The organism is Comamonas faecalis (assembly GCF_039538025.1).
Taxonomy (GTDB): domain Bacteria; phylum Pseudomonadota; class Gammaproteobacteria; order Burkholderiales; family Burkholderiaceae_C; genus Comamonas_C; species Comamonas_C faecalis.
The window spans coordinates 1-57,671 of the sequence record NZ_BAABBP010000006.1; the positions used below are offsets into that span (position 1 = coordinate 1).

General features: G+C 68.9%; 42 protein-coding genes and 1 pseudogene (1 of these 43 running past the window's edge). 27 read left to right on the plus strand and 16 right to left on the minus strand.

What is annotated here, in order from left to right:
• From ABD767_RS04665 to ABD767_RS04700, 8 genes and pseudogenes are all read left to right on the plus strand, one after another.
• A pseudogene (locus tag ABD767_RS04665) lies at positions 1–137 on the plus strand (IS5/IS1182 family transposase); the annotation flags it as partial.
• 250 nt (positions 138–387) lie between these two features.
• Positions 388–1,011 (plus strand): hypothetical protein, encoded by a 624-nt coding sequence (locus tag ABD767_RS04670; protein ID WP_103046521.1) that lies wholly within the window; start codon positions 388–390, stop codon positions 1,009–1,011.
• The gene (locus ABD767_RS04675; protein WP_344868494.1) at positions 1,008–1,598 is read left to right on the plus strand and encodes a TlpA family protein disulfide reductase; all 591 of its coding nucleotides are present in this window, start codon (positions 1,008–1,010) and stop codon (positions 1,596–1,598) included. Before ABD767_RS04670 ends, ABD767_RS04675 begins: the two co-directional genes overlap by 4 nt.
• Positions 1,599–1,793: 195 nt before the next feature.
• Positions 1,794–2,249 (plus strand): acetyl-CoA carboxylase biotin carboxyl carrier protein, encoded by a 456-nt coding sequence (gene accB / locus ABD767_RS04680; protein ID WP_103046523.1) that lies wholly within the window; start codon positions 1,794–1,796, stop codon positions 2,247–2,249.
• Between the two features lie 13 nt (positions 2,250–2,262).
• A complete protein-coding gene (gene accC, locus ABD767_RS04685) occupies positions 2,263–3,612 on the plus strand; it encodes an acetyl-CoA carboxylase biotin carboxylase subunit (RefSeq protein ID WP_103046524.1) in 1,350 nt (449 codons plus the stop codon).
• 83 nt (positions 3,613–3,695) lie between these two features.
• Complete coding sequence (prmA, locus tag ABD767_RS04690) at positions 3,696–4,589, plus strand: 50S ribosomal protein L11 methyltransferase (protein WP_103046525.1); 894 nt, start codon at positions 3,696–3,698, stop codon at positions 4,587–4,589.
• Positions 4,590–4,647: 58 nt separating this feature from the next.
• A complete protein-coding gene (locus ABD767_RS04695) occupies positions 4,648–5,967 on the plus strand; it encodes a DUF3426 domain-containing protein (RefSeq protein WP_103046526.1) in 1,320 nt (439 codons plus the stop codon).
• Between the two features lie 21 nt (positions 5,968–5,988).
• The gene (locus ABD767_RS04700; protein ID WP_103046527.1) at positions 5,989–6,885 is read left to right on the plus strand and encodes a PfkB family carbohydrate kinase; all 897 of its coding nucleotides are present in this window, start codon (positions 5,989–5,991) and stop codon (positions 6,883–6,885) included.
• A 354-nt stretch (positions 6,886–7,239) separates the two neighbouring features.
• Here ABD767_RS04700 and ABD767_RS04705 read toward each other — a convergent pair whose 3' ends face one another.
• The 6 genes from ABD767_RS04705 to ABD767_RS04730 form a co-directional block, all read right to left on the minus strand.
• Complete coding sequence (locus tag ABD767_RS04705) at positions 7,240–7,848, minus strand: histone (RefSeq protein WP_103046191.1); 609 nt, start codon at positions 7,846–7,848, stop codon at positions 7,240–7,242.
• Between the two features lie 418 nt (positions 7,849–8,266).
• A complete protein-coding gene (ampD, locus tag ABD767_RS04710) occupies positions 8,267–8,869 on the minus strand; it encodes a 1,6-anhydro-N-acetylmuramyl-L-alanine amidase AmpD (protein ID WP_103046181.1) in 603 nt (200 codons plus the stop codon).
• Entirely contained in the window at positions 8,856–10,319 is a 1,464-nt protein-coding gene (locus ABD767_RS04715) for a sigma 54-interacting transcriptional regulator (protein ID WP_103046182.1), read from the minus strand. The genes ampD and ABD767_RS04715 overlap by 14 nt, the downstream gene beginning before the upstream one ends.
• Positions 10,320–12,026, minus strand: a complete 1,707-nt coding sequence (locus tag ABD767_RS04720) for an ATP-binding protein (protein ID WP_344868601.1) — start codon at positions 12,024–12,026, stop codon at positions 10,320–10,322. It lies immediately after the preceding gene.
• A 13-nt stretch (positions 12,027–12,039) separates the two neighbouring features.
• On the minus strand, positions 12,040–12,273 hold the full coding sequence (locus ABD767_RS04725; protein ID WP_103046183.1) for a PP0621 family protein: 234 nt from the start codon (positions 12,271–12,273) through the stop codon (positions 12,040–12,042).
• Between the two features lie 164 nt (positions 12,274–12,437).
• A complete protein-coding gene (locus ABD767_RS04730; protein WP_103046184.1) occupies positions 12,438–13,238 on the minus strand; it encodes a cytochrome c biogenesis protein CcsA in 801 nt (266 codons plus the stop codon).
• 102 nt (positions 13,239–13,340) lie between these two features.
• On the opposite strand from ABD767_RS04730, the gene ffh reads away from it, so the two are divergent.
• Positions 13,341–14,717 (plus strand): signal recognition particle protein, encoded by a 1,377-nt coding sequence (gene ffh / locus ABD767_RS04735; protein ID WP_103046185.1) that lies wholly within the window; start codon positions 13,341–13,343, stop codon positions 14,715–14,717.
• A 35-nt stretch (positions 14,718–14,752) separates the two neighbouring features.
• Here the strand turns inward: ffh and ABD767_RS04740 are convergent, their stop codons facing one another.
• On the minus strand, positions 14,753–15,631 hold the full coding sequence (locus ABD767_RS04740) for a 23S rRNA (adenine(2030)-N(6))-methyltransferase RlmJ (RefSeq protein WP_103046186.1): 879 nt from the start codon (positions 15,629–15,631) through the stop codon (positions 14,753–14,755).
• Positions 15,632–15,755: 124 nt separating this feature from the next.
• On the opposite strand from ABD767_RS04740, the gene ABD767_RS04745 reads away from it, so the two are divergent.
• The 5 genes from ABD767_RS04745 to mdtD all read left to right on the plus strand — a co-directional run bounded on the left by ABD767_RS04745 (position 15,756) and on the right by mdtD (position 20,526).
• Positions 15,756–17,516: a protein kinase domain-containing protein gene (locus tag ABD767_RS04745; RefSeq protein WP_103046187.1), complete on the plus strand. Its 1,761-nt coding sequence runs from the start codon at positions 15,756–15,758 to the stop codon at positions 17,514–17,516.
• Between the two features lie 154 nt (positions 17,517–17,670).
• Positions 17,671–18,099: a 50S ribosomal protein L13 gene (rplM, locus tag ABD767_RS04750; protein ID WP_103046188.1), complete on the plus strand. Its 429-nt coding sequence runs from the start codon at positions 17,671–17,673 to the stop codon at positions 18,097–18,099.
• A 9-nt stretch (positions 18,100–18,108) separates the two neighbouring features.
• Positions 18,109–18,501: a 30S ribosomal protein S9 gene (gene rpsI, locus ABD767_RS04755; protein WP_103046189.1), complete on the plus strand. Its 393-nt coding sequence runs from the start codon at positions 18,109–18,111 to the stop codon at positions 18,499–18,501.
• 180 nt (positions 18,502–18,681) lie between these two features.
• Positions 18,682–19,056 carry an iron-sulfur cluster insertion protein ErpA gene (erpA, locus tag ABD767_RS04760; protein WP_103046190.1) on the plus strand — a complete coding sequence of 125 codons (375 nt, stop codon included), beginning with the start codon at positions 18,682–18,684 and terminating at the stop codon, positions 19,054–19,056.
• A 48-nt stretch (positions 19,057–19,104) separates the two neighbouring features.
• Positions 19,105–20,526 carry a multidrug transporter subunit MdtD gene (gene mdtD / locus ABD767_RS04765; RefSeq protein ID WP_344868509.1) on the plus strand — a complete coding sequence of 474 codons (1,422 nt, stop codon included), beginning with the start codon at positions 19,105–19,107 and terminating at the stop codon, positions 20,524–20,526.
• A gap of 8 nt (positions 20,527–20,534) precedes the next feature.
• Here the strand turns inward: mdtD and ABD767_RS04770 are convergent, their stop codons facing one another.
• Both ABD767_RS04770 and ABD767_RS04775 read right to left on the minus strand, forming a co-directional pair.
• Entirely contained in the window at positions 20,535–21,653 is a 1,119-nt protein-coding gene (locus ABD767_RS04770; protein ID WP_103045171.1) for an anhydro-N-acetylmuramic acid kinase, read from the minus strand.
• 37 nt (positions 21,654–21,690) lie between these two features.
• The gene (locus ABD767_RS04775) at positions 21,691–23,055 is read right to left on the minus strand and encodes a peptidoglycan DD-metalloendopeptidase family protein (RefSeq protein ID WP_344868510.1); all 1,365 of its coding nucleotides are present in this window, start codon (positions 23,053–23,055) and stop codon (positions 21,691–21,693) included.
• 185 nt (positions 23,056–23,240) lie between these two features.
• Here ABD767_RS04775 and tyrS point away from each other — a divergent pair, with 185 nt between their 5' ends.
• From tyrS to ABD767_RS04790, 3 genes are read left to right on the plus strand one after another with little or no spacing between them, the layout of a single operon-like run.
• Positions 23,241–24,476 carry a tyrosine--tRNA ligase gene (gene tyrS / locus ABD767_RS04780; protein ID WP_103045173.1) on the plus strand — a complete coding sequence of 412 codons (1,236 nt, stop codon included), beginning with the start codon at positions 23,241–23,243 and terminating at the stop codon, positions 24,474–24,476.
• Positions 24,473–25,903 carry a bifunctional UDP-N-acetylglucosamine diphosphorylase/glucosamine-1-phosphate N-acetyltransferase GlmU gene (glmU, locus tag ABD767_RS04785; protein ID WP_103045174.1) on the plus strand — a complete coding sequence of 477 codons (1,431 nt, stop codon included), beginning with the start codon at positions 24,473–24,475 and terminating at the stop codon, positions 25,901–25,903. Before tyrS ends, glmU begins: the two co-directional genes overlap by 4 nt.
• Positions 25,900–26,700 carry an ATP-binding protein gene (locus tag ABD767_RS04790; RefSeq protein WP_103045175.1) on the plus strand — a complete coding sequence of 267 codons (801 nt, stop codon included), beginning with the start codon at positions 25,900–25,902 and terminating at the stop codon, positions 26,698–26,700. Before glmU ends, ABD767_RS04790 begins: the two co-directional genes overlap by 4 nt.
• 88 nt (positions 26,701–26,788) lie before the next feature.
• Here the strand turns inward: ABD767_RS04790 and ABD767_RS04795 are convergent, their stop codons facing one another.
• The 3 genes from ABD767_RS04795 to ABD767_RS04805 form a co-directional block, all read right to left on the minus strand.
• Positions 26,789–27,106 carry a chaperone modulator CbpM gene (locus ABD767_RS04795; RefSeq protein WP_103045176.1) on the minus strand — a complete coding sequence of 106 codons (318 nt, stop codon included), beginning with the start codon at positions 27,104–27,106 and terminating at the stop codon, positions 26,789–26,791.
• A 1-nt stretch (position 27,107) separates the two neighbouring features.
• Entirely contained in the window at positions 27,108–28,094 is a 987-nt protein-coding gene (locus tag ABD767_RS04800; RefSeq protein ID WP_344868514.1) for a DnaJ C-terminal domain-containing protein, read from the minus strand.
• An 82-nt stretch (positions 28,095–28,176) separates the two neighbouring features.
• Positions 28,177–28,683 (minus strand): AsnC family transcriptional regulator, encoded by a 507-nt coding sequence (locus ABD767_RS04805; protein WP_103045178.1) that lies wholly within the window; start codon positions 28,681–28,683, stop codon positions 28,177–28,179.
• 136 nt (positions 28,684–28,819) lie between these two features.
• Here ABD767_RS04805 and glmS point away from each other — a divergent pair, with 136 nt between their 5' ends.
• From glmS to ABD767_RS04840, 7 genes are all read left to right on the plus strand, one after another.
• A complete protein-coding gene (gene glmS / locus ABD767_RS04810) occupies positions 28,820–30,742 on the plus strand; it encodes a glutamine--fructose-6-phosphate transaminase (isomerizing) (protein ID WP_103045179.1) in 1,923 nt (640 codons plus the stop codon).
• A gap of 270 nt (positions 30,743–31,012) precedes the next feature.
• Positions 31,013–31,999 (plus strand): Bug family tripartite tricarboxylate transporter substrate binding protein, encoded by a 987-nt coding sequence (locus ABD767_RS04815; protein WP_344868516.1) that lies wholly within the window; start codon positions 31,013–31,015, stop codon positions 31,997–31,999.
• 30 nt (positions 32,000–32,029) lie between these two features.
• Positions 32,030–33,505 carry an NAD(P)-binding domain-containing protein gene (locus ABD767_RS04820; RefSeq protein WP_103045180.1) on the plus strand — a complete coding sequence of 492 codons (1,476 nt, stop codon included), beginning with the start codon at positions 32,030–32,032 and terminating at the stop codon, positions 33,503–33,505.
• Positions 33,502–34,644 carry a peroxidase-related enzyme gene (locus tag ABD767_RS04825; protein ID WP_103045181.1) on the plus strand — a complete coding sequence of 381 codons (1,143 nt, stop codon included), beginning with the start codon at positions 33,502–33,504 and terminating at the stop codon, positions 34,642–34,644. The genes ABD767_RS04820 and ABD767_RS04825 overlap by 4 nt, the downstream gene beginning before the upstream one ends.
• Positions 34,645–35,069: 425 nt before the next feature.
• Positions 35,070–42,908 carry a DUF7933 domain-containing protein gene (locus ABD767_RS04830; RefSeq protein WP_103045182.1) on the plus strand — a complete coding sequence of 2,613 codons (7,839 nt, stop codon included), beginning with the start codon at positions 35,070–35,072 and terminating at the stop codon, positions 42,906–42,908.
• On the plus strand, positions 42,909–47,138 hold the full coding sequence (locus tag ABD767_RS04835; RefSeq protein ID WP_103045183.1) for an OmpA family protein: 4,230 nt from the start codon (positions 42,909–42,911) through the stop codon (positions 47,136–47,138).
• A 415-nt stretch (positions 47,139–47,553) separates the two neighbouring features.
• Positions 47,554–47,988, plus strand: coding sequence for a DUF1841 family protein (locus ABD767_RS04840; protein WP_103044940.1), 435 nt, complete (start codon positions 47,554–47,556; stop codon positions 47,986–47,988).
• Positions 47,989–48,136: 148 nt separating this feature from the next.
• Here ABD767_RS04840 and ABD767_RS04845 read toward each other — a convergent pair whose 3' ends face one another.
• Both ABD767_RS04845 and rpoH read right to left on the minus strand, forming a co-directional pair.
• Complete coding sequence (locus ABD767_RS04845) at positions 48,137–49,150, minus strand: tripartite tricarboxylate transporter substrate-binding protein (protein ID WP_103044941.1); 1,014 nt, start codon at positions 49,148–49,150, stop codon at positions 48,137–48,139.
• A gap of 155 nt (positions 49,151–49,305) precedes the next feature.
• Positions 49,306–50,241 (minus strand): RNA polymerase sigma factor RpoH, encoded by a 936-nt coding sequence (gene rpoH, locus ABD767_RS04850; RefSeq protein ID WP_103044942.1) that lies wholly within the window; start codon positions 50,239–50,241, stop codon positions 49,306–49,308.
• Between the two features lie 311 nt (positions 50,242–50,552).
• Here rpoH and cutA point away from each other — a divergent pair, with 311 nt between their 5' ends.
• The gene (gene cutA / locus ABD767_RS04855) at positions 50,553–50,897 is read left to right on the plus strand and encodes a divalent cation tolerance protein CutA (protein ID WP_103044943.1); all 345 of its coding nucleotides are present in this window, start codon (positions 50,553–50,555) and stop codon (positions 50,895–50,897) included.
• Between the two features lie 7 nt (positions 50,898–50,904).
• Here the strand turns inward: cutA and ABD767_RS04860 are convergent, their stop codons facing one another.
• On the minus strand, positions 50,905–53,565 hold the full coding sequence (locus tag ABD767_RS04860; RefSeq protein WP_344868523.1) for an EAL domain-containing protein: 2,661 nt from the start codon (positions 53,563–53,565) through the stop codon (positions 50,905–50,907).
• Between the two features lie 36 nt (positions 53,566–53,601).
• Positions 53,602–54,924, minus strand: a complete 1,323-nt coding sequence (ftsY, locus tag ABD767_RS04865) for a signal recognition particle-docking protein FtsY (RefSeq protein ID WP_103044945.1) — start codon at positions 54,922–54,924, stop codon at positions 53,602–53,604.
• A gap of 30 nt (positions 54,925–54,954) precedes the next feature.
• Here ftsY and ABD767_RS04870 point away from each other — a divergent pair, with 30 nt between their 5' ends.
• Together ABD767_RS04870 and ABD767_RS04875 are read left to right on the plus strand one after the other, a co-directional pair.
• Positions 54,955–56,415 (plus strand): M16 family metallopeptidase, encoded by a 1,461-nt coding sequence (locus ABD767_RS04870; RefSeq protein ID WP_425549895.1) that lies wholly within the window; start codon positions 54,955–54,957, stop codon positions 56,413–56,415.
• A gap of 125 nt (positions 56,416–56,540) precedes the next feature.
• On the plus strand, positions 56,541–57,671 hold the 5' portion of the coding sequence (locus tag ABD767_RS04875) for an insulinase family protein (RefSeq protein WP_103044967.1). Its footprint extends 168 nt past the window's final position; 1,131 of the gene's 1,299 nt are visible here — the first part of the coding sequence; it begins with the start codon at positions 56,541–56,543; its stop codon lies off the right edge, out of view.

The following is a 57,671-nucleotide window of genomic DNA, read 5'->3' on the forward strand; positions in this document are numbered from 1 at the left end:
AGCGCCAGTTTGGCTACACCAAGGTGCGCTACCGAGGCCTGGAGAAAAACACTCTGCAGATCGTGACGCTGTTTGCGCTGTCCAACCTGTGGATGGCACGCCATCAGTTGATGCAGCAGCAAGGAGCACGGGGATGAGTGCGCCCGAAAGCAGGGCGCGGGCCGCCAAAAGGGGCAAAACGCCCCGATCGGCGGGCAAAAAAATAGTTGCCCCTGCCGAAGTCAACTCAAATTCCATCATCTGAAAAATAGCCCAGGCGTAGCACGCCTGGAGGTGAGTTATTCAGAGCATCCCTAGGGCGGCGCCGCTCAAGTCCCAGGGGCGGCAAAGCCCCGATGTGCCGCCCGGCATGGCGTGGCGCCGGGGCGGCTGGGCCACAATCGCGCCATGGATCATCCGATTGCCCTGGAGATTGCCGCCACCGCGGCGCGCCTGATCGTGGAAGAAGGCCAGGATTGGGGCGCAGCCAAGCGCCGCGCGGTACGCGAGCTGGGCCTGCCGGCGCGCACGCCGCTGCCGGGCAACGAGGTGGTTGAGGACGCGGTGCGCGAGCACATTGCGCTGTTTTGCGCCGACACCCAGCCCTTCGAGCTGCAGACGCTGCGCGCGCTGGCGCTGCAATGGATGCAGCGCCTGGATGCGTTTCATCCCTATCTGTGCGGCGCCGTCTGGTATGGCACGGCCACGCGCCTGTCCGACATTCAGCTGGCGCTGTTCTGCGACGACCCCAAGGCCGCCGAGATCGCGCTGATCAACCAGGGCGTGGACTACCAGGTGGGGCAGGTGGCTGGGCTGCATGGCAAAGGCGTCGACGTGCTGGGGCTGGACGTGCGCTGCGATGCGCTGGGCGGTTTCGTCGGCGTGCACCTGATGATTTACGACCATGACGACCTGCGCGGCGCACTGCGCCCGGATGTGCGCGGGCGCGCGCCGCGCGGCGACGCTCAGGCGGTGCGCCGCCTGATGCAGGCCGGCGAGGCGGCGACCAACGAGACGGCGAGGCTGCGATGACGACGAATGACTCCTCTTTTATTCCGCCTTCGGGCGAGCCTCAGGGCGCGCTGGCCAAGGGCATGACTGGGCGCCGGCGCCTGCTGACCTATGGCCTGGGCGCCGTCGCCGGCCTGGCGGGCGCGGGCTGGGGGTGGTGGCGCATGCAGCCGTCGGGGCTGGCCGACGGCGTGCTCGATGCCTTCTGGGCAGCGCAGTTCGACGGGATCGACGGCGTGCCAGTGGCGATGCAGGCCTTTGCCGGCAAGCCCTTGCTGCTGAACTTCTGGGCTACCTGGTGCCCGCCCTGCGTGGAGGAGCTGCCGCTGCTCAACAGCTTCTATCACCAGCACCGGGACAAGGGCTGGCAGGTGCTGGGTCTGGCGATTGACCAACCGGGCAACGTGCACAAATTTTTGCAGCGCATGGCGCTGGATTTTCCGCTGGCGCTGGGGCAGGCGACGGCCACGCAGTTCTCGCGCGACCTGGGCAACGATGTGGGCGGCCTGCCTTTCTCCATTCTGTTTGCTGCAGACGGGAGCATCGCCCAGCGTAAAATGGGCCAGCTCAAGGAGGATGACCTGGATCGGTGGGTGGCCTCGCTGTGAAGGGATGGATCGGGCCGGGCACGCACGAACGCGTGTCTTGACCACAGTTGGCGTCTGTTTCACTGTGCGTCTTGCAGCCCGAAGAGCGGCGTGCGGCGTGTTTGGTCGTGTAAATGCCGTAAATTAAGAGTAATTCGTTGCAATAAACGAATTTTGAGGTACATTCCCGCCTCTTGTTTCGTTGTTGGAGCTCCCATGGATTTGCGCAAACTCAAAACCCTTGTTGACCTGGTTTCCGAGTCGAATGTGTCCGAACTCGAGATCACCGAAGCCGAGGGCAAGGTTCGCATCGTCAAGAGCAGCGGCACGGTGGTGCAGCAGGTGGTGGCCGCCCCTGTGCAGGCAGCACCTGCAGCGGCGGCCGCGCCGGCAGCCCCGGTGGCCGAACTGCCGGCACCGGCAGCACCGGCCATCAATGGCCACGTGGTCAAGTCGCCCATGGTGGGCACGTTCTACCGCTCGCCCAGCCCAGGCGCCAAGTCTTTCGTCGAGGTGGGCTCACAGGTCAAGGAAGGCGAGACGCTGTGCATCATCGAGGCCATGAAGATCTTGAACGAGATCGAGGCCGACAAGGGCGGCACCGTCACGCGCATCCTGGGCGAGAACGGCCAGGCAGTGGAATACGGCCAGCCGCTGTTCATCATCGAATAAGGCGGCCCAGCCTATGTTCAAGAAAATTCTGGTTGCCAACAGGGGAGAGATTGCTCTTCGCATTCAGCGCGCCTGCCGCGAGTTGGGCATCAAGGCGGTGATGGTCTACTCCGAGGCCGACCGCGACGCCAAGTACGTCAAGCTGGCCGACGAGGCGGTGTGCATAGGCCCGGCGCCGTCTCCTCTGTCTTACCTGAACATGCCGGCCATCATCTCGGCGGCCGAGGTGACCGACGCCGAGGCGATTCACCCCGGTTACGGCTTTCTTGCCGAGAACGCCGATTTTGCCGAGCGCGTCGAGAAAAGCGGCTTCCAGTTCATCGGCCCGACGCCCGAGTCGATCCGCATCATGGGCGACAAGGTCTCGGCCAAGCAGGCCATGATCAAGGCGGGCGTGCCCTGCGTTCCGGGCTCGGACGGCGAGCTGCCTGACGACCCGGTGCAAATACGGCGCATCGCCAAGAGCGTCGGCTACCCGGTCATCATCAAGGCCGCCGGCGGCGGAGGTGGGCGCGGCATGCGCGTGGTGCACACCGAGGCGGCGCTGGTCAACGCGGTGCAGATGACCAAGGCCGAGGCGTCCGCCGCCTTTGGCAATCCGGCCGTCTACATGGAGAAATTCCTGCAGAACCCGCGCCACGTCGAGATCCAGATCCTGGCCGACAAGCACAGGAATGCGGTCTACCTGGGCGAGCGCGACTGCTCGATGCAGCGGCGCCACCAGAAGGTGATCGAGGAGGCGCCGGCGCCAGGCATTCCGCGCAAGCTCATCGAAAAGGTGGGCGAGCGCTGTGTCGCCGCCTGCAAGAAGATCGGCTACCGCGGCGCGGGCACCTTCGAATTCCTGTACGAGAACGGCGAGTTCTATTTCATCGAGATGAACACGCGCGTGCAGGTCGAGCACCCGGTGACCGAATGGATTACCGGCGTGGACATCGTGCGAACGCAGATCATGGTGGCTGCCGGCGAGAAGCTGCCGTTCTCGCAGCGCCACATCCAGATCAAGGGCCACGCCATCGAGTGCCGCATCAACGCCGAGGATCCGTACAAATTCCTGCCGTCGCCCGGGCGCATCACGACGTGGCACGCCCCCGGCGGCCCCGGCGTGCGCGTGGACTCGCACGCCTACTCCAACTACTTCGTGCCGCCCAACTACGACTCGATGATCGGCAAGATCATCGTGCACGGCGACACGCGCGAGCAGGCGCTGGCGCGTATGCGCACAGCGCTGCTGGAGATGGTGGTCGAAGGCATCAACACCAACATCGAGCTGCACAAGGAGCTGATGGTCGATGCCAAGTTCGTCGACGGCGGCACCAACATCCACTACCTGGAGGAGTGGCTGTCGCAGCGCAGCCGCTGATGGCGTTTTTGCAAGCAACGCCGACACGGGCAGCCAGGCAATGGCTGCCTGTTTTTTTGTGATGCCAAGCCAAGGGAAAAATCATGTTTGAGCTGCGCCTGCTGTGCCCCGAGGAGCGGGTCGAGATCGTGAGCGACGCGCTGATGGCGCTGCAGGCGCTCAGCGTGTCGGTCGAGGACGCCGACGCCGACACCGCGGCCGAGCAGGCGCTGTTTGGCGAGCCCGGCATGCCCGTCGACCGCGAAGGCTGGCAGCGCAGCCGCGTGGCAGCGCTGTTTGGCACCGAAGACGCTGCGCGCGAGGCGGCCGCCTTGCTCGGGCTGCAGGATTTTTTTGCCGGCTGCAGCGTCCAGTCGGTGCAGCCGGTGGCCGAGCAGGACTGGGTACGCCTCACCCAGTCGCAGTTTGCGCCGGTGGAGATCACGCCCGACTTCTGGATCGTGCCCAGCTGGCACGAGCTGTCGGCGCAGGCCACGCGCAGCATCCGCCTGGATCCGGGCATGGCGTTTGGCACCGGCACGCATCCGACGACGCGCATGTGCTTGCGCTGGATTGCGCAGCGGCCGGCGGGCCGCCTTGGGCGCGTGCTCGACTACGGCTGCGGCTCGGGCATTCTGGCCATTGGCGCGGCCAAGTTCGGCGCGCTGGACATCGACGCGGTCGACATCGACCCGGCCGCGGTGCAGGCCACGCTGGACAACGCCCAGGCCAACGGCGTGCAGTTGAACGCCGGCCTGCCCGAGCGCGCCCAGGGCCTGTACGGCACGGTGCTGGCCAACATCCTGGCCACGCCGCTCAAGGTGCTGGCACCGCTGCTGTGCGCCCACGTCGCCGCCGGCGGCCATCTGGTGCTGGCCGGCATTCTGGAGCGCCAGGCCGAGGAGCTGCAACAGGCCTACGCGCCATGGCTGCAGCTGGGCGTGGCAGACAGCGACGACGGCTGGATACTAATGACGGCGCAGCGCGCGGCCGCCTGAACAAGGCCCGGCAGGCCATCGCGAACGCGGTTGGGTGCCTGCCTACAATGCCCCCTCGATGAGCCAGATCACCCGCTGCCCGCACTGCCAGACCGCCTTCAAGGTGGTGGCCGACCAATTGCGCATTTCCGATGGCTGGGTGCGCTGCGGCCAGTGCCACGAGGTGTTCGAGGCACGACAGCACCTGTGGCAGGCGCCGCAGGTGCCGCCGCAACCAGTCGCCGATGCCTCGGCGCCGCAGGTCTGGCGCAGCGCCCGTGAGAACGGTGCGCCGCCGGACAGCACGGAAACCGACGCCGAAGCGGAACCGAAGCCGGATTCGGAGCACGTGGCCGGGCCGCAGTGGGAAGCGGCATTGTTGCCAGAGGGCAGCGACGAGCAGCCCATGCCCGCGCACGATCCGTCACCCGTCGATGACGGCGTGAACGGCGCGGCGGACGACGAGGGTGAGCTGGATCTCCTCAGCGGGTTCTCCCCCGATGAGGACGAGGGGGAAGATGTTTTCACGCCGCTGTCCGATGCACAGATGGAGCACGCGGCTGGCGCCGAGCCCTCCTGGATTCCGGCGGAAGCCCCGGATGGCGCGACCTTGGAGGCCGTGGGGGAGCAGGCCGATGTCGGCACGGCGGACGCCGAGCGCGGCGAGATGGCCGAGCAGAACCCGCAGGAGTCGGAAGTAGCAACGCCCGCAGAACCGGACACAGCAGAGCCGGAAGCAGCGGAGCCGGGCGAGGCAGAACAGAATTTTCCGGAGCACGGCGCAACGGCGCTGGACGACACAGCCGACGAGGCGGCAGATATGCCCGCCGCGGACGCTTGGGCCCCGGATGCCGCAGCGCATGACGACGCAGGCGTGGCCGAGCCGCAGTTCGTGCGCGCCGCGCGCCGCCAGGCGTTCTGGCGCAGGCCGCTGGTGCGCCTGGCGCTGGTGGTGCTGGCGCTGGTGCTGCTGGCCGCGCTGGCGCTTCAGGTATTGGTACACGAGCGCGACATGCTGGCCGCGCGCTACCCGGTGCTGCGCCCGCTGCTGGCCGCGCTGTGCGAGCCGCTGCAGTGCACGGTGCAGGCGCCGCGGCGCATCGACGCCGTGGTGATCGATGGCTCCAGCTTTCTCCAGGTCGACGGCGCGGCCGCAACCTACGAGTTGCGGCTGGATCTGCGCAACCAGGCGGACATGGCCGTCGCCACGCCCGCGCTGGAGCTGACGCTGACCGACGAGCAGGGCCGGCCGCTGCTGCGCCGCGTGATCCAGGCGCAGCAAATGGCGGCGCCTGCGCAGATGCAGGCGCGAGCCAGCTGGAGCGGCACGTTGCGCCTGCGCGTGCAGGCTGGCGTAGCACCGGTGGCTGGCTACCGCCTGCTGGTTTTTTATCCCTGATACCGAGGAACACACAACACCATGGCTGCAGTCATTTGTGGGTCGCTGGCTTTCGACACCATCATGGGTTTTGAGGGGCGCTTCGCCCAGCAAATCCTGCCCGAGCAACTGCACATCCTGAACGTGTCGTTTCTCGTGCCCACGCTGCGGCGCGACTTTGGCGGCTGCGCCGGCAACATTGCCTATGCGCTCAAGCTGCTGGGCGGCGACGCGCGGCCGATGGCCATGCTGGGCAGCGACGGCGGCGAGTATCTGCAGCGGCTCAAGAGCCTGGGCATCGACACCGCGCTGGTCGGGCAGACCGATACGACCTATACCGCGCAGGCCATGATCATGACCGACCGCGACAACAACCAGATCACCGCCTTTCACCCCGGCGCGATGCAACTGGCGCACGGCAACCGCATCGAGGCCGACGCGGCGCTGCGCATCGGCATCATTGCGCCCGACGGGCGCGAGGCGATGATCGAGCACGCCGCGCAAATGGTGCAGGCCGGCATTCCCTTTGTGTTCGATCCGGGCCAGGGCCTGCCGATGTTCGATGGCGACGACTTGCGCCGCTTCATTGGCCAGGCCAGCTGGGTCGCGGTCAACGACTACGAGGGCAAGATGCTCAGCGAGCGCACTGGCTGGTCGCTGGCCGACATCTCGCAGCGCGTGCGCGGCCTGGCCGTGACGCTGGGCGCGCAGGGCTGCGACGTGTGGGAGCAGGGCGTGTGCACGCGCGTCGAGCCGGTCGCGCCCGAGCAGGTCGTTGACCCCACGGGCTGCGGCGACGCCTGGCGCGGTGCGCTGCTCTACGGCCTGGAGCGCGGCTGGTCGCTGGCACGCTGCGCCGCGCTGGGCAACCGCATGGGCGCGCGCAAGATTGCCCAGCGCGGCCCGCAAAACTACACGCTGGACTTCGCCGCCGAATGAGTCCGTGCTGCCGCGCCACGGCAACGCGGGCAGACTAGAGCCTGTTAACGCTATTTTTGACGGATGCGTTGTGATCAAAAGGGCCATCGCCGGCGGCGCCAGCCGCAGCCAAGGTGCCACCCTTGGCAAGGCTGGCGCCGCCGGCGATGGCCCTTTTGATCGCAACCCGAAGGGAACATACTCAAAATGGCGCCACTCTTTGTTGCGCTCCTTGCCCAGACACCCAGTCTGGGTTGCGTCGCACGTCTCGATTGACGCCATTTTGAGTATGTTCGCACCGCCAAAAATAGCGTTAACAGGCCCTAATGAAAACAGCCCGGACAGGCCGGGCTGTTTTTTGGGTGGGCAGAGAGCTCAGGGCTTGGGCTGCGTCGGAAAGGGCCAGGCCGCCTGCGGATTGAGCGTGGTGCGCGGTGCTGGTGCAGCTGCCTTTTTGGCAGGAGCAGCCTTCTTCGCAACTGCTGCCTTCTTGGTGGGCGCGGCTTTCTTGGCGACGGGTGCAGCGGCCTTCTTCGCGGGCGCAGCAGCCTTCTTGGCGGGAGCCGCCGTCTTTTTCACGGGTGCAGAGGTCTTCTTTGCCGGTGCAGCTGCCTTTTTGGCGGGAGCGGCCGCCTTCTTCGCCGGTGCTGCGGCTTTCTTTGCAGGAGCGGCTGCCTTCTTGGCGGGCGCTACCGCCTTCTTCACCGGTGCTGCAGCCTTTTTCACCGGCGCGGCCTTCTTGGCCACGGCGGCTTTCTTGGCAGGGGCCGCAGCCTTTTTGACGGGCGCTGCGGCCTTCTTGGCGGGTGCAGCCTTCTTCGCCGGTGCCGCTGCCTGCTTTACCGCAGTTGCTTTCTTGGCGGGCGCAGCCGTCTTGGCGGCAACTGCGGCCTTCTTGGCGGGAGCGGCTTTCTTGGCTGCCGGTGCAGCTGCCTTCTTGGCGGGAGCTGCTTTTTTCGCAGCGGCTTTTTTCGCAGTGGCCATCATTTTCTCCTTGGGTCGATGTGCGAAGGACATTGCACGCCGGCGAGCGGCAGGCAGGGTTTCATGGTCACTCGGTGAATGCCATGAAGGCGAAGACGCTCCACCGGCGCGGACTTGGCAGTCCGGGCGCATGAGGAGCGTGTTGGGAACGGCATGGGCTGTGCATCAATGGCTGCGCCGTGCGGCAGCCGGGAAATAGGAGAGGACGGTGCCGGGCCGGCCTGGCCGATGTGGCTTGGCTGGAGGCCGGTGGTGCGGTGCGCGTGCAGCGTGGGTGTCCCGATGGTGCATAGGTTTTCCAGTGCCCGAAATTATGAAAGCTGTGCTTCAAAAAGCAAAGCATTGGCGCGTTGCGGGCGCTTGTTTTGTTGCGTGCCGGCCTACGCGGCGCGGCGGATGGCGTGCGGCTTCAGGGTTGCTACCGATGCGGCGGGAAGTACAGGCCGCTGCCGGCAAAGCCGCCCTGCAGCCGCTGCCAGTCGAAACCCGCGCCGGGGTCGCTCTTGCGCCCGGGCGCAATGTGCTCGTGGCCGGCGACGAAGCGCAGCGGGTAGCGCTGCATCAGCGCACGCACCAGCCAGGCCAGGCGCCGGTATTGCGCGTCCTCGAAGCGCTCGCCTTCCAGCCCGTGCAGCTCGACGCCGATCGAGTCGTCGTTGCAGCCGTCCCGCCCACGCCAGTGCGACGCGCCAGCGTGCCAGGCGCGCCGGTCGCAGTCCACGTACTGGCGCAAGCGGCCGCTGCGCTCGATGAAGAAATGCGCCGATACCTGCAGGCCGCGCATGGCCTGGTAGTAAGGGTGGGCGTCCCAGTCCAGCGTGCCGCAGAACAGCTGGTCCACCGCGAGCGCGTCGTGCGAGCCCGGCGGCAGGCTGATCGAGTGCACGACCAGCAGATCAATGCAGGCACCGGCAGGGCGCGGACCGTGGTGGGGCGAGGCGCAGCGCTGTGCGCCCTGCAGCCAGCCGCCGCGCCATGCTGCGGACGGTGCATTGCGTGCGGCTGCGTCAGTGCGTGTCATCGCTGTGCGAGCCATCGGTGCCGTCTGCGGTGTGGGGAATGTTCAGCCGCTCGATGCGGTAGCGCATCTGGCGCGCGCTGATGCCCAGGCGTGCGGCGGCGGCCGTGCGGTCGTTGCCGCACGCCTGCAGCGCGCGCAGCAGGATGGTGCGTTCCTGCGCGTCCAGCCAGGTCTGCAGGTCGTGGGGCGCCGCCGAGCCACCGGGCTCCGGTGCGGCGGCCGGTGCGGCCGGCGCGATGGCGGGCTCGGCCGCCGCGGGCGGCGCCGTGTCGACGGAGTGCGTGGGCAGCGGCGCGCCGTCGCCCAGCGCCACGGCGCGCTGCAGCAGGTTTTCCAGCTCGCGCACGTTGCCGGTGAGCGGATGCCGCATCAGCTGCGCCAGCAGCGACTCGCCCAGCACCATGGGCTCGCAGTGGGCCTCCTGGGCGATGCGCGCCAGCAGCGCGTGGCACAGCGCGGGCAGATCTTCGCGGCGCTCGCGCAGCGGCGGCAGGCGCAGCTCGATCACGTTCAGGCGGTAGAACAGATCCTGGCGAAAGCGCCCTTCGCGCACCTCGCGCGCCAGGTCGCGGTGCGTGGCGCTGAGGATGCGCACGTCCACTGCCTCTTCCTGCGTGGCGCCCAGCGGGCGCACGCTGCGCTCCTGGATGGCGCGCAGCAGCTTGGACTGCATGGCCAGCGGCAGCTCGGCCACTTCGTCCAGGAACAGCGTGCCGCCGCGCGCGGCCTGGAAGAAGCCGTCGCGGTCGTGCGTGGCGCCGGTGTATGAGCCCTTGCGCGCGCCGAAGAACTCGGCGTCCAGCAGGCTCTCGGGAATCGCGCTGCAGTTGACCGCGATCAGCGGCCCTTGCGCGCGCTGGCTGCAGGCGTGCAGCGCGCGTGCCACCAGCTCCTTGCCGGTGCCCGACTCGCCATGCACCAGCACCGGCGCCATGCTGAGCGCCACCTTGGCGATCTGCTGCTTGAGCAGGCGCATGGGGGCGGAGTCGCCCACCAGGCGCGCCAGTGCGGCCTGGCCGTCGCCGGGCGCGGCGGCGCTGGCGGCGCCCGGCCGTGCGGGGGCGGCCTGGTCTGCAGCGCCTTGCGCGGCCGAGGCAACGACGGTGCGCAGCTGTTTCAAGTCGACCGGCTTGGTCAGGTAGTCGAAGGCGCCGTTGCGCAGCGCCTCGACCGCGTTCTCGGCCGAGCCGTAGGCGGTGATGACGATGCAGCGCTCGCTGCGCTGCTGAGCGCGCAGCTCCTGCAGCAGCTGCATGCCCAGGCCGTCGGGCAGGCGCATGTCGGTGATCAGGATGTCGTAGCGGTTGGCTGCCAGGTGTTCACGCGCCTCGCCGACGCTGCCCGCGGTCTGCACGCGCCAGCCCGCGCGCAGCAGCGTCAGCTCGTAGAGGGTGCGCAGGTCGGGCTCGTCGTCGACGACCAGGATGGAGGCGGGGGCGGAGGGGCTCATTCAGACGATGATTGTGTCAAACACCGAGGCCGGCCCGCCCGGGCGGGTGGTTTCGCGGAACACGACGGTGAAGGCGTTGCCCGCGGTGGCGCCGCGCGCCAGCGCCTCGGTGCTGCGCTGGTAGCCGATGGCGGCGCCGTGGCGCTGGCACAGCTCGCGGCAGATGAACAGGCCCAGGCCGCTGGAGCGGCTTTCCGACGAGAAGAAGGGCTCGAACAGGTGCTGCTGCACCGACTGATCCAGCGGCGCGCCGTCGCTCCAGACCTGCAGCACGGCGCGCCCGTCGGGCTGCACCAGCGTGCTCAGGCGCAGCGAATCGGCGTGCGGCCCCTTGTAGCGCAACGCGTTGTCCAGCAGGTTGACCAGCAGGCGGCGCAGATGCTCGGCGTCGAAGGCCACCTGCACGCCGTCGCAATCGAGCTGCAGCTGCAGCGTGCGCGACGCCGGCGCATGCGCCTGCCAGTCGGCGACGATGTGGCCCACCTCGTCGTCCAGCGTCAGCACGGCCGATTCGCCGCTGGCCACCTGGCGCTGCACGCGGGCGATGTCGAGCACGTCCTCGGTCGTGCGCATCAGGCGCTCGGCGTTGCTGTGCACCATTTGCGTCAGGCGCTTGTGAACGGGGTCGTCAAGGTCTTCGTCCAGCAGCGCGTTGGCCTGCACGATGGCCGCCAGCGGGTTGCGGATCTCGTGGGCGACGGCGGCCGACATGCGGCCCATTGCGGCGAGTTTCTCGGTGCGCAGGCGCGCCTGCATCTCGCGCAGGTCGTGCAGAAACATCACGCACAGCGGCGCCTGGGTATCGGTGTCATGGCCCTGGCGCGCCGTGAGCCAGGTGCGCACGCGCAGCCCCACCGGCCCCTGGCCCGGGTGCAGCAGCGTCACGTCGGCATGCTGCGGGTGGTGCTGGGCAAACTGGCGTTGCGCCAGCTGCACCAGCGGCGCCCAGGCGGCCTGCGCGCCGAGCGCAAACGGCGCTAGAGCTTGCCTGCCCCGGCCCAGCAACGCCTGCGCCGCAGGGTTGGCCAGGTGCACCTGCGCGTCGTGGTCGACGACGAGCACGCCGTCGGCCACATGCTCCATGACCAGAGCGCTGACGGCTTTTTGCGTGCGCGCGTCCAGGCGGCTGCGCTGCGCGACCTGCTGCGTGCGGGTGAGCCAGGACGACAACTGGTGCACCAGGTAGGCGAGGATGAAGTAGCCGGTGCTGGTCAGCGCCGCCTGCAGGTAGGCGGCGTCCATGTCGCGCGTGCTGCCGGGCCACCAGGCCCAGGCCAGCAGCAGCAGCGTGACCGCGGCCGTCGTGCCCAGCGCCAGCACCAGCGTGCCCAGCACGCTGGCCATCAGGATGGGCAGGCCCAGCAGCGGCGTGTAGTTCAGAGTGCCTGGCGCCTGCAGCAGCTGCAGCAGTACGACGGCGGCGATGTCCACGCCGATCGACGCCAGCCATTGCACGCCCGGCTGCGGCGGCGGCGGTGCGTGGCGCGCGGCGATGCGCAGCACCAGTGTGGCCAGCAGGTAGCCGAAGCTGCAGGCCATCACCGCCACACTGCCCTGCTGGCTGAAGGACCATGCCAGCAGGTGCAGCACCAGCAGCGCGACCGCGACCATCACGCGCGCGGTCAGAAAGCCGTTCCACAGGCGCAGAAAGGTGGTGTTGTCGCGCCCGCGTGTGTTGGCGCCGGCGTGCTCGGAGTGCGATGAGATCGTCAACACACTCTCAGGCGGGGCCACGGTCGCGGTGCTCCTGGCAGCAATAGGTGCGCCCGCGTGCGTCTGTCATCGCGTCGCTGCGCGGCAGGTGCACGCCGCAGCGAGCGCAGGCCACCATGTCCTGGGGCTTGTCCAGGCGCGGCGCGGCGTGGCGGTCGCTGCGTGCCTGGCGCGATGCGCGCGACGGGCGCAGCGCCGCGTAGACGAGCACCAGCACGGCCAGCAGAACCAGGTATTTCATGCGTCGCGGCTCAGAGGTTGAGAATAAATTGGTCGTGCCCGAAAGGCGCGTCAAAACGCACCCAATAGAGGCGCAAAACGCAGCCATAGTGCGGGCTATGGCGAGTATTTGCAACGATGAGTGGGGGTGTTTTGGCGTGCAAAGCGGGCATGGGGAACTTCTTCTCAACCTCTTAGGATGATTTCGCTGACGAAGCGCGAGCCCACATAGGCCAGCAGCAGCAGCGTGGCGCCGGCGTACAGCACGCGGCTGGCGCTGCGACCGCGCCAGCCCAGGCGCGAGCGCCCCAGCAGCAGCACCGCGAAGACGACCCAGGACAGCACCGAGAACACGCTCTTGTGATCCCAGTGCCAGGCGTGGCCGTACAGCTGCTCACCGAACACAAAGCCCTCGACCAGCGTGGCCGACAGCAGGATGAAGCCGGCCTGCACGAAGCGAAACGTCAGGCGCTCGAGCGTGAGCAGCGGCAGGCCGGCGGGCGACTGCGCGGCCTGGCGCATGCGCGCCTCGGCGCGGCCCATCAGCCAGGCGTGAACGACGGCGGCGGCGAACAGGCCGTAGCAGGCCAGGCCCAGCATCAGGTGCAGCGCCAGCCAGCCCGAGGCGGTGGCGGGCAGCGCGCGCCCGGGAAAGACGGCCGCCGCCAGCACCGTGGCCGCGCACAGCAGCGCCATGGCCGGCAGCGCCCAGCGCGTGCGCATCTGCGGCAGCAGCTGGTGTTCGACCGCATAGGTGGTCAGCGCCAGCCAGGCGGTCATCGACAGCGCCGGCGCAAAACCGAACAACGCCGGGCGCCCGAGCAGGCCCAGCGCCAGCGCCAGCGCGTGCAGTGCCCAGGCCGGCGCCACCGTCAGGCGGCGGGCGGCGGCGTCGCCGCGCCAGACCAGCGCCGCGGCCACGGCGTAGGCCAGCACCGCAGCCGCGGTGACCAGCCAGGCGAGCGGGGATGCGCTGGGTAGAATCATGGGTTCGCAGTTTAGCCCCTCGTTTCGTGCCCCGGGCTGTGCCGACGGCGCCGCAGACATCGCGGGCCGGCGCTTTTCCCCCTCTCTCTGGAGCTTGTGGTCATGGCCTCCGCGCTGACTGAAAAACTCTCACGCCTGGTCAAACAGATGCGCGGCCAGGCGCGCATCACCGAGTCGAACGTGCAGGACATGCTGCGCGAGGTGCGCATGGCGCTGCTCGAAGCCGACGTGGCGCTGCCGGTGGTGCGCGACTTCGTCGCCCGCGTCAAGGAAAAGGCGCTGGGCCAGGAGGTGCTGGGCAGCCTGCAGCCGGGCCAGGCGCTGGTGGGCATCGTCAACAGGGAGCTGGCCGCGACGATGGGCGAGGGCGTGGTCGACATCAACCTGGCCGCGCAGCCGCCCGCCGTCATCCTGATGGCCGGCCTGCAGGGTGCGGGCAAGACGACGACGACCGCAAAACTTGCCAAGCACCTGATCGAGAAGCGCAAGAAGAAAGTGCTGACGGTGTCGGGCGACGTATACCGCCCGGCAGCCATCGAGCAGCTCAAGACCGTCACTGCGCAGGCGGGTGCCGAGTGGTTCCCATCGAGTCCTGAGCAAAAGCCGCGCGACATCGCGCTGGCGGCGCTGGACTACGCCAAAAGGCATTTCTTCGACGTGCTGCTGGTCGACACCGCCGGGCGCCTGGCGATCGACGAGGTGCTGATGCAGGAGATCAAGGACCTGCATGCGGTCTTGAAACCGGTCGAGACCTTGTTCGTCGTCGACGCGATGCAGGGCCAGGACGCGGTCAACACGGCGCGCGCCTTCAAGGAGGCGCTGCCGCTCACCGGCATCGTTTTAACGAAGCTGGACGGCGACTCGCGCGGCGGCGCCGCACTGTCGGTGCGCGCAATCACCGGCGCGCCGATCAAATTTGCCGGCGTCTCCGAGAAGATCGACGGCCTGGAGGTGTTCGACGCCACGCGCCACGCGCAGCGCGTGCTGGGCATGGGCGACATCGTCGCGCTGGTCGAGCAGGTCACGGCCGGCGTGGACATGGAGGCGGCGCAAAAACTGGCCGCCAAGGTCAAGAGCGGCGACGGCTTCGATCTGAACGATTTTCTCGCGCAGCTGCAGCAGATGAAGCAGATGGGCGGGCTGTCCACGCTGATGGACAAGCTGCCCTCGCAGCTGTCGGCCAAGGCCGGTCAGATGGACATGGACAAGGTCGAGCGCGACGTGCGGCGCAAGGAAGGCATCATCTGCAGCATGACGCCCACCGAGCGGCGCAAGCCCGACATCATCAAGGCCACGCGCAAGAAACGCATCGCCCAGGGCGCGGGCGTGCAGGTGCACGAGGTCAACCGCCTGCTCAAGGAGTTCGAGCAGATGCAGGCCATGATGAAGAAGATGAAGGGTGGCGGCCTGATGAAGATGATGAAGAAGATGGGCGGCATGAAAGGTCTCAAGGGCGGGCTGCCCGGCCTGCCGATGTGATTTGAGCGCCGGCCTACGCCCGGCGCGCGTGCCGTTCAGCCTCCGCCGCTCTCCAGCGTCTGTCCCGCGTACTGATCCTGGCCCAGCAACTGCACCAGTTGGGGCAGTGCCTGCTGCAGCTGCGCCGCCAGCGTGTAGGGCGGGTTGATCACGAACATGCCGCTGGCGGCCAGCCCCGGGCGCGGGGCGTCCGGCCCGGCGCCGCGCTGGCCGGACTTGACGGCCAGCGTCGCGTGCAGCCAGCTGCGGCCGGAGCGCTGCGCCAGGTTCTTGAGCTTGCGCGGCAGGTCGTGCGCCTCATTGCGCGCGATGATCGGATACCACACCAGGTAGCAGCCCGTCGGGAAGCGCTTGAGCGCGTCCTGCATCAGCGTGTGCACGCGCTCGTAGTCGCTCTTGATCTCGTAGCTGGGATCGCACAGCACCAGCGCGCGGCGCGAGGGCGGCGGCAGGAATTTGCGCAAACCGTCGAAGCCGTCCTCGTGCAGTACCGCCACCTGGCGGCCTACCTCCAGCTGGGCGACGTTGCCCGCCAGCGCGCGCCAGTCGGTGGGGTGCAGCTCAAAGAGCTTTAGGCGGTCGTGCGCGCGCAGCTGCTGCTGCACGAGAAACGGCGATCCGGGGTAGACCGCCGCCTTGCCGCCGGTCTGGAACGACCGCACCAGATCGACGTAGGCCTGCAGCGGCGGTGTCAGGCCACCGGCCGCCAGCACGCGCCGCACGCCGTCCTGCGCCTCGGCGCTGGTGCGCGCGTAGTCCCCGTCCAGCCGGTACAGGCCGGCGCCGGCATGGGTGTCGACCACGGTCAGCGCCGTCTCCTTCTGGGTCAGGTGTTGCACGGTGGCCACCAGCGTCACGTGCTTGAGCACGTCGGCGTGGTTGCCCGCATGAAAGGCATGGCGGTAGCTGAACATGGTGGTGATTTGTTAACAATTCGATACATTGCGGGTCTGGCTGCAGATGGTAACCGCTGCGGCTGCCACCATTCGCGTGCGGCCCTGCTGCGCGCGCCAACGCTTTGGATGCCGTCACGCCGCCATGAATGCCCGTGTTCCGCTGCACCCCCAGGCGCTGCCCCAGGGCATGCGCCTGGGCGAGTTCGAGCTCACCCAGCTGCTGGGCGTCGGCGGATTCGGCATGGTTTACCAGGCGTTCGACCATGCGCTGCTGCGCTTCGTTGCGATCAAGGAATACATGCCGGTGGCGCTGGCGCAGCGCACTGCCGGCCATCAGGTCGAGGCGCGCAGCGGCACGGATGCGCAGGCGCTGCAGGCGGGGCTGGATCTGTTCATCGGCGAGGCGCGGTTGCTGGCGCAGTTCGACCATCCATCGCTGGTCAAGGTGCTGCGCTTCTGGCAGGAGCACGGCACCGCCTACATGGTCATGCCGTTGTACGGCGGCATGACGCTGCGCCAGGCGCGCGCGCTGATGCGCACGCCGCCGCCCGAGGCATGGTTGCGCAAGATACTGTGGTCGGTCACCAGTGCGCTGCGCGTGCTGCATGCGCACGACACGCTGCACCTGGATATTTCGCCTGACAACATCTTTCTGCAGGATCGCGGCCCGCCCGTGCTGCTGGATCTGGGCGCAGCGCGCCAGGTGCTGGCGCCGGCCGACGGCCAGCCCGTCGCGCTCAAACTCAGCTATGCGCCGCTGGAGCAGTTTGGCCAGGCTTCGCCCCCGCAGATCAGCCAGGCCGGTCCGTTGCCCCGCGGGCCGTGGAGCGACCTGTATGCGCTGGCCGCCGTCGTGCATGGCTGCGTGTGCAACGACGCGCCGCTGCCGGCCACGCTGCGTGCACTGCGCGACCGCATGCCGCGCTTTCGCCGCGTCGCGCGCACCGTGGGCCAGCAGTTCGGCGTGCACTACGGCGCGGCGTTCGTGCGCGCCATCGACCAGGCGCTGGCCGTGCAGCCGCAGGACAGGCCGCAGTCGATCGATGCCTTCGTGCAGGCCATGGACATGGCCGAAGCCCCGGCGGGCTGGGAGCAGTTCGACTTTCGCGCCGAGCTGCAGGGCGCGTGGTGCCCGCCGGGCAGCGACACGGCTCCCGCGCAGCAGGCCGCCGAGGTGGCCGCCGCCGCGCCCGAGGACGACGGCGGCTTTGCCACGACGCTGGCCCTGCCGATGGACGCGGGCTGGCCGGCCGAGCAGACGCCGCCGCGCGAGCCACCGAGGCGCCCGCATGCGGGCCACGCGCGCGCTGCGGGCCGCCGTGGGCCCTGGCGGTGGGTTGCCGCTGCGGCGGGCGTGGCCGTGCTGGCGACGGCGCTGGCCTGGATGGGCTGGGGGCAGGGCGGGCGCGTCGCCAGCCCGCACCTGGCCGTGGCTGCGGCTGGCGACCCAGGCTTGCCGGTTACCGGTGCGCCAGCACCCAACGCAGTCGTGCCCGATGCAGGCGCGGGCGCGGGCGCGGGCGCGGACGTGGGCGTCGTGGTCAATGCGCCTGCGGCCGATGCGGCGATCGTGCAATCGCCCGCGGCCCCCGCTGCGGCCCGGCCGGCGCCGCGCGTGCGTACCCGGGCGCCGGTGCGTACCGCCAGCGCTGTCAGCGCGGCCTCTGCCAGTCCCGCCGCGCTTGCGGCGGACGCAGGCGCCGATGCCACACCGGACTCCCCCCAGTCCGCCCAATCTGCGGCCGATCCACTGCAGGCCTGCGCCGGCGCCGGCTTTATCGCGCGGCCCATGTGCATCCACCGCCAGTGCCAGCTGCCGGCGTTTGCACAGCACGCCCACTGCGTCGATTTGCGCCAAAAGCAACAGGAGCAGGAGCGCCAGCGGCTGTACCTGCCGCCATGAACCGCAATGTTCGTATAATGGCGAGCTTCGCAGCGCTAGCTCAGGCCCCGCGGCGAAGCAGGAATTCTTCCTGAAACCCACCTAAGAGGCTCCCACCGATGAGGAGCACCGACCGTGGAAAAGGGCCGTCAAACCAGTTCTCAGAGAGAAACACATGTCTACATTCAGCGCAAAACCCGCTGAGGTCGTGCATGAGTGGTTTGTGATTGATGCCACGGACAAGGTCCTCGGACGGGTCGCCAGCGAAGTGGCCCTGCGTCTGCGCGGCAAGCACAAAGCCATTTACACGCCTCACGTTGACACCGGCGACTTCATCGTCGTCATCAACGCGTCCAAGCTCAAGGTCACCGGCACCAAGTCCATCGACAAGATGTACTACCGCCACTCGGGCTATCCCGGCGGCATCACCGCGACCAACTTCCGCGACCTGCAGGCCAAGCACCCCGGCCGCGCCTTGGAAAAGGCCGTCAAGGGCATGCTGCCCAAGGGCCCGCTGGGCTACGCCATGATCAAGAAGCTCAAGGTCTACGGCGGCGGCGAGCACCCGCACACCGCGCAGCAGCCCAAGCTGCTTGCAAGCTAAGGAGCCGAGATGATTGGTGAATGGAACAATGGCACCGGCCGTCGCAAGTCCAGCGTCGCCCGCGTGTTTCTGAAAAAGGGCTCCGGCAAGATCACGGTGAATGGCAAGGACATTCAGCAGTATTTTGGCCGCGAGACGTCGATCATGATCACCAAGCAGCCGCTGGTGCTGACCGATCACGTCGAGAGCTTCGACATCCAGATCAACGTGCACGGCGGCGGCGAGTCCGGCCAGGCCGGCGCGGCGCGCCACGGCATCACGCGTGCGCTGATCGACTATGACGCCACGCTCAAGCCCCAGCTCAGCGCAGCGGGCTTCGTGACCCGCGACGCTCGCGAGGTCGAGCGCAAGAAGGTCGGCCTGCACTCCGCACGCCGCGCCAAACAGTTCTCCAAGCGCTAAAGCCTGGAAGCCGCTGCGGCGCCCGCTCGCAAGAGCCGCGTGCCGCTACCCGAAGAACCGCCCATTCCGGGCGGTTTTGCGTTTCTTGCATGCACGCTGCGCCAAAGCCGGCGCGGCAGCAGGACTTGCCGCATTGACGTACGATGCAGGCCTTGCAAACCTACCCTCCGGGAGCTTGCGATGAACACCGCAACCACTATGGAATCCGACGTTTTCCCCGACCCCATCGTCTTTACCGATAGCGCCGCCTCCAAGGTGGCCGACCTGATCGCCGAAGAGAACAACCCGGCGCTCAAGCTGCGCGTCTTCGTGCAGGGCGGTGGCTGCTCGGGCCTGCAGTATGGCTTCAGCTTCGACGAGGAGGTCAACGACGACGACACGACGATGACCAAGAACGGCGTCTCGCTGCTGATCGACGCGATGAGCTACCAGTACCTGGTCGGCGCCGAGATCGACTACAAGGACGACCTCAACGGCGCGCAGTTCGTCATCCGCAACCCCAACGCCGATACGACCTGTGGCTGCGGGTCGAGCTTCTCGCCTCCGGAACATTGAACTGTCCACCGTTCAGCAAGCCGCCAGATGGGCGGCTTTTTTGATCCCATGAAACACAGGTTCTCACGCGCACGCACCCGGCTGCTGTGGCTGGTGGCCGTCGGCTTTTTCATGCAGACGCTGGACGCCACCATCGTCAACACCGCGCTGCCCGCCATGGCGCACAGCCTGCAGGAGAGCCCGCTGCGCATGCAGTCGGTGGTGGTCTCCTATTCACTGGCCATGGCCATGCTGATCCCTGCCTCGGGCTGGTTGGCCGACCGCTTCGGCATGCGCCGCACCTTTCTGGGCGCCATCGTCGCCTTCGTGCTTGGCTCGGTGCTGTGCGCGCTGTCGCCGACGCTGGATCTGCTGGTCGCCTCGCGCGTGCTGCAGGGCTTTGGCGGCGCGCTGCTGCTGCCGGTGGGGCGGCTGGTCATCTTGCGTACCTTCCCGCGCGACGAGTTCCTGGAGGCGATCAGCTTCGTCGCCATCCCCGGCCTGGTGGGGCCGCTGATCGGGCCGACGCTGGGCGGCTGGCTGGTCGAGGTGGCCTCCTGGCACTGGATCTTCCTGATCAACGTGCCGGTCGGCGTGGCTGGCCTGGTGGCCACGCTGCGCTACATGCCGCGCGGCCAGCGCATGCCGGCCGGGCGCTTCGACCTGGTGGGCTACGCGCTGCTGGCGTTCGGCATGGTGGCGCTGTCGCTGGGGCTGGACGGCCTGTCCGGCCTCGGCCTGCGCCAGGCGGGCGTGCTGGTGCTGATGGTGTTCGGCCTGGCGGCGCTGGCGGCCTATTGGCTGCATGCGGCGCGCTCGCCCCGACCGCTGTTTTCGCCGCGGCTGTTCGGCATCGACACGGTGCGCATCGGCTTGCTGGGCAATCTGTTTGCCCGCCTGGGCAGCGGCAGCATGCCGTTTCTGGTGCCGCTGATGCTGCAGCTGGGCCTGGGATATTCGCCGCTGTACGCCGGCATGATGATGCTGCCCGTGGCGATTGCCGGCATGGCGGTCAAGCGCGCGGCAACGCCCTTGATCACCCGCCTGGGCTACCGCCGCGTTCTGGTGGGCAACACCTTTGCGGTGGGCGTGATGATGGCCAGCTTTGCACTGATGACGCCGCAGCAGCCGCTGGGCGTGCGCATCGTGCAACTGGCGGTGTTTGGCGCCGTCAACTCGCTGCAGTTCACAGCGATGAACACCGTGACGCTCAAGGATCTGGGCCAGGCGCTGGCCAGCAGCGGCAACAGCCTGCTGTCGATGGTGCAGATGCTGGCCATGGGCATGGGAGTGGCCGCCGCCGGTGCGGCGCTGGGCGCCTACACCGATTTCTTTGGCACCGGCACCAGCGAGCAGACGCTGCAGGCCTTTCAGGCGACGTTTGCCAGCATGGGGCTGCTCACGCTGGCGGCGGCGTTCATCTTTTCCCAGCTGGCGCACGACGAGCCGACGGCTGCCGCCACGGCGAAAGAGCCCGATCTGGGCGCTTGAACCCGTTCTCAGCGCGGGTAGATGGCGCCGAGCACGCGCGGCCCGGCCGCACCGGTGACCTGGGGCAGGTTGCCCGCCTGGTTCTGCAGGCAGCGCCGGGCCAGCCAGGCGAAGGCGGCGGCCTCGACCTGCAGCGGTGCCAGGCCGTGCGAGTCCGAGGCTTGCACTCCTAGCTGCGGCGCCAGCTCCGCCAGGCGCTGCAACAAATCCTGGTTGAGTGCGCCGCCGCCACAGACGATGAGCGGGCTGCCCGCAGGCAGCCAGGCCAGCGCGGCATCGGCGCTGGCGCGCGCGGTCAGCTGCGCCAGCGTGGCCTGCACGTCGGCGGGGTCGGCGTCTTCAAAACCCTGCAGTTGGCGGCTCAGCCAGTCGGGATTGAACAGGTCGCGCCCCGTGCTCTTGGGCGGGCGCTGGTGCAGATAGGGCTCGGCCAACAGGCGGGCGAGCAGGGTGGGCAGAACCTGGCCGCTGGCCGCCCAGCGTCCGCCCTCGTCGTACAGCGCGCCGCGGTGGCGCGCGACCCAGTAGTCCATCAGCGCATTGCCCGGGCCGCAGTCAAAACCCAGCACGCTCCCGTCCGCGCTCAATACGCTGAGATTGGCGATGCCACCGATGTTGAGCACGCCGACGGCGCGCCCAGCCTGGCCGAACACGCACTGGTGAAAGGCCGGCACCAGCGGCGCACCCTGGCCACCGGCGGCGACGTCGCGGCTGCGAAAGTCGGCCACGGTGGTGATGCTGGTCAGCTCGGCCAGCAGCGCCGGGTTGTTCAGCTGCAGCGTGTAGCCCGTGCCGTCGAACTGCCCGGGGCGGTGGCGCACCGTCTGGCCGTGCACGCCGATGGCGGCAACCTGCCCGGCCGTGACGGAGCAGCGCTGCAGCAGTTGCTCGACGGCCTGCGCGTACAGGCGCACCAGCGCGTTGGCAGCGAGTGCGGCGCGGTGCAGCTCGTTGTCTCCGGAGGTATTGAGTTGCAGCAGCTCGGCGCGCAGCGGCGCCGGCATGGGCAGGCTGGTGTGGCCGGCCACGCGGCAGGCGCGCGGCGCATCGGGCGACAGATCGGCCAGCACCGCGTCGACCCCGTCGAGCGAAGTGCCCGACATCAGGCCGATGTACCAGTTGGTCACGCGGTAGCGAGTGGCGAGGTGAAAGGGCGTGAAAGTCTCAGTCGGCCTTGGCCTGCACGATGGTCTGCGCGGCGTTCAGCTCGATGCGCATTTGCTGCGCCACCTGCTTGAAGGCGCTCTGCGCGGCCGTCGAGATGGGCTTGGCTGCCTCGCTCTTGCGGGCCATCTGCATCGGGTCGACCTGCTGGCCGTCGACGCGGAACTCGAAGTGCAGGTGCGGCCCGGTGGCCCAGCCGGTGGCGCCTACGGCGCCGATCTGGTCGCCCTGGGTCACGCGCGCGCCCTTCTTGACGTTGACGCGGCTCAGGTGGGCGTAGACCGTGGTGTGCTGGTTGCTGTGCTTGACGTAGACCACGTTGCCGTAGCCGTTTTGCCAGCCGGCAAAGTCGACCACGCCGTCGCCGATGGTGCGCACCGTCGTGCCGTGGGGGGCGGCCAGGTCGGTGCCCTTGTGCGCGCGCCAGGTGTTGTGGATGGGGTGCAGGCGCATTGCGAAATTGCTGGAGATGCGCGTGAACGCCACCGGCGTGCTCAGGTAGGCGCGGCGCATGCTGTTGCCCGCCAGCGTGTAGTACGAGCCCTTGTCCGAGCCCGCCTCCTGGAACCAGACGGCGTCGTGCGTCGTGCCGTTGTTGTGGAACTCGGCCGACAGAATGCGGCCGGTGCGCAGCGGCTCGCCGTCGGCCTCCAGCGTTTCGTAGACGATGGAGAACGAGTCGTTCTTGCGCAGCGCGCGGCGAAAGTCGATCTCGCCGGAGAAAATCTCGGCCAGCTGGATGGCCACGGAGTCGGGAATGGCGTTGGCGTCGGTGGCGGCGAACAGCGAGCTCTGGATGATGCCGCCGGCCAGGCGCGTGCCCACGCTGAGCGGGGCGGACTCGATGCGCGCGGCAAAGTTGCCGTCGCTGGCGCGCTCGACCACCAGGCGCTGGAAGTCGTCGCTGTCGTCGCTGGCCCAGCGCGCGGTCAGGCGCAGCAGGCGGTGGTCGTCGGTGGCCTCGGCGGTGAGCTGGCGTCCGGTGCGCCCCAGCAGGTTGTCGCGCACCAGCGCGTCGGCGCGCAGAAAGCCGGACGCCTGCGGGTCGGCAATGCCCAGGCGCTGCAGCAGGCTCTCGGCGCTGTCGTCGCGGCGCACGTGGGCCGAGCGGTACAGCGTGAACGCTGGCGCTTCCAGCAGGTCGGGCAGGGCCAGGTCGCTGGCCAGCGACGCGACGGGCTCGGTCAGCGTGGTGACCGGCAGGTCGGCCGGGTCGGGCGCGAGCTGGGCGACGGCAAACGCGCCGCCGCCGCCGGTGAGAAGCACTGCCGCGATGGCGGCGCTGATGCGCTTGGGGTGATGTTGGATGCCTTGCTGCAAAACGTTGAGCAAAGCCTGGCAAGTGGTGGTTAAACCGTTGTTCAAGTGACGTACCCCGGGCAAGAAGGCACTCGTGGGCCCGGGCGAAGGCGGACAAGTGCGGTATGGTTGTCGGCTGCGCGGCCGGGGGCGCTCATGCTGCAAGGGCATGGCTGGCGCTCTTAAAATCGACCACTACAAACGGGCAATAGTATAAAAGTGCCCATACTGTGGATATATCCAAAACCCTTATGAATTCCTTGACTGTTGACGATTCTCCGGTTCTGTCGGACGCCTTGCGCCATGCGCTGGAAGTCTCGCAGCGCGGTGTCGATGAACTGCTGCCGCTGCCGGATTGGACGCGCAAGCTGGCGCGCTCCGAGGCGACGGGCCAGCCGCTGCGCATCAAGCTGGGGCTCGATCCCACGGCGCCCGACATCCACATCGGCCACACCGTGGTGCTCAACAAGATGCGCCAGCTGCAGGATCTGGGCCACCAGGTGATCTTTCTGATCGGCGACTTCACCACGCTGATCGGCGACCCGTCGGGGCGCAACAGCACGCGCCCGCCGCTCACGGCCGAGCAGATCAAGATCAACGCCGAGACCTACTACACCCAGGCGTCCAAGGTGCTCGACCCGGCGCGCACCGAGATCCGCTACAACAGCGAGTGGTGCGACGCGCTGGGCGCGCGCGGCATGATCCAGCTGGCCGCCAAGTACACCGTGGCGCGGATGATGGAGAGGAACGACTTCCACCAGCGCTTCAGCGACGGCAGCTCCATCAGCCTGCACGAATTCTTGTACCCGCTGCTGCAGGGCTACGACTCGGTGGCGCTCAAGAGCGACCTGGAGCTGGGCGGCACGGACCAGAAGTTCAACCTGCTGATGGGCCGCCACCTGCAGCAGGAATATGGCCAGGAGCCGCAGTGCGTGCTCACCATGCCGCTGCTGATCGGCCTGGACGGCGTGGACAAGATGTCCAAGTCCAAGAATAACTACATCGGCATCACCGAGGACGCCAACACCATGTTCGCCAAGGTGCTGAGCATCTCGGACACCCTGATGTGGGACTGGTACACCCTGCTGTCGTTCAAGAGCCTGGCCGAGATTGCCGCTTTGAGACGCGAGGTCGAGGGCGGACGCAACCCCAAGGACGCCAAGGTCATGCTGGCCAAGGAGATCACGGCGCGCTTTCACAGCGCCGCCGCGGCCGACGCGGCCGAGGCGGACTTCCAGAACCGCAGCAAGGGCGGCGTTCCCGACGACATCCCCGAGGTCGCGCTGTCCGGCGCGCCGCTGGGCATTGGCGCGCTGCTCAAGCAGGCCAACCTGGCCCCCTCGACCAGCGAGGCCAACCGCCTGATCGACGGCGCCGGCGTGCGCGTCGATGGCGGCACGGTGAGCGACCGCGGTCTCAAACTGGGCGCCGGCACCTACGTGGTGCAGGTGGGCAAGCGCAAGTTTGCACGGGTGACGCTGGCATGAGCGCGCTCGACATCGTGGTGATGGCCGCGGGCAAGGGCACGCGGATGAAAAGCCGCCACTCCAAGGTGCTGCAGAAGCTGGCCGGCCGTCCGTTGCTGGGCCATGTGCTGCACACGGCAGCGCAGCTCAAGGCGCGCTCGGCCATCGTGGTTACTGGCCATGGCGCCGAGCAGGTCGAGGCCTTTGGCGCGCGCTGGATGCAGGCGGGCGATGCGCTGCCGGCGCTGGAGTTCGTGCGCCAGGAGCCGCAGCTGGGCACCGGCCACGCGGTGCAGCAGGCGCTGCCGGTGCTGGCGGGCGACGGCGTCGTCGTCGTGCTCTCGGGCGACGTTCCGCTGACCGAGGCCGCCACGCTGCAGGCGCTGATTGCAGCAGCCGGAAGTGACCGCCTGGCGCTGCTGACCGTGCGCCTGCCCGACCCCGCGGGCTACGGGCGCATCGTGCGCGCGGCGGACGGCCAAGTGCAGCGCATCGTCGAGCACAAGGACGCGAGCGCCGCCGAGCGCGCCATCGACGAGATCTACAGCGGCATCATGGCCGTGCCCGCGCGTCTGCTGCGCCCGTGGCTGGCGCAGCTCACCAACGACAACGCCCAGGGTGAGTACTACCTGACCGACGTGGTTGCGATGGCCGTCGCGCAGGGCGTGCCGGTCGTGGCGCACTGCATCGACGACGCGTTGCAGGTGGCGGGCGTCAACAGCCCGCTGCAGCTGGCCGAGCTGGAGCGCGCTCACCAGTTGCGCCAGGCACGCGCGCTGATGGAACAGGGCGTGCGCATGATGGATCCGGCGCGCTTCGACCTGCGCGACCACGCCAGCGGTGCGCCGGCGCAGTTCGTCTGCGGCCAGGACGTGGAGATCGACCTGGGCTGCATCTTCACCGGCCGCGTGGAGATCGGCGAAGGCGCCAGCATCGGCGCGCATTGCCACATCAGCAATGTGCGGATCGGTGCCGGCGCGGTGATCCACCCGTTCACCCACATCGACGGTGAGCAGGCCGGCGTGCAGGTGGGCGATGGCGCCCTTATCGGCCCGTTTGCCCGCTTGCGCCCCGGCGCGCAGCTGGGGCGCGAGGTACACATCGGCAATTTCGTCGAGGTGAAAAACTCACAGCTGGCCGACGGCGCCAAGGCCAACCACCTGGCCTACCTGGGCGACGCCAGCGTGGGCGAGCGCGTCAACTACGGCGCGGGCAGCATCACCGCCAACTACGACGGCGCCAACAAGCACCGCACCGTGATCGAGGCTGACGTGCACATCGGCAGCAACTGCGTACTGGTCGCGCCGGTCACCATCGGCGCCGGCGGCACCGTGGGAGGCGGCTCCACCATCACCAAGAGCACGGCGCCCGGTGCCTTGAGCGTGGCGCGCGGGCGCCAGGTCAGCATCGACGGCTGGGCGCGCCCGGCCAAGCAGCCCAAGAGATGAGCGAGGTTGCCGAGCAGCCGGACGCGCAGGCGCAGCGGGCGCTGGATGCGGCGCGCCAGCAAATTACCGACATGCAGGAGGCACAGCAGGCCTTTGTCGGCGCCGTGGTGCACGACCTGCGCGCGCCGCTGCGCCACGTGACCTCGTTCGGCGTGCTGGTGCGCGAGCTGCTGCAGGAACTGCCGGACCCGCCCGAGCAGGTCAGCGAGGCCATCACCTATGTGCAGATCATGGAGCAGTCGGCGCGCCGCATGGCGGCTATGGTCGACGGCCTGCAGGCCATTGCCCGCGCCCAGGTGGCGCCGCTGTACCTGGCACCCCAGCCGGTGGCCGCAGCGGTGCGGCAGGCCGTGGACGCAGTGCGCGGCGACCCGGCACTGGCCGTGCCCGGCGGCGTGCAGTGGCAGCTGCAATTGGCGGGTGACCTGCCGGCGCTGCATGCCGACGCCGCTTTGCTGCACCAGCTGCTGGTGCAGTTGCTGGCCAATGCGCTCAAGTTCAGTCGCGGCGCGGCATCTGCGTGCATCACGGTACATGCTGCGGCGCAAGAGTCGTCGGTGCGGCTGCAGATCGAGGACAACGGCGCTGGCTTCGACCCGACGCGCGCCGGTGCGCTGTGGGGCGTGTTCCAGCGCCTGCACAGCGAGGGTGAATTCGAGGGCGTGGGCGCGGGGCTGGCGCTGTGCCGCGCCATTGCCCAGCGCCATGGCGCGCAGACGGCGATCACCGCGCAGCCGGCAAAAGGGTGCAGCGTCACGCTGGACTGGCCGGCATGCCTGGGGCAAGAACCGCAATAGCGTGCTTTGGGCCGATCGCCGCTCCCACGGAGAGATACGGCCTATCGGTGGGGCGAGCCCTCTGGCCGATGCGTCTCTCGCGGCGGGCCTACCCCAGCTGCGCCTGCAGTTGGCGCAGGCGCTGGCGCAGCTGCGTCACCTCCTCGATCAGGTCGGCCGTCAGCGCGGCCAGCTCGGGGTCGGCGTCGAAGGTAGTTTCCAGCTGCGCCAGGCGGCGCGCGCGCAGCACGGTGGCGCCGGCAAAGCGCCAGTGGCCTTCGACCAGGTCGGCCTGCAGCAGGCCGCTGCTGACGCGCTCGGTGACCCAGGTGCTGTCCTGGCTGCAGGCGCGCGCCAGTTCCTGCAGCGTCAGCGCGGCGTGCTCGTCCAGCAGTTGCGCCAGGGCGTGGTGGATGGGGTTTGCCATGTCAGCCTCCGTGGCGTGGGTTGTAGGACGGGTAGGCCTGCGCCAGCGCGCGCCAGGCCTCTTGCTGCACTGGCGTGTCGGCCGCGGGCAGCGCCAGGTGCAGTTCCAGGTACAAGTCGCCGGGCGTGGCAGCCGGCAGGCCGCGGCCCTTCAGGCGCAGCTTGCGCCCGCTCTTCCAGCGTGCGGGCACGTTGACCTCGACGGTGGCGCCGTCGGGCGTCTGCACCTCGATGGGGCCGCCCAGTTCGGCCTCCCAGGGGGCGACGGCAACGCCTTGGTAGACGTCGCGCTCCTCGGCGCGCCAGCGTGCGTCGGGCTTGAACTGCACTTCCAGAAACAGGTCGCCCGCCGCAGCGCCGCCCACGCCGGGGCTGCCATGGCCGGCCAGGCGGATCAGCTGGCCGGCACGCACGCCCTTCGGGATGGTGACGCGCAGCTGGCGCTCTTCGTGCACCAGCCGGCCGTCGCCGTCCAGGCGCGCGCCGCGCAGCGTGATCTGGTGCTCGCCGCCGCGGTAGCTGTCGCGCAGATCCAGCTCGATGTGTGCATGGTGATCCGCGCCGCGCTGGCTGCCATGGCCGGCGTGGCCGGCGTGGCCGGCCCCGCGCCCGGACTGGGCCTGGCGCGCGCGTGCCGCGTGGCCGAACAACTGCTCGAAGAAGTCGCTGAACTGTGCCTCGTCCATGCCGGCGCCGCCGCCGGGCGCGCCGGTGAACTCAAAGCCGCTGTCCCAGTGCGGCGGCGGGCGAAAGTCCTGGCCGGCCTGGTGCGCCGCCGCACTGCCCAGCGCGTCGTAGGCGGCGCGCTTCTCGGGGTCGGACAGCACGGTGTTGGCCTCGTTCACCTCGGCCATGCGGGTGGCGGCGTCAGGCTCTTTGCTCACGTCGGGGTGGTAGCGCCGCGCCAGCTTGCGGTAGGCCTTCTTGATCGCGTCGGCGCTGGCATTGCGCTCCACGCCCAGGATTTGGTAATAGTCCTTGTATTCCATTGCTTCTCCAGACTCTGCACCGCGACGGGCACTGCCCGGCAGTGTGTCACTGCGACGCAGTTGAGGCCAGACCGGCATTCTCTCAAGAGGCTGGTGGCGGGCTCGTCGGCAGCGGCAGCTGCGTGCCGAACTTGGCGCGGCGCGTGGCGAAGAACGTCTTGACGTTGCGCACGTTGGCGCTTTGCGTGAACAGCCGCTGCGACAGCGCCAACCACGCCGGCATGTCGCGCGTGTGGGCAATGACGATGAAGTCCGGCCCCGGCGAGACGCGCCAGCACTGCTGCACCTCGGGCTGGGCCACTGCGTGCGCCTCGAATGCATCCAGGTGCTCTGCGCCCTGGTGGTCCAGCGACACCTCGGCAATCGCGGTCAGCCCGTGGCCCAGATGCTGCGCCAGCCGCTCGGGCTGCACCAGCGCCACCTGGCGCTCGATCAGGCCGCTGTCATGCAGCCGGCGCACGCGCCGCAGGCAGGTGGCGGGCGACACGCCCACGCGCTGCGCCAGTGCCTGGTTGCTTTGCGACGCGTCGTGCTGCAGCAGATCGAGCAGCTGCCAGTCAATAGTGTCCAAGTCGAGTAAAAATTCCATGAATTTGAAATGTATGAAATAAATTGACGTTTGTTGAATTATATGAAATTTATAATCGATTTATTTCAAAAAACGCGTGATAATTTTCCTTTGGCTTGCGTACTATCGCGCCCATTGTTTTAAAGGAGTTACAGCCATGTGTGGCATCGTCGCTGCGGTCAGTACGCACAACATCGTTCCCATCCTCGTCCAGGGCCTGCAGCGGCTGGAGTACCGCGGCTATGACTCGTGCGGCGTGGCGGTGCACCAGGCCAGCCTGGGCGGGCAGGGCGGGCTGGCGCGCACGCGCAGCACGGCGCGCGTGTCCGAGCTGCTGACGCAGATCCAGGGCAGCGGCCTGCAGGGCGCCACCGGTATTGCGCACACGCGCTGGGCCACGCATGGCGCGCCGGTGGTCGACAACGCCCACCCCCACTTCAGCTTTGGCCCCGGTGCCACGGGCGACGGTGCGGGCCAGGGCGCCGGCGGGCGCGTCGCGCTGGTGCACAACGGCATCATCGAGAACTACGAGGCGCTGCGCGTGCAGCTGCAGGCGCGCGGCTACCGCTTCGACAGCCAGACCGACACCGAGGTCATCGCCCACCTGGTCGACAGCCTGTATGAAGGCGATCTGTTCACCGCGGTGCGCGCCGCGGTTCAGCAACTGCACGGCGCGTATGCGATCGCCGTGGTGCACAAGGACGAGCCGCACCGCGTCGTCGGCGCGCGCGCGGGCTCTCCGCTGGTATTGGGTGTGGGGCAGGGCGAGCAGGCGGGCGCGCACTTCCTGGCCAGCGACGCAATGGCGCTGGCCGGCGTGACCGACCAGATCGTCTATCTGCAGGAGGGCGACCTGGTCGACCTGCAGCTGGGCCGCTACTGGATTGCCGGGCGCGACGGCCGCCCTTTGGGCGCCGCCCAGCGCCCGGTGCGCACCGTCGCGGCGCACAGCGGCGCGGTCGAGCTGGGGCCGTATCGCCACTACATGCAAAAAGAGATCTTCGAGCAGCCGCGCGCCATTGCCGACACGCTGGACGGCATCGAAGGCATCGTCGCCGAGCTGTTCGACGGCGCGGGCCAGGACGGCCGCAGCGGCGCCAGCGCCTGGCGCGTGTTCCAGGAGATCGACTCGATTCTCATCCTGGCCTGCGGCACCAGCTACTACAGCGGTTGCACCGCCAAATACTGGCTCGAAGAAATCGCCGGCATCCCCACCCAGGTCGAGGTGGCCAGCGAATACCGCTACCGCACCAGCGTGCCGCTGCCGCGCCAGCTGGTCGTCACCATCAGCCAGTCGGGCGAGACCGCCGACACCCTGGCCGCGCTGCGCCACGCGCAGAGCCTGGGCCTGACCAACACGCTGACGGTGTGCAACGTCGCCACCAGCGCCATGGTGCGCGAGTCCAAGCTGGCCTACATTACGCGCGCCGGCGTCGAGATTGGCGTGGCATCCACCAAGGCCTTCACCACCCAGCTGGCTGGCCTGTTCCTGCTGACACTGGCACTGGCCCAATCCAAGGGCCGGCTCACGCCCGAGGCCGAGGCCGCCCACCTCAAGGCCATGCGCCACCTGCCCGTCGCGCTGCAGGCCGTGCTGGCGCTGGAGCCCCAACTGATCGGCTGGGCCGAGGAGTTCGCTCAGAAAGACCACGCGCTCTTCCTGGGCCGCGGCCTGCACTACCCCATCGCCATGGAAGGCGCGCTCAAGCTCAAGGAAATCAGCTACATCCACGCCGAGGCCTACCCCGCCGGCGAGCTCAAGCACGGGCCGCTGGCGCTGGTGACGTCCGACATGCCCGTCGTCGCCGTCGCGCCCAACGATGCGCTGCTGGAAAAGCTCAAGAGCAACCTGCAGGAAGTGCGCGCCCGCGGCGGCGTGCTCTACGTGCTGGCCGACGCCGACACCCAGATCGACAGCGGCGAAGGCATGCACGTCATCCGCATGCCCGAGCACTACGGCCAGCTGTCGCCCATCCTGCACGTCGTGCCGCTGCAGCTGCTGGCCTACCACACCGCCCTGGCACGGGGGACGGATGTGGACAAACCGCGCAACCTGGCCAAGTCGGTGACGGTCGAATGACCGTCACCGACTTGGCCAGGTTGCGCGGTTTTGGACGCCACTCATTTCGCGCAGCGAAGCGATGTGGCGGCACAAGCTTTGTCACGGTGAGCCAAAAGCGTGACGGCCGAATGGACCGGTACGCCATCGCGGCGAAAGCCGATGCGTAGTGCATGGCATGCATATGCATATAGCGCAAACTCCCATGGTTTTCCCCACAATGGCGATCCTTCGCGCCGCGCTTACTTGAATGGGCGCGGCCCTGTACTGATCCAACACAAGGAAAACCACATGCCCGTTCTTTCTCTGCGTTCCAGCGTCACCGCCGCGCTGCTGGCTACGGCCGCCGCGCTTGCCCAGGCCAGTGACTGGCCCCACCAGCCCGTCACTCTGATCATGGGTTTCCCGGCCGGTTCGGGCGTGGACGTGGTGGCGCGCGTGGTGCAGGAGCCCCTGAGCCGGAAGCTGGGCCAGCCGGTGGTGATCGACTACAAGTCCGGCGCGGCCGGCAACATTGCCAGCGACTACGTAGCCCACGCCAAGCCTGATGGCTACACACTGGCCTTCGGCACGGCCGCCACGCACGGCAGCAATGCCGCCCTGTACAGCAACCTGCCCTTCGACGTCGAGGCCGACTTCGAGCCCGTGGGCCCGCTGATCGACGTCTCCAACGTGCTCACCATCAACCCCAGCGTGATCGACGCGAAGAACCTCAAGGAGTTCGTCGAAATCGTCAAGGCCAACCCGGGCAAGTACAACTACGCCTCGACCGGCAACGGCGCGGGCACGCACATGGCGTTTGCCGAGTTCAACGCCCGCCTGGGCCTGGACATGGTGCACGTGCCCTACAAGGGCGGGCCCGATGCCATCACCTCGGTGCTGCGCGGCGAGACCTGCTGCATCATGAACCAGGTGCAGACCGTCTTGACGCATTACCAGAGCGGCAAGGTGCGCCTGCTGGGCGTGACCACCGCCAAGCCCGTCGCGGCGGTGCAGGAGGTGCCCACCATCGCCTCCAGCGGCCTGCCCGGCACCGAAGGTTTCGACAGCTCGATCTGGTTCGGCATCTTCGCGCCCAAGGGCACGGACGCCGCCGTGGTGAACAAACTCGGCACCGCGCTGCGCGAGGTGCTGGAGCAGCCCGAGGTGCGCGAGCGCTTCGAGTCGCAGGGCAACACGGTGCGCATCGAGACGCCCGAGCAGTTCCACCAGACGGTCCACAAAGACCGCGCCAAGTGGGCGCAAGTGGTCAAGGACGCCAAAATCACCATCAACTGATTTTTGACCTCCACCATCTTGCCCTCGTACATGTCTGATTCCTCCCTGGGAGCGGCTGGCCTGGCCGCCCTTGAAGAACGCCTGGCGCACGACCTGCTGACCCTCAACTGGCGCGCGCGCGCCTGGCTGCCCGAGCGCCGCCAGGACGGGCAGGCCGTCATCGACGTACTCATCATTGGCGCCGGCCAGGCGGGCCTGGCCGCCAGCATGGCGCTGGCGCAGCAGGGCATTGCCGCCGTGCTGCTGGATCGCGCCCCCGCCGACCACGAAGGCCCCTGGGCCACCACGGCGCGCATGGAAACCCTGCGCTCGCCCAAGGAGCTGACCGGCCCGGCGCTGGGCCTGCCCTCGCTCACCTTTCGCGCCTGGTTCGAGGCCCAGTGGGGCCGCGCCGCCTGGGACGCGCTCGACAAAATCCCGCGCCTGCAGTGGATGGACTACCTGCGCTGGTACCGCCGCGTGACCGCCGCCGACGTGCGCAGCGAACACACCGTCACGGCCGTGCGCCCACGTGGCGATGGCCTGGTGGAGGTGGACGCGCAGGCGCCATCGGGCCGCGCCACCTGGCTGGCGCGCCGCGTGGTGCTGGCCACCGGCCGCGACGGCCTGGGCGGGCCGCAGATACCGCCCTTCATGCAAGGCGTGGCGCATGCCCGCGCAGGAGGGCTGTGGGCGCATTCCTCCGACGTGCTGGACTACGCCACGCTGGCGGGCAAGCGCGTGGGCGTGATCGGCATGGGCTCGTCCGCCATGGACAGTGCCGGTACCGCGCTGGAGAGCGGCGCCGCCAGCGTCGACCTGATCGCGCGCCGCGCCGCCCTGCCCACGGTCAACAAGTCCAAGGGCTCGGGCGTGCCCGGCCTCACGCAAGGGCACTACGACCTGCCCGATGCCTGGAAGTGGCGCATCCGCCACTACATCAACGCCCAGCAGGTGCCGCCGCCGCACGGCAGCACGCTGCGCGTGTCGCGCCACGCCCAGGCCTACTTTCACTTTGGCTGCGCGGTGCAGGCGGTGGCGCAGGCCGGCCAGCAGCTGCAGGTAACCACTGCCCGGGGGCGGTTCACCTTCGACTTCCTGATCCTGGCCACCGGCTTTGTCATCGACTGGGCGCACAAGCCCGAGTTCGCGCCGTTTGCGCCCCATGTGCGCACCTGGGGCGAGCGCTACCAGCCCCTTGCGGGCGAGCAAGACCGCGAACTGCATGACTCGCCCGACCTGGGCCCGGTGTTCGAGTTCCAGGAGAAAACCCCCGGCGCCTGCCCGGGGCTGGAGCGCATCCACTGCTTCAACTACCCGGCGGCGCTGTCGCACGGCACTGTCTCGGGCGACATTCCCGCCATCAGCGACGGCGCCCGGCGCCTGGCCAGCGGCATTGCCGGCCTGCTGTACCGCGAAGACGTGGAGCACCACTTCGCCGCGCTGCAAGCCTATGCCGAGCCCGAACTGCTGGGCGACGAATGGACGCCCGCCGACACCGCCCAACGCACACAGCCCCTGCCATGACCGATACCATTGACCGGCTCACCCACGCCGGCAACGCCCCCCACGTACAAGCCGCGCGCGCGCTGCGCACCAAGGCCACCGCCGCCACCCAGGCCTGCGAAGACCTGCTGCTGGCCAGCGACTTGCCCGGCGGCCTGCCGCTGGCCGAGCGCCTGGCCGTCGCCCAGGCCGTGGCCGCCGCCAGCGGCGTGCCCGCCCTGGCGGCGCACTACGGCGGGCAACTGGCCCGCCTGGCCGCACCCGCATCCACACCCGCGCAGGACGCACGCTGGCAGGCCATCGCCCGGTTCTCCCAGTTGTTGGCCACCGAGCCCGCCGCCGCCGACCGCGCAGCCCTGCTGGCGCTGAGCGAAGCCGGCCTGCCCGTGCCGGACGTGGTGCTGCTGGCGCAGCTCGTCGGCTTTGCCGCCTACCAGGCGCGGCTGGTGGCCGGCACCGCGGCGCTGGCGGCGCTGGGCCCGGCGGCGCGGGATGCGGCGCAAGGGGCTGCCCAGGGCTCGGCGCCCGCGCGCACCGAGCCCGACGCCCCCTTCATCCACCCCGCCAACCTGCCCGCGCCCGGCGAGCCGCTGCGCATCAACGGCTATACCAGCGAAACACTGGGCTGGACGGCCTGGCTGCCCGTGGTGAACCCGGCCGCCGCCAGCGCCGAACAGATCGCCGTGCTCGACGCCAGCCATCCCAAGGCGCGCAGCTCCGATTTCTATCTGCTGCTGGCCCACCAGCCGCGCGTGCTGGCCGAGCGCTCCGAGGCGTTCAACGCCATCATGTACGCCCCCCGCGGCCTGCCGCGCGCCGAGCGCGAACTGGCCACCACCGTCGTCTCGCGTATCAACGGCTGCGTGTACTGCGCGTCGGTGCACGCGCAGCGCTTTGAGCAGCTGGCCAAGCGCAACGACGTGATCGCGCAAATCTTCACCAACCCCGACGGCGCTGGCACCACCGCCCGCGAGCGCGCCATCGTCTGGGCCAGCGCCGCCCTTACGCGCGCGCCCGGCCGCTTTGGCGTGCAGCACCTGGCGCCGCTGCGCGCCGCCGGCCTGGCCGACCTGGAACTGCTTGACGTGGTACACGCCACCGCTCTGTTTGCCTGGGCCAACCGCCTGATGCTCAACCTGGGCGAGGCGACGCAGCCTTGAGTTGAACCGAAGCCGGCCCTTCGCCTTCGCCGGCTTGCGCGCCCTGGCCGCCACGCCCGGGCCTGGGCGCCGCCTGCATGGCCGTACCCGCAACGCAGCGGTGAATTACAAATAGCTGTGACCCGCCCGCCTTGCCGCCGGTGCGCCACGCGAGGCCATGGCCCGCTTTTGCTCTCGAAAACATAGTCTGCGCGCACGTTCTGCGGCCAACGCTTCGATGGGTGTTGCTTTCCGCCATCAACTTTGTGAAATAGCTTCAACGCTTCTGCGGTTAGTCAAAAGAGCTACTGGTTCTTGTTAGATTTTGCAAAATTTGCATTCAAGACGTTGGGTCAAGAAACTTTCCTTATCGCCTTGCAGTGCACGAATTTTCAAATTCGACGGCGTCCTGTCGACGCCGTTGCTCCGGGAAAGCTGCAAGACCTATGTTCGATCTTTGGCCTTTGTTCAAGCACAAGGAACCAGCGGGTGGCTGGCGTCGTCGGCCGCGCTGGCTGGTGCGCACGGGCTTGGCGGCAGCGCTGGTCGTGGGCGTGGCGGCGCCGGCGTGGGCGGATGCGCTGTCCGAATTCTCGGTCACGGTGGGGGCGGGCGGCGCTTCGTCGGTCAAGCCCGGCGAGGCGACGGTGTTGCGCATCACGCTGGTCAATGCGTCCGCGGAGGCCTATAGCGGCGTCAATTTCTCCAAGGCGTTTGCGCCCACGGGTAGCGGCAACTTGCTGCTCAATGGCGCGGCGGTCACCAGCTGCACCCCGGGCGGGTTCAACGGCACGGTGACGCTGCCGGCGGTTGGCGCCAGCCTGAGCGGCGGCATTGCCCTGAACGGGCTGACGATTCCGGCGCGCGTCGGCACGGACGACGGGGTGTGCACCATCGACATCCCGGTCAAGGCCGTGTCCAGCGACGGCAATGCCTCCACCCAGACCTACACCCTGGGGCCGGGCGAGGTGCGTACGGGCAGCGATACGAACGGCACGGGCACGGGCCAGGGCATCACCATCCAGAGCGTGGCCCGGCCGACCTGGAAGAAGAGCTTTGCCGGCGGAGCCGCCATTTTGGGCGGCGCCTCGCGCGACCTGGTGCTTACGGTGGACAACAGCGGCGCCAACAGCGTCAACCTGACCGGCGTCAAGTTCGACGACGTCTTCCCCACGGCCGGCGGCAAGGCGGTGATCGAGCCCGATGGCACGGCGGCCAGCTACAGCAACTGCGGCCCTTCCCCCAGCGCGGTGTTGACGACGGGTGACGCGGCCAAGGTGGCGGTCTCCAATGTCTCGGTGGCGGCCGGCCAGGTGTGCACCATCACCGTCAAGGTCAAGGCGCGCCAGACCAATGGCGCGTATGAGCTGGCCAACCAGACCAACACCCTGCCGGTAGGCACTTTCTCCAGCGACCAGGGTTTGAAGCCGAGCGACTCGCCGACGGCCAACATCACCGTGCGCTCGCCGCTGAGCGTGGCCAAGGCGGCCAACCCGACGCGCGTGGCCAGCGGCCAGACGGGCCAATTCGTCATCACACTGACCAACAGCGGCAGCACAGCGCTGCCGGTCAGCCAGTTCAACGAGGCTAGCATCGACGGCGGTGGCCAGGGTGGCGTGCGGCTGACGCCAAACGCAGTCTCCAGCACCTGCGTGCAGACCGCGGGCCAGACCAAGGCGCTGGCGGTCAGCGGCAACGGCTTCACGTCCAGCGGGTACGACGTTCCGGCCAACGGTTCGTGCACGATCACGGTGGACTTCACCGGCACCACGGTCAACAACAACCCGCTGACCTTCACCAACAGCATTCCCCAGGGCGCGGTGCAGGTCACCGGCCAGCCGGGCATCATCAGCCAGTCGCAGAGCGCGGCGGTGACGCTGATCGACGAACTGTTCGTCGACAAGGCCAGCGCGCCCGCCTACGTGGCCCCTGGCGGCGCGGTCAAGTACACGGTGACGATCTCCAACTTCGGCGGCACGGCCAGGAGCAATGTGCACCTGACAGAGGCACTGACCCAAGGCTCGACCTTTTTGACCGGCGGCGCCTACGCGCCCACGCTCTCGCCGGCGACCTGCGGCACGCTCGGCAACGTACCGGCGACGGGTGCCATGGCCGTGGACTTCACCATCCCCACGCTGCCGGCGGCATCGGGCAACACGCCCGGCCAATGCCAGGTCTCGTTCTGGGCCATGACCGATCCGAACGGCACGGGCAACACCAGCAACGTGATCCCGGCCTGCGGCGTGTGGTACGGCGCCAGCCAGGGCGATGCGCAGGCCGCCAAGACCTGCAATGGCCGGCCATCGAACGGCGTGACGGCCACCCGCCAGGCGCCGCTGCTGGCCGACAAGACCTTCAACGGCAGCAACTACCAGTACACCGGCGGCTACAACGCGGCCACCAATAAAGACTACGGCAGCGTTGCCACCCAGACGGGCAACAAGCAGCCCGAAGGCACGGTGGTCACCATGCGCATCCGCTTGCGCAACTACAGCGATGCCCCGTTGACCGGTGTGACGGTTGCTGACACCTTGCTGCCCTCGGGCAGTGCGCAGCTGCGCATCGCCAACCCGGCCAACGCCTCGACCACCTGCGGCGGCACGCTGACGGCAGCGGCCGGCAGCACGTCGATTGCGCTCAATGGCGCCACGGTGCCCGCGCGCGCCAATGCCACCAGCAACCAGCCCGGCATGTGCGAGCTGCAGGTCGACGTGGTCGGCCCCGCCGCCACGCACAAAAACACGGCGCAGGTCACCGCCAACCAGAGCCTGGCTGGCGGCGGCGCGCCGAAGGCGCTCGCCGTCAACACCAACGAGGCGCAGCTGGTCTATGACGGCGCGCTGGAGGCCGCTAAGAGCTTCGAGCCGCAGCAGATCACCGCTGACGGCAAGGCCACGGTGCGCATCCGCCTGACCAACAAGGACACCAGCGCGCCGATCGCCGGCATCGCGGTGACCGACCCGCTGGCCCCGGCCAAGCTCAAGCTGGCCGACCCGCCCAAGGTCTACAGCACCTGCGCCGGTGCGCCCACCTATACCGGCGCCGCCGGCGCCACCTCGGTCGGCATGCAGGGCGCGACCCTGCCGCCGGGCGGCAGCTGCGACTTCTTGTTCGACGTGGTCAACGACGGCAGCGCCTCGGGCAACTGGGTCAACACCATTCCAGTGGGCAATATCAAGGCCGATGGCGGCGTGCAGAACCAGACGCCTGTCAGCGCGACGCTGGCCCGCGTGGCGGCGCAGGTGCCGACCATCTCCAAGGACATGACGCCGGCCGCCGTCTCGCCCGGCCAGGCGGCGCGGCTGAAGATCACCATCACCAACGGCACGCAAGCCCTGACGGGATTGGCATTGACGGACTGGTTCACCGAGGGCGGCGTGCAGGGCGCGGCGCCCACCGGCATCCAGGTGGCGGCCGCGCCCAACGCCAGCACCAGCTGCCCCGGCGGTGTGGTCGCGGCCGTACCGCAGTCTGACCATGTAGGCCTGTCCGGCGCCACGCTGGCGGCCGGCGCCACTTGCACGGTGGACGTGGACGTCATCGCCACCAACCCCGGCGCGGTGCAAAACGTCATTCCGCAAAATTCGGTGCGCAACGACCAGGGCCAGACCAACGCCAATACCGAGGCCAGGGCGCCGCTGACCACCAGCCTGAACATGGGCGTGGCCAAGTCGTTCACGCCGGCGGTGGTCAAGCCCGGCGCACGCTCGCGCCTGCGCATCACCTTCTTCAACGCGACGCAGGCAGCCATTGGCAATTTCGGCATCACCGACAACCTGCCTGCAGGCATGACCGTGCCCGTGGGGCCGAACGTGGTGCAGACCTGCGGACCGGCCACGCAGGTCAACACCGCGGCCAGCGGCAAGGTGGTGATTTCCGGCGGCGCGCTGGGCCCGGCCGCGGGCGGCGTGTCCGCGTCCTGCTACGTCGAGCTCGACGTGGTGGTGAACGCCCAGGGCAAGTACGCCAACACGCTGGCCGACAAGAGCATCGAGGTCAACGGCAAGCCGACCTTGTATCCGGACGTTCCGGTGACGGCGGAGTTGAACGCCGTCGACCCCATCGTGGTGCACAAGGCCATTGGCGGCAAGACGCTGGACAGCGCCGGCCTGCCGGCAGGTATGACGAACGGTGACGCCACCCGCAAGGCGGGCGAGGCGGCGCCGCTGGTGATCCACCTGAACAACCCCAACAGCATTGCCCTGACCGGCGTGGCGTTTACCGACGCGCTGCCCGCGGGCCTGGTGGTGGCGCAAACGCCCAACGCCAGCACGACCTGCGCCGGCGGCACCGTGGTGGCGAGCGCCTCGGCCACCCAGGTGCGCCTGGCCGGCGCCAGCCTGTCGGCCCATGGCAGCTGCACGGTGACGGTGGACGTGCTGGCCAATAACGCCGGCAGCTACGTCAACACCATCGCCAGCGGCGCGGTGACGAGCACCGAGGGCGTGGGCAACGAGGAGCCGACCAGCGCCAGGCTGGTCGTCTCCAAGCCGCCGGCGGTGGGCAAGCAGTTCGACCCGGCGGTGATCCCGCAGGGCGGCGTCTCCAGGCTGACCATCTTCCTGGGCAACGACAACGCCAGCGCCATCACGCTGAACGCAGAGCTGGTCGATACGTTGCCGACGGCGCCGGGCGCCATCGTCGTGGCTACGCCACCCAACGTCAGCAAGACCTGCCCCGGCACCGTGACGGCTGACGCCGGTGCGGGCACGGTGACTTACGCCAGCGGCGCCAGCATTCCCGCCGGCGGCTGCACCATCAGCGTGGACGTGACCGGCACCGTGCCGGGTGCCTACAACAACAACATCCCCGCGGGTGCGCTCGACACCAGCGTGGGCAAGAACGCCGACCCGGCCAACGCGCCGCTGAACATCAGCACGCAGGGCTATATCTCGGGCAAGGTGTTCAAGGACAACAAGACCACGCCGGATGGGGTGTTCGATCCCAGCAAGGATGCGCCGCTTCCAGGGCAAACCATCAACCTGTACAGCGGTCCGACCTGCACCGGCACGCCGGTCGCCTCGGTCACGACCGACGCCCAGGGCAACTACCTGTTCGCCGGCTTGAGCGAAGGCACGTACACCGTGTGCCAACCGACGCAGCCAGCTGGAACGGTCAACGGCAACACGACGGCCGGCACCATCACGCCGGTCAATGGCAGCGGTGGTACGCAAGGCACGGCGACGAGTCCGGACGTTCCAAGCGCGATTGCCAGCATCGTCCTGGGCAAGAGCGCCAGCGGCGAGGTCAGCGGCTCGACCGGCAACAACTTTGCCGAGATCGTCCCGTCCTCGATCAGCGGCACGGTGTTCCTCGACCAGAACAACAACGGCGTGCAAAACGGTGCCGACGCGGGCATCAAGGACCAGGTGATCGAGTTGCTCGACGAGCATAGCGCCGTCCTCAAGACCACGACGACCGACGCCAGCGGCAACTACCGCTTCGACGACCTGCCGCCCGGTAAATACAGCGTGCGCCAGCCCAACCAGCCCGAGGGCACGGCCAACGGCAAGACGACGGCCGGCAGCGTGGGCAACGACGGCACGGCCGGTACGGCAAGCCTCCCGGCGACCGCGCCCAGCACGATCACTGGCATCGTGCTGCCGCCCAACACCCAGTCGACGGGCAACAACTTCGCCGAGCTGCCGTACAACCGCACGGTCTCGGGCCAGGTGTTCCTGGACTACGACAACAACGGCACGCTCGACGCGGGCAGCGCCGACCACGGCATCGGCGGGCAGACCGTGGTGCTGACGGGCACGGACGACAGCGGTAACGACGTCACCCGCACGACGACGACCAACCCCGATGGCAGCTACAGCTTCACCGGCCTGCCCCCGGGCAAGTACACCGTGACGCAGCCCAACCAGCCCACGGGTACGGCCAATGGAACTACGACGGTGGGCACCGCCGGCGGCACGCCGTCCAATCCGGGCAACGAGGGCACCAGCACCAGCCAGATCGCCAACATCGACCTGAGCGTGGCCGGCGGCCACACCGTCTCGGCCGGCAACAACTTTGCCGAGCAGCCGGGCAACGCGCCCGACCTGACGATTGGCAAGACGCACAGCCCGAGCGAGTTCACCGCCGGCGGCGGCACGGGCTTCTACACGATCACGTCGAAAAACATCGGCAAGGCCGATACGGCGGGCGAGGTGAAGATCGTCGATACGCTGCCCGCGGGAATCACGCCCAAGGCGGCCAGCGGCGCCGGCTGGGCCTGCGCGATTGCCGGCCAGAGCGTGACCTGCACGACGGGCGCCGTGCTGAGCGCCAACGGCGGCGCGGGCAACCCGATCACGCTGCACGTGGACGTGGCGGCCGGCCTGGGTGGCCAGCTGCTGATCAATACCGCCGACATCTCCGGTGGCGGCGAGCCCGAGGGCTTTGCCAGCAACAACCGCGCGCAGGACCCGACACCCATCCTGGAGGCGCCTGCCGCCGCGACGCTGGCCGGCCATGTCTGGCTGGACGCCAACCACGACCGCAAGTACGCGCCGGGCAGCCCCGACGACCAGCCCCAGGCGGGCTGGAAGGTCGAGCTGCTGTTCAACGGCGTGCCGGTGGCCGACACCGTGACCGGCGCCGATGGCCGCTACGAATTCATCAACCTGCCCCCGGGCAGCGGCTACCAGGTGCGCTTCCGTCACCCGACGACCGGGCAGATCTGGGGCAGCGCAGTGACCAATGAAAAGGCCGACGGCAGCAACCCCGGCAATGCCGATGCGTCCGACGGCACGCTCAAGGGCATCACGCTGACCCCGGGCCAGAACCTGGCCGAGCAAAGCCTGCCGCTGGATCCCGCGGGCGTGGTCTACGACGCGGTGACGCGCCAGCCCGTGCCCGGCGCGGTGGTGACGATTACCGGCCCGGCGGGGTTTGACCCGGCCACGCACCTGGTCGGCGGCTCGGCCACGGCGACCACGGGCAGCGACGGCCAGTACCAGTTCCTGCTGGTGCCGGGCGCGCCGGCGGGCGACTACACGCTGTCGGTCAGCACCTACCCGGCGGGCTATCTACCGCAGCCGTCCACCATGATCCCGGCGTGCACCAACGCGCCGCTGGCGGTGGGCGCGATGCCCGATCCGGCGCTGGTGCAGGCCAGCAACGGCGCGCCGGCCAGCGGTGTGCCGCTGCACAACCCGGCGGCTTGCCAGGGCATCGTGGGCGGCGGCGCGCCGACGACGCAGTACTACTACAGCTTCACCCTTAACGGCAGCTCGGCCAACGTGCTGAACAACCACATCCCGCTCGACCCCATCCTGGGCGGCGCCATCGTGGTGACCAAGACCAGCCCCAAGGTCAACGTGACCAAGGGCGAACTGGTGCCCTACACCATCACGGCCACGAACACGCTCAGCGCGCAGCTGACCAATGTGGACGTGCAAGACCGCATTCCACCGGGCTTTCGCTACCGACTGGGCTCTGCCAGCTACAACGGCATGCCGCTGGAGCCCAAGGTGCTGGGGCGCGACCTGACCTGGGCGGGCCAGACCTTTACCGCAGGTGAGAAAAAGACCTACCAGCTCCTGCTGATGGTCGGCGCCGGCGTCGGCGAGGGCGAGTACGTCAACCAGGCCTGGGCGCTCAACAGCGTCGTCGGCGAGCGCATCTCCAACGTGGCGAATGCCGTGGTGCGCGTCGTGCCCGACCCGCTGTTCGACTGCTCCGACCTGATCGGCACGGTGTTCGACGACAAGAACGCCAACGGCTACCAGGACCAGGGCGAGCGCGGCATCCCCAACGTGCGCGTGGCGACGGCCCGCGGCCTGCTGGTGACGACCGACGCCGAAGGGCGCTTTCACGTCGCCTGCGCGGCCATCCCGCAGGCGGACCGCGGCAGCAACTTCGTCATGAAGCTCGACGAGCGCACGCTGCCCTCGGGCTACCGCGTGACGAGCGAGAACCCGCGCGACGTGCGCGTGACGCGCGGCAAGATGGTCAAGCTCAACTTTGGCGCCACGGTGCACAAGGTGCTGCGCCTGGAGGTGGATGGCCGTGCTTTCGCACCGCAGGCCACCGACCTGGCGCCGCAGTGGCAGGACAAGGCCCATGCGCTTCTGCCGCAGCTGGCGCAGCAGCCCACCGTGCTGCGCATTTCCTACCGCCTGACGGGCGAAGACCCGCAGTTGGCACGTGAGCGTGTCAAGGCGCTGACGGCCGCGCTGCAAAAGGGCTATGCCGAGCAGGCCAAGCAGAGAAAGGACGACAAGGACGAGGACACCCCACCGCTGGTGATCGAGACCGAGTCTTTTGAACACAAGCAGGCAGAGGGAGCGCGCTAAATGGCTACGCACAACAAGAATGGGCGCGCCGCGGCACGCCCCCAGTGGGTACGTTCGTCCGTTGCCGCCGCAGCCGCCCTGGCGCTGCTGGGCAGCACGGCGTGGGCACAGGCGGCAGATGCCGACGCCCATGGCAAGCGCATCGACAATGCACGCCAGGCGGTGGTGGCGTTGCCGCCGCCGGGCGAGGAGATGCCGCGCGCTGGCTTTGCCTATGAGCTGCCTTCGGGCGTGAGCCGCGAGGACGCGCAGGCCATGCGCGCCGCCAGCGCTACGCTGCCGGCCGCGCCGTCGCAACAGGCCGTGGTGCTGCGCGAGTCGGACCAGTCCGGCGCGCTGTTCGACTCCGGCATGGCCGACCTGAAGCCTGCCGCCACTCAGGCGCTGGACGCGCTGGTCGCCCAGCTCAAGGGCAAGCAGGGCGTGCGCATCAGCGTCGTCGGCCACACCGACAGCCAGCGCTTGTCGCAGCGCGCCAAGAAGCGCTTCGTCGACAACCAGGGCCTGTCCGAGGCGCGCGCGCTTGCGGTGGCCAGCTATCTGCAAAAAGGCCTGGGCCTGGCGCCCGCGGCCGTGGCGATGGACGGCAAGGGCAAGACCCAGCCGGTGGCCGGCAACGGCACGCCGCAAGGCATGGCGCAAAACCGCCGCGTCGAGATCTCGGTCTGGTGGGACGAGATGCAGCCGCCGGTGCCGGTGGCAGCGCCGGTACCGGTCGTGCCTGCCGATCTGTGCAGTTCGGGCGACGCCCAGGCAGACCTGCCGTTCCGTGTCACCGTCGACGGCGTCGACGCCTCGGGCGGCGCGATCAACGAGGCCGACCGCCAGCGCTGTGTGGACGTGGCGCTGGAGCGCGCCGACATCCAGATCAAGTACGACGACCTGGCCGCCAAGCCGGCGCTCAACGTCTGGGCCACGCGCGATCTGACGCTGCACGGGCAGGAGGCACAGTTCCAGGGCTGGAGCAACTACGCCAGCTGGATCGCGCGCGCCGAGCTGCGCATCTTCGTGAAGGGCGCAGCCACCGACGGCAAGCCGCTGGCCACGCTGCCGCTGACCTGGGGCCAGACTACTGGTTGGCGGGTGCCCGCCGAGGGCAGCGACGAATACGTCTACCTGCTGCGCGTGTACGACGACAAGGGGCGCTTTGACGAGACCGCCGCCAAGCAGCTCAACGTCGCCGCGCACGAGCGCGCAATGAGCGACCTGGACAAGCCCGCGCGCGAGGCGCTGGTGGGCTGGGGCGAGAACGCGCTGCACGTGAGCAACATCCCCGTGCGCGGCGGCACCATTACGGTCAGCGGTAAGGGGCTCAAGGCCGGCGAGAAAGTCAGCGTGCTGGGCCAGGACGTGCCGGTTGACGACAAGGGCAGCTTTGTTGCGCGGCAAATCCTTGGCAGCGGCCCGCACGGCGTGGACGTATCCGTCATCGGCACCGACGGGCGCGCCGCCAGCTACCGGCGCAACGTGTCGATCCCGCAGGACGACTGGTTCTATATCGCCGTCGGTGACCTCACCATTGGCCGCGACCGCACCACCGGCCCGGCGCAGCTGGTCACGCAGGATGACCAGCATTACGACAACTCGACCTACATCGACGGGCGCGGTGCCTTCTACCTCAAGGGCAAGGTCAAGGGCGAATGGCTGCTGACGGCCGCCGCCGACACGCGCGAGCAGCCGCTCAAGGACTTGTTCAGCAACTTTGCCGAGAAAGACCCGCGCTACCTGCTGCGCCGCATCGACCCCGACGCCTACTACCCCGTGTACGGCGACGACAGCACGACGGTGGACGACGCGCCCACGCAGGGCAAGTTCTTCGTGCGCCTGGAGCGCGGCGACTCGCGCGTGATGTGGGGCAACTTCCAGACCGCGTGGAGTGGCACCGAACTGCTGCAGTACTCGCGCGGCCTGTACGGCGCCAACCTGCGCCTGCGCTCGGAAGACGCCACCGGCTTTGGCGAGCGCAGGAGCGGCCTGGACGCCTTTGCCGCCGACCCCGGCACCGTCGGTGCGCGCGAGGAGTTCCGCGGCACGGGCGGCTCGCTGTACTACCTGCGCCACCTGGACGTGACCGTCGGCTCCGAGCGCCTGTGGGTCGAGGTGCGCGACCGCGACTCGGGCCTGGTCGTCGAGCGCCGCCTGCTCACGCCCGGCCAGGACTACGAGGTCAACTACCTGCAGGGCCGCATCCTGCTCAGCCAGCCGCTGCCGTCGACGGCCGCCGGCGGCGGGCTGATCTACACCAGTGCCGTCTCGGGCAACCCTTTGTTCCTGGTGAGCACCTATGAATACGTGCCCGGCGTGACCGAGGCCGGCGCGCTGACCTATGGCGCGCGCGCCAGCCATTGGGTGAACGACAAGCTGCGCGTGGGCGTGACCGGCTACCGCGACGGCGAGGGCGACTACAAGCAGACGCTGCAGGGCGTGGACGCCACGCTGCGCGTGGCTGCCGGCACGCAGATCAAGGCCGAGGTGGCGCGCTCGCGCGGCGCCGGCGAGATGGCCGACTACGACTCCAACCAGACGTCGATTGACGGCGGCTTTGGCTTCAATTCGATCAAGAGCCATGCCGACGGCAAGGCCAACGCCTACCGCGTCGAAGCCACCGTCGACCTGGCCGAGGTGACCGACAGCCACAAGGGCCAGATTGCCGCCTATGTGCAGGACCGCGACGCGGGCTTTTCCGCGCCGGGGCAGATTGCCTACAACGGCGAGGCCGTGCGCCAGGTGGGCGCGCGCGCCGACGTGCAGCTGACGGGCAGCACCTCGCTCTTGGCCAAGGCCGACGAGCGCCGCGGCGACACCCAGGACGCGCGCAACGCCGAGCTGGGCCTGCGCCACAGGCTCAATGGCGAATGGAGCGTCACGGGCGGCGTGCGCAACGACAAGCGCACCACGGCCGTACCCAATGCCAGCGAGGTGCTGTCGCAAAACGGCACGCGCACCGACCTGCTGCTGCGCGCCGACTACGCGCCCGACAAAGAGGGCGGCAGCCCCGGCGAGAAAGAGGACTGGTCCCTCTACGGCTTTGCCCAGGGCACTGCGCAGCATTCCGACGAGCGCGACGCCAACAACCGCCTGGGCCTGGGCGGCGCCTGGCGCATCAACGACCGGCTCACGCTGAACGCGGAAGGCTCGGGCGGCAACCTGGGCGCCGGCGGCCTGCTGGGTGCCGACTGGCGCGTGAGCGACCGCAGCAACGCCTACCTGAACTACCGCCTGGAGACCGAGAACCCGGACAGCAACGAGCGCGGGCGCTACGGCACCTGGGTGACGGGAAGCAACTACCGTCTGAACGACAGCACGCGCCTGTTCGGCGAGGTGCGCTCGACCTCGGGCGCCGGCTCGCAAAGCCTGGTGCAGGCCTTTGGCGTCGACCTGGCGCCCACCGACCGCTGGACGGTGGGCAGCAAGGTTGAATTCGGCACCGTGAGCGACGCCTACGGCGGCGACTTCGACCGCAAGGCGGTGGGCCTGTCGACCAGCTATATGCACTTGGGCATCAAGTACTCGGGGGCGCTGGAGCTGCGCCGCGACAGCACCAGCGGCGCGCTGGGCCTGGCCGGCAAGCGCGACACCTGGCTGCTGCGCAACACCTATGGCAACCAGCTCACGCCCGACTGGCGCCTGCTGGGCAAGTTCAACATCTCGCGCAGCACCAACTCGGGCGGGGCGTTCAACGACGGCAACTTCCACGAGGCGGTCATCGGCGCGGCCTACCGCCCGGTGGACAACGACCGCTGGAACACCCTGGTCAAGCTGACCAGCTACTACGACGTGCCCACCAGCGGCCAGGTCGAGTCGCTTCGCCCAGGCCACGGCCTGTCGGGCGCGCAGCTGGACTACGCGCAAAAAAGCACGGTGCTCGCCGTCGACACCATCTGGGACGCCAGGCCCTGGCTGTCGCTGGGCTTCAAGTACGGCCTGCGCGTGGGCAAGCTGCGCATGAACAAGACCGAGGGCCCGTGGTTCAAGAGCCGCGCCGACCTGGTCGTGCTGCGCGCCGACTGGCACTGGGTGCACGAGTGGGACGTGGTCACCGAGCTGCGCAAGCTGCGCGCCAAGGAGGCCGAGGACGCTCGCGCCGGCGCGCTGGTCGCGGTCTACAAGCACGTGGGCAAGCATGTGAAGGTGGGCGCGGGCTACAACTTCACCAACTACTCGGACGACCTGACCGACCTGTCCTACCGCAGCCGCGGCTGGTTCATCAACGTTCTGACTACCTTCTAAGGCTGACTGTTTCTCCCTCCCCCACTGGGGGAGGGCTGGGGTGGGGGCCAGCGACGTCAACCACACCAACGTAGCTTTTGGACATGCCGGCCCCCATCCCTGCCTTCCCCCAGAGGGGGAAGGAGTCAAGCAGCCTGTTACATGTGAAGGTGGGCGCGGTTGGTCTCGGATACATGCCGTGATGGCTGATTGTTTCTCCCTCCCCCTCTGGGGGAGGGTTGGGGTGGGGGCCAGCGACGTCAACCACACCAACGTAGCTTTTGGACATGCTGGCCCCCATCCCTGCCTTCTCCCAGAGGGGGAAGGGGTCAAGCAGCCTGTTACCGAGGAATGGGCGTAATGAGGCGGCATTGCCATACGGCACGGGGGCCCATGTGGCCCTCGTTTGCTTGTGCCGCCGTGCTACGCTGACACCATGTTCCAACCCACCCACGCCGACGTCCGGCGCTTTTTTTGCGCCGCGCACGCCAAGCAGCAGGCCGGCCAGCCCATGGAGGCCATCGAGACGCTGGCCGCGCTGTGGATTGCCGAGCACCCTGAATACCACGCCGACCTGGCCGATGCCGACGCCGCCGTCGCGCGCCAGTACAGCGACGGCCCCGAGGGTAGCAACCCCTTTCTGCACCTGTCGATGCACCTGTCGATCAGCGAGCAGTGCAGCGTCGACCAGCCGCGCGGCATCCGCCAGGCGGTGGAACTGCTGGCCGCGCGCCTGGGCTCGCTGCACGATGCCCACCATGCCGCCATGGAATGCCTGGGCCAGATGCTGTGGCAGGCGCAAACCACGCGCCAGCCGCCCGACGGCGATGCCTACGTGGCCTGCGTGCAGCGGAGAGCGACCAGGGATTGATCGCGGGTTTGGTGCAGCGCCCATTGCATGCAGCCCCATCCCACCCTTCCCCCAAAGGGGGAAGGAGCGAGGAACGGTCTTTCTCCCTCCCCCTCTGGGGGAGGGCCGGGGTGGGGGCCAGCGATGCCTCGCCGATCAGCCTGTCCTGCTATTGCGCACTGATTCGCTGCTCGCGGATCACACGGCCCATGGTGGCGGTATCGCGTGCGATGCGCTGGGCCAGGCCCTCGGCCGACGAGCCCACCGCTTGCCAGCCCTGCTGCAGCAGCTGGGCGCGCACCTCGGGGCGACGGGCGATCTCGCCGGTCAGCTCCGACAGGCGCTGGCGCACCGCGGCCGGCATGCTGACCGGCGCGGCGAATGCGTTCCAGATTTCCAGCTCGAAGTCCTTCACGCCCAGCTCGGCCAGGCTGGGCACGCCCGGCGCCAGCGCGCTGCGCCCGCTGGAGGTCACGCCCAGGCGGCGCAGCTTGCCGGCGTCTTCCTGCGACTGCGCCAGCGTCGGTGGCAGCAGTGCCATTTGCAGTTGGTCTCCCAGCATGGCCGTGGCCACTTGGGGGTAGCCGGGGTAGGGAATGTGCAGCGGATTAATGCCGGCCCGGGCTTTCAGCAGCTCCATGCCCAGGTGGCCCACCGTGCCCACGCCGGGCGTGCCGTAGCTCCAGGTGTCGCCCGCCTGGCGCGCGGCCTGCAGAAACGCCGCCGCGTCGGCCGGCACGCCAGTCTGGTGCGCCGGCACCGTCAGCACCAGCGGCGACACGCCGATCAGCGACAGCGGCGCCAGATCCTTGTGCGGGTCGTAGGCCACTTGCGGGTTGAGCAGCTTGGCAATCGTCAGATTGCCGTTGATGAACAGGCCGATGGTGTGGTCGTCGTGCGACCGGGCCACCTGCGCGGCGCCGATGTTGCCGCCCGCGCCCACCTTGTTGTCGACGATCACGCTCTGGCCCAGCGCCCGGGATAGCGGCTCGGCAAACAGGCGCGCGGTCAGGTCGGGCGAGGAGCCGGCCGGAAATCCGACGACCAGGCGCACGGTCTTGCTCGGCCAGCCGGGCGTGGCGGTGGCGCCGCTGGCGCCGTCTTGCGCCAGCGCGCCGCCGCAAACACCGGCCAGCGCCAGTGCCAGCAGGCTGCGTCGTGCCAGGGAAGGGGTTGGATTCATGGATCGATGCTCCGTTGGGCACCGCACCGGGCTTGTCGCTTGGTGTGCCGGGAAGCAGCGGCGTGCGGGCGCGGGCCAGAAAAAAGGCGCGCACCCGGTGGGGTGCGCGCCCTTGATTATCCATCGCCGCAGTGCGGCGCAGGTAGGCCGGTGCGTCAGGCGTATTCGGCCAGCGCCTTGCGCATCTTCTTCATTGCCGCAACCTCGATCTGGCGGATGCGCTCGGCGCTCACGCCGTACTCGGCGGCCAGCTCGTGCAGCGTCATGCCGCCCGATCCGTCGTCGTTGACCTGCAGCCAGCGCTGCTCGACGATGCGGCGGCTGCGCGCGTCCAGGACTTCAAGCGCCTGGTGGATGCCGTCGCTGGCCAGCTCGTCGCGCTGACGCGACGCGATCATCGCCGTCGGCTCGTGCGCCGAGTCGCTCAGGTAGGCGATCGGGCCCCAGGCCTGCTCGCCGTCGTCGCTGGGCGCGGGGTCAAGCAGCACGTCGCGGCCGGACATGCGCGTCTCCATCTCGATGACTTCCTCGCGCTTGACGCCTAGCTGGGTAGCCATCTGGTCGATTTCGTGCTCGGACAGCGTCTCGCGATGCGTGTCGGTGTCCAGCGCGTCGGCCTTGAAGCCCTGCTTCATCGAGCGCAGGTTGAAGAACAGCTTGCGCTGCGCCTTGGTGGTCGCCACCTTGACCATGCGCCAGTTCTTCAGGATGTATTCGTGGATCTCGGCCTTGATCCAGTGCATGGCGTAGCTCACCAGCCGCACGCCCTGGTCGGGGTCGAAGCGCTTGACCGCCTTCATCAGGCCCACGTTGCCCTCCTGGATCAGGTCGCCCTGCGGCAGGCCATAGCCCAGGTACTGGCGTGAAATGGAGACGACCAGGCGCAGGTGCGACAGGATCAGCCGCCCGGCGGCGTCCAGGTCGTTGTCGTTCTTCAGGCGATGGGCGTAGTCTTTTTCCTGCTCGGGCGTGAGCAAGGGCAGGCGGTTGACGGCGCCGATGTAGGCATCCAGATTGCCCAGCGCCGGCACCATAGACCAGACGTTTGCCGGTGCCAGTGCAGTTGCGGCGGATGCAGTCTGGAGGTTCATATCGTTCGTCCTTTGTTGCATGGAGGGATGTTAGCACTCGATTGGATGGAGTGCTAAAGGCAAAGTTCCCTCAGCTGGGCAAAGCGGAGTCAAACACTGTCATATGGGGGCGGCTTGCGCACCTTGTTCCAGTGCGGACAACCGTTGCCGCAATCCGAAAGTTTCATAGTCACGCAGCCAAATAACCTGGCAACGGAAATGCACGGCTTGAGGGACGCAGATGGATGCCCGGTGCCATCTGGCCGCGTGGATAAGGCAGTCGACTTCAGCGCATCATCAGCTCGCCAGGCAGCCCGTGCCAGACTCACGCCATGCACAGCCCCGCCACACCCCAGATCACCATCGTCACCACCACCGTCGCCAGCGCCGCCGACGCCCATCGCCTGGCCTCGGGCTGCGTGCAGGCGCGGCTGGCGGCTTGTGCGCAGGTGGAGGCGATTGCCTCGCACTATGTCTGGCAGGGCGCGCTGCACGAGGATGCCGAGTGGCGCGTGACCTGCAAGACGACGCCGCAGGCGGCGGGCGCCTTGCTGCAGTGGCTGCGCGGCGCGCATCCGTATGAGCTGCCGCAGCTGGTGGCGCAGCCGGCGCAGGCCAGCGCCGACTATGCGCAGTGGGTGGCGCAGCAGGTCGATGCGCCGGGCAGCGGCGTCTGAATGAGGTTTACGCCGTCGGCGCGTGCTGCGCGCGCACCATGGCCTCGAAGTCGGCCAGCGGCATGGGGCGGCCGAACCAGTAGCCCTGGAAGTGACGGCAGCCGCGCTCCAGCAGGATGCGGTGATGGGCCGCGGTCTCCACGCCTTCGGCGATGACCTGCAGGCCCAGTGCGTCGGCCAGGGTGACGATGGCGGTGGCGATGGCCGCGTCCTTGGGGTCGTCGAGCAGGTTGCGCACAAAGCCCTGGTCGATCTTGATCTGCTGCAGCGGCAGCTGCTTGAGGTAGTTCAGGCTGGCGTAGCCGGTGCCGAAGTCGTCCAGGCTCAGCGTCAGGCCCAGGGCGCGCAGCGACTGCATCAGCGCGATCACCGAGTCCAGCTCCTGCAGCAGCAGGCTTTCGGTCAGCTCCAGCGCGATGTGGGCCGGGTCGGCGCCGCTGTCGGTCAGCTGCAGGCGCAGCGTGTCGACAAAGCCGGGCTGGCGAAACTGGCGCGCGCTGACGTTGAGCGAGAGCTTGAGCGGCGCCAGCTGCGGGTCGGCGCGCCAGCGCGCCTGCTGGCACAGGCCTTGCTGCAGTACCCATTGGCCCAGCTCCAGGATTTGCCCGGTCTCCTCGGCCAGTGCAATGAAGGCGCCGGGGGCGACCAGGCCGCGCGTGGGGTGTTGCCAGCGCAAGAGCGCCTCGGCACCGGTGACGCGCCCCTGCGCGTCGACCTGGGGCTGGTAGTACAGCAGCATTTGCTGATCCTGCAGCGCGTGGTGCAGCTCGGCCTGCAGGCGCAGGCGCTGGTCGACGCTGGCCTGCATGGCTGGGTCGAAGAAGTGCAGCTGGTTGCGCCCTTCGTCCTTGGCGCGGTACATGGCCAGATCCGCCTGCTGCAGCAGCGCTTCGGCATTCGTGTCTGTTTCGCTGATCAGCGTGATGCCCATGCTGGCCGTCGGGTGGTGTTCCTGGCCGGCCAGTGCCACGGGCCTGCGCAGCGCGGCCAGGATGCGCTCACCCAGCGTGCGCGCCTGAGCCGCGGCATGGCTGCGGTCATTGCTCAAGAGCGTCAGCAGCACAATGAACTCGTCGCCGCCCAGGCGCGCGACGGTGTCGTGCTCGCGCACGCAGGCCAGCAGCCGCTCGCCGATCTGCACCAGCAGCTGGTCGCCCGCCTGATGGCCCTGGCTGTCGTTGAGTGTCTTGAAGTGGTCGATGTCCAGGAACAGCAGTGCAGCGCATGAACCGCCGCGCGTGCGCCCGGCCAGCGCCTGTTGCAACCGGTCGCCCAGCAGGCGGCGGTTGGGCAGGCCGGTCAGCGCGTCGTACAGCGACAGGTACAGCGCCTGCTTCTCGGCCGCCTTGCGCGCCGAGATGTCGACGTCGATGCAGAACATCTCGGGCGGGCGCCCGGGAACGTGCACAAAGGCGTGGCTGGAGAAGACGTCGACGCTGGCGCCACTCTTGTGGCGCAGACACAGCTCGCCGGCGGCCACAGGCTCGCCGGTGGCGAACATGCGGGCGACGTCGCTGCGCACTTGCTGCTGCATGGCATCGGGGATGATCAGCGCGTACAGGTTGCTGTCCAGTGCCTCTTCGGCGCTATAGCCATACAGCTGTTCGGCCGCCTGGTTCCAGAAGGTGACTGCGCCATCGGCGCGGTAGCCCTGCACCGCAACCGCCGGCATGTCGGCCAGCAGCGTGCGCAGGCGCTGCTCGGACTCTTGCAGCGCCTCTTCCACCTGCATCTGCAGCGTGCGGTCGTGGGCGACGAAGACGACGGCTGCGCGTCCATGCAGCCTCATGCCCTGCGGCCGGCAGCGCGCCTCGAAATGCCGCAGCCCGCTGGGTGTGTTCAGTTCGAAGCGCAGGTTCTGCGGCTGGCCGCTGTGCAGCGTGTAGGCGATGCTCTGCATCAGCTGGCTGGCCATGGGCGCGGGAAGCACGTCATGCAGGCGCCGGCCGACGAGTTGCCGTGCGGGCAGTGCCAGCAGTGAGTCGTCGGGCGTGAGTACCTCCAGATAATGGCCTTCGTCGTCAATGACGAAGATCGGGTCGGGGATGGAGCGGGTCAGCGCGCGCAGGCGGGCGGTGCTGTCCTCCAATTGCTGCTCGGTCTGCTGGCGCTGGTGCGCATCGCGCAGCAGCCAGCCGAGAAACGCCGTGGCCGGGGCGAAAACGAGCACATAGGACAGTGCCAGGTGGCGGTTGACGCGCGTGACCGCAACAGGCTCCAGCACTTGAAACAGTGCCAATATGGCCAGGTGCAGCAGTACGCCGAAGGCAAGCAGGACTGGCAGCGACAGGCGCAGCTGCCGATGCTGGTGCGCCAGGCGCAGTAGCAGCCCGGCACCGGCCGACAACACGATGGCTGCCACCCCGATGGCTGCACCGGTGCCGCCCAGCGCAATACGCGCGGCTGCGGCCAGCAGTACGGCTATGGTAGCGGCCCAGGGGCCGGCAAACAGCGCCGCCATGCTGAGCACGACCGAACGCGCGTCGATGATGACGCCGCTCGCCAGCTGCAGCGGCTGCAGCATGCCGACGATGCAAATGGCGCCAAACAGCAGCCCGGCGAGCAGCTGCAGCGTGCGCGGGTGATTCGTCAGCAGGCGCATTCCGGCGCTGTACAGGAAACACAGCGCCAGCAGCAGTGCGGCACCTTGGGTCAGTTCCAGCAGCATGGGGTGGTTGCGGGCGCTGGGTGTGGCAGTGGGTGGTCAGCCCAGCAGCGCTTGGGCGAATTCGCGCGCGTTGAAGGTCTCCAGGTCTTGCAGCTGCTCGCCCACGCCAATGAAGTACACCGGCACCGGGCGTTCCTGCGCAATCGCCGCCAGCACGCCGCCCTTGGCGGTGCCGTCCAGCTTGGTGACGATCAGCCCGGTGAGCGAGAGCGCGTCGTCGAATGCGCGCACCTGCGCCAGCGCGTTCTGGCCGGTGTTGCCGTCGATGACCAGCAGCACCTCGTGCGGCGCGGTGGCGTCGGCCTTGGTGATCACGCGGCGGATCTTGGACAGCTCCTGCATCAGGTGCAGCTGCGTGGGCAGGCGCCCGGCGGTGTCCACCAGCACCACGTCGCGCCCGCGCGCCTTGCCGGCGGTCACGGCGTCAAAGCTGACCGCGGCTGGGTCGCCGCCTTCCTGGCTGACGATCTCGACCGTATTGCGCGTGGCCCACACGCCCAGCTGCTCGCGCGCGGCGGCGCGGAAGGTGTCGGCCGCGGCCAGCAGCACGCTCTGGCCGTGGTCGGCCAGGTGGCGGGTGAGCTTGCCGATCGACGTGGTCTTGCCCGCGCCGTTGACGCCGGCAACCATGATCACGGTGGGCTGGTGCTCGCCGATGACGAGCGGCTTTTCCAGCGGCGCCAGCAGGTCGGTCAGCGCGTCGGCCAGCAGCGCCTTGACGGCGGCTGGCTCGGTGGCCTTGGCCTCCTTGACGCGCCGGCGCAGGTCATCCAGCAGATGCTGCGTGGCCTTGACGCCGGTGTCGGCCATCAGGAGCGCGTCTTCCAGCTCCTCGTACAGCGTCTCGTCGATGCGCGTGCCGGTGAACACCGTGGTGATGCCGGTGCCGGTCTTGCGCAGCCCGGCCTTCAGGCGCTGCATCCAGCCCTGGCGCGGCTGCTCGGCAGGGGTTTCTGTGGGCAGTGTGTCGACTGCCGGTGCGCTGGGCTGGGGAGCGGGTTGTGGCGTTGGTTCTGCCGCAGCCGTGGGCGAGGGCGCCGCAGCCGGCGTGGGAGCAGGCTCTGGTGCCGGGGTGCTGGCGGGGGATGTTGCTGCTTCAGGGGGCCGTCCGGGCGCAGCGACAGATGCTGGAGCTGGAGCCCCGCCACCCAGCGACTTGCGCAGCCAGCCCAGCGCGCCGCCGGAGGAGGGCGCGGACGCTGGCACTGGGGCGGGCGTTGGTGCGGGCGCAGCAGGCAGAGATTCAGGCGCGGGCGCAGATGCTGCGGGTGCCTGGGCATCCGGCGCAACAGCCGCGTTGGGCGCTGGTGGGGCGTCGCTGGGCGGCGCAGGGGGTTTTTTTTTGAAAAAGCTGAACATTGCAGGGGTTCTTAAAATCACAGCCATTCTATGAAACACATCATCTTCCTCACGGCCGCGCTGGCTTGCCAGCTTGCACTGGCCCAGCCCTCGCTCCAGCCCGCAGCCGCCGCGCCCGCTCAGCGCACGGCGCTGCCCCAGTTGCAGGCCACCAACGGCAACGGCGCCCAGCAGTTCACGCTGGCCAACGGCATGCAGCTCATCGTGCAGCCCGACCGGCGCGCGCCGACGGCGGTGCACATGGTCTGGGTGCGCGTGGGTGCCATGGACGAGGTCGACGGCACCAGCGGCGTCGCCCACGTGCTCGAACACATGATGTTCAAGGGCAGCGCCAAGCTCGGGCCGGGCGAATTTTCGCGCCGCGTGGCCGCACTGGGCGGGCAGGAGAACGCCTTCACCACGCTGGACTACACCGGCTACTACCAGCAGATACCGGCCAACCGCCTGCAGGACGTGATGCAGCTGGAGTCCGACCGCTTTGCCCACAACCAATGGCCCGACGCCGAGTTCGCCAAGGAGATCGAGGTCGTCAAGGAAGAGCGGCGCATGCGCACCGAAGACCAGCCGCGCGCCGCGCTGATCGAGCAGCTCAACGCCGCCACCTTCATCGCCTCGCCCTACCGCCGCCCGGTCGTGGGCTGGATGAGCGACCTGGACGCGATGACGCCGCAGGACGTGCGCGATTTTCACGCGCGCTGGTACGTGCCGCGCAACGCAGTCGTCGTCGTCGCTGGCGACGTCGACGCGCAGCAGGTGCTGGCGCTGGCGCAAAAGACCTATGGGCGCATTGCCGACCGCCCGGTGCCCACGCGCAAGCCGCGCACCGAGCCGCTGCAAAAGGGCGAACACCGCGTGCTGTTCAAGGCGCCGGCCGGCCAGGCCTACGTGGCCATGGCGTTCAAGGTGCCGGCGCTGCGGCGCGTGCAGCAGCTCGAAGACGGCGACCGTGACGCGCTGTCGCTGCTGGTGCTGTCGGCCGTGCTCAGCGGCTACGACGGCGCGCGCCTGGACAAGGCGCTGACCCAGGGCGAGGGCCGTGTGGCCGACGCCGCCAGCGCCTACGCCCGGGTCTTTGGCCGCGGGCCGGCCACCTTCTTGCTGACCGGCGTGCCGGCGCATGGCCAGAGCGCCGAGGCGCTGGAGCAGGCGCTGCGCGCGCAGGTGCAGCGCATTGCCGTTGACGGCGTGGACGAGGCGGAGCTGGCCCGCGTGAAGACGCAGTGGGTGGCATCGACCATCTACGCGCGCGACTCGGTCTTCAGCCAGGCCAACGAGCTGGGCAGCAACTGGGCCCAGGGCCTGCCGCTGGACGCCGAGGAGCGCCTGCTCACGCTGCTGCGCGGAGTGACGCCCGCCCAGGTGCAGGACGTGGCCGCGCGCTACTTTGGCGACGACCAGCTCACCGTGGCCACGCTGGTGCCACAGCCCACGCAGGTGGCGCAGCAGCAGCCGGCCGCCGCCGAGCAACCCATTGCCGCGCCCGTGCGCTGATGCTGGCACGACTCCAAGGATCGACGATGAAGACAAGCCTTGAACAGGGGCGTCGCGCCTCGCTGCGCCGCCCCGGCACTCGTTTGGGACGGTTCGGCCGCCTGGTGCTGACCGGCGCCGCCAGCATGCTGCTGTGGCAAAGCGCCTGGGCGCTGTTGCCCATCGAGCACTGGAGCGAGCCCAGCGGCGCGCAGGTCTGGCTGGTGCACAGCCCGGCCATCCCGATGGTCGACGTGCAGATCGACTTCGACGCCGGCAGCCGGCGCGACCCGGCGGCGCAGGCCGGCCTGGCCAGCGCTGCCGCCATGATGAGCGCCAAGGGCGTGCAGGCCGACGGCGACGCGCCAGCGCTGGACGAGAACGCGCTGGGCCAGGCCTGGGCCGATCTGGGCGCCAGCCTGGATGCCGGCGCCGACCGCGACGCGCTGTCGTTCTCGCTGCGCTCGCTGACCGAGCCCGACCTGCTGGCGCGCGCCGCGCAGCTGGCCGCCCGCGAGATCGGCCAGCCCAGCCTGGACGCCGGCGTGTGGACCAGCGAGCGCGCGCGCTGGCAGGCCAGCCTGCGCGAGGCCGACACGCGTCCGGGCACCATCGCGTCCAAGGCCTATGCCGCCGCGGTCTACGGCGGCCAGTCCTACGGTCAGCGTCCCAGCGCGCAGACGCTGGACGCCATCGGCATTGCCGACATGCAGGCCTGGCGCGCGCACTATCTGCAGGCCTGCCGCGCGCGGGTGAGCATCGTCGGCGCGGTGGACCGCGCGCAGGCGCAGACGCTGGTGCAGACGCTGCTGTCGCGCCTGCCGCAGCAGGACGCGGGCGGCTGCGCGCCGTTGCCCGCCGTGCCCGACGCCCAGCCGCTCAAGACGGCCGAGCAGGAGAGTATCCCGTTCCACTCGGCGCAGGCGCATGTGCTGATCGGCCAGCCCGGCATCAAACGCAGCGACCCGGACTTCCTCGCGCTGCTGGTGGGCAACCACATCCTGGGCGGCGGCAGCTTCACCTCGCGGCTGATGCAGCAGGTGCGCGAGCAGCGCGGCCTGAGCTACAGCGTGGGCAGCGGCTTCTCGCCCGGGCTGAACGTGGGCGCCTTTACCGTCGCGCTGCAGACGCGCCCCGACCAAGCCAAGGAAGCGGTGCGCGTGACGCGCGAAGTGATCGCCAAATTCGTCGCCGACGGCCCGACCGAGGCCGAGCTGCGTGCCGCCAAGGACAACCTGATCGGCGGTTTTGCGCTGCGCATCGACAGCAACCGCAAG

Coding starts and splice junctions, on each gene's coding strand:
- ABD767_RS04670 (WP_103046521.1), top strand. CDS start 388: ATGGATCATCCGATTGCCCTGGAGATTGCCGCCACCGCGGCGCGCCTG.
- ABD767_RS04675 (WP_344868494.1), top strand. CDS start 1,008: ATGACGACGAATGACTCCTCTTTTATTCCGCCTTCGGGCGAGCCTCAG.
- accB (WP_103046523.1), top strand. CDS start 1,794: ATGGATTTGCGCAAACTCAAAACCCTTGTTGACCTGGTTTCCGAGTCG.
- accC (WP_103046524.1), top strand. CDS start 2,263: ATGTTCAAGAAAATTCTGGTTGCCAACAGGGGAGAGATTGCTCTTCGC.
- prmA (WP_103046525.1), top strand. CDS start 3,696: ATGTTTGAGCTGCGCCTGCTGTGCCCCGAGGAGCGGGTCGAGATCGTG.
- ABD767_RS04695 (WP_103046526.1), top strand. CDS start 4,648: ATGAGCCAGATCACCCGCTGCCCGCACTGCCAGACCGCCTTCAAGGTG.
- ABD767_RS04700 (WP_103046527.1), top strand. CDS start 5,989: ATGGCTGCAGTCATTTGTGGGTCGCTGGCTTTCGACACCATCATGGGT.
- ABD767_RS04705 (WP_103046191.1), bottom strand. CDS start 7,848: ATGGCCACTGCGAAAAAAGCCGCTGCGAAAAAAGCAGCTCCCGCCAAG.
- ampD (WP_103046181.1), bottom strand. CDS start 8,869: ATGACACGCACTGACGCAGCCGCACGCAATGCACCGTCCGCAGCATGG.
- ABD767_RS04715 (WP_103046182.1), bottom strand. CDS start 10,319: ATGAGCCCCTCCGCCCCCGCCTCCATCCTGGTCGTCGACGACGAGCCC.
- ABD767_RS04725 (WP_103046183.1), bottom strand. CDS start 12,273: ATGAAATACCTGGTTCTGCTGGCCGTGCTGGTGCTCGTCTACGCGGCG.
- ABD767_RS04730 (WP_103046184.1), bottom strand. CDS start 13,238: ATGATTCTACCCAGCGCATCCCCGCTCGCCTGGCTGGTCACCGCGGCT.
- ffh (WP_103046185.1), top strand. CDS start 13,341: ATGGCCTCCGCGCTGACTGAAAAACTCTCACGCCTGGTCAAACAGATG.
- ABD767_RS04740 (WP_103046186.1), bottom strand. CDS start 15,631: ATGTTCAGCTACCGCCATGCCTTTCATGCGGGCAACCACGCCGACGTG.
- ABD767_RS04745 (WP_103046187.1), top strand. CDS start 15,756: ATGAATGCCCGTGTTCCGCTGCACCCCCAGGCGCTGCCCCAGGGCATG.
- rplM (WP_103046188.1), top strand. CDS start 17,671: ATGTCTACATTCAGCGCAAAACCCGCTGAGGTCGTGCATGAGTGGTTT.
- rpsI (WP_103046189.1), top strand. CDS start 18,109: ATGATTGGTGAATGGAACAATGGCACCGGCCGTCGCAAGTCCAGCGTC.
- erpA (WP_103046190.1), top strand. CDS start 18,682: ATGAACACCGCAACCACTATGGAATCCGACGTTTTCCCCGACCCCATC.
- mdtD (WP_344868509.1), top strand. CDS start 19,105: ATGAAACACAGGTTCTCACGCGCACGCACCCGGCTGCTGTGGCTGGTG.
- tyrS (WP_103045173.1), top strand. CDS start 23,241: ATGAATTCCTTGACTGTTGACGATTCTCCGGTTCTGTCGGACGCCTTG.
- glmU (WP_103045174.1), top strand. CDS start 24,473: ATGAGCGCGCTCGACATCGTGGTGATGGCCGCGGGCAAGGGCACGCGG.
- ABD767_RS04790 (WP_103045175.1), top strand. CDS start 25,900: ATGAGCGAGGTTGCCGAGCAGCCGGACGCGCAGGCGCAGCGGGCGCTG.
- ABD767_RS04795 (WP_103045176.1), bottom strand. CDS start 27,106: ATGGCAAACCCCATCCACCACGCCCTGGCGCAACTGCTGGACGAGCAC.
- ABD767_RS04800 (WP_344868514.1), bottom strand. CDS start 28,094: ATGGAATACAAGGACTATTACCAAATCCTGGGCGTGGAGCGCAATGCC.
- ABD767_RS04805 (WP_103045178.1), bottom strand. CDS start 28,683: ATGGAATTTTTACTCGACTTGGACACTATTGACTGGCAGCTGCTCGAT.
- glmS (WP_103045179.1), top strand. CDS start 28,820: ATGTGTGGCATCGTCGCTGCGGTCAGTACGCACAACATCGTTCCCATC.
- ABD767_RS04815 (WP_344868516.1), top strand. CDS start 31,013: ATGCCCGTTCTTTCTCTGCGTTCCAGCGTCACCGCCGCGCTGCTGGCT.
- ABD767_RS04820 (WP_103045180.1), top strand. CDS start 32,030: ATGTCTGATTCCTCCCTGGGAGCGGCTGGCCTGGCCGCCCTTGAAGAA.
- ABD767_RS04825 (WP_103045181.1), top strand. CDS start 33,502: ATGACCGATACCATTGACCGGCTCACCCACGCCGGCAACGCCCCCCAC.
- ABD767_RS04830 (WP_103045182.1), top strand. CDS start 35,070: ATGTTCGATCTTTGGCCTTTGTTCAAGCACAAGGAACCAGCGGGTGGC.
- ABD767_RS04835 (WP_103045183.1), top strand. CDS start 42,909: ATGGCTACGCACAACAAGAATGGGCGCGCCGCGGCACGCCCCCAGTGG.
- ABD767_RS04840 (WP_103044940.1), top strand. CDS start 47,554: ATGTTCCAACCCACCCACGCCGACGTCCGGCGCTTTTTTTGCGCCGCG.
- ABD767_RS04845 (WP_103044941.1), bottom strand. CDS start 49,150: ATGAATCCAACCCCTTCCCTGGCACGACGCAGCCTGCTGGCACTGGCG.
- rpoH (WP_103044942.1), bottom strand. CDS start 50,241: ATGAACCTCCAGACTGCATCCGCCGCAACTGCACTGGCACCGGCAAAC.
- cutA (WP_103044943.1), top strand. CDS start 50,553: ATGCACAGCCCCGCCACACCCCAGATCACCATCGTCACCACCACCGTC.
- ABD767_RS04860 (WP_344868523.1), bottom strand. CDS start 53,565: ATGCTGCTGGAACTGACCCAAGGTGCCGCACTGCTGCTGGCGCTGTGT.
- ftsY (WP_103044945.1), bottom strand. CDS start 54,924: ATGTTCAGCTTTTTCAAAAAAAAACCCCCTGCGCCGCCCAGCGACGCC.
- ABD767_RS04870 (WP_425549895.1), top strand. CDS start 54,955: ATGAAACACATCATCTTCCTCACGGCCGCGCTGGCTTGCCAGCTTGCA.